Source organism: Streptomyces sp. NPDC031466, assembly GCF_055581265.1.
In genome coordinates, this window is record NZ_JBVIJT010000002.1 from 680,575 (window position 1) to 736,132 (window position 55,558).

The window sequence follows — 55,558 nt, forward strand, 5'->3', positions numbered from 1 at the left end:
GACGAGGTCGACCTCGTCGCTGCGGACGAGTTCCCCGGTCGACCCGAAGGCCAGCGGCACCCCGTACTTCTCGCCCGCGGCCCGCGCGGACGCCTCGCTCGACGCGGACAGGGCGCGCAACTCGTACCCCTTGAGGCGCGAAAGTGCGGGCAGATGGGAGCGGGACGCCCAGCCGCCGCGGGCGGACAGGCCGACGAGGCCGACCCGCACGGGCGAGGAGGGGGAGACGGGGGAGGCACTGGGAGCAGTCATGAGCGGGACCGTAGGGCGGACCGCCCGGTCACCCGCAAGGGACCCAACTATATTTGGGGAACCATGACTGGTCAGACCCCTGATGAGAGCCCCGGCGCAACTGCTCGGCCCCATGACATCTACGGCCTGCTCTGCCCCGGCCGCGAGGTCTTCGAGCTCCTCGTCCACAAGTGGACGGGGCTCGCCATCACCGCCCTGGAGGACGGTCCGCGCCGCTTCGGCGAACTGCGCCGCAAGCTGGAGGGCGTCAGCCCCAAGGCGCTCACCCAGACCCTGCGCCGCCTGGAGGAGAACGGCCTGGTCACGCGCACCGTGTACGCCGAGGTCCCGCCCCGCGTCGAGTACGAGCTGACCGGCCTCGGCCGGGGCGCCCTGGAGCCGCTCGCCCACCTGCGGACCTGGGTGAGGGCGAACGCGGGGAAGTTCACGGCGGGGGAATGAGCCGCTTTGCCCGTGCGTTGACGCTCTGAGCGGAGGCTCCCTCCGCACCGACCGCCCCGTACCGACGCGGTCGCGTACCGCACGACCCGGAAAGAGCCACACATGCGCGTCGAGATCTGGAGCGACATCGCCTGCCCCTGGTGCTACGTGGGCAAGGCCCGCTTCGAGAAGGCCCTCGCCGCCTTCCCGCACCGCGACGGCGTCGAGGTCGTGCACCGCTCCTTCGAACTGGACCCCACCCGCGCCAAGGGTGACAGTGGCCCGGTGATCCCGATGCTCATGCGCAAGTACGGCATGACCGAGGACCAGGCCCGCGAGGGCGAGCGCCGGCTCGGTGAGAACGCCGCCGCGGAAGGCCTGGAGTACCGCAGCGAGGGCCGCGACCACGGCAGCACCTTCGACATGCACCGCGTCCTGCACCTCGCCAAGGAGCACGGCAGGCAGGACGAGCTGATCGGCCTGCTCTACCGCGCGAACTTCGCCGAGGAGCGGTCCGTCTTCGAGGACGACGAGCGCGTCGTGGCGGCCGCCGTCGAGGCCGGCCTGGACGCCGACGAGGTGCGGGCCGTGCTCGCCGATCCCGCGAAGTACGCCGACGACGTCCGCGCCGACGAGCGCGAGGCCGCCGAACTGGGCGCGACCGGCGTGCCGTTCTTCGTCCTCGACCGCGCCTACGGCATCTCCGGGGCCCAGCCCGCCGAGGTCTTCGCGCAGGCCCTGGAGCAGGCGTGGGGCAACCGCTCGCCGCTGACCACGCTCGCGGACAGCGACGGCGGAGAGGCGTGCGGGCCGGACGGATGCGCGGTTCCGCAGGGGTGAACGCTCACGTAGGTTGATCTTCATGACACTCATGGGGATCAGCGACGGCACCGGCCACGCGGGGGAGTTCGCTCCGACGACGACCTACCTCAACACCGCGAGCTACGGCCTGCTGCCGCGCCGCGCCGCCGAGGCCGTCCGGGCCCTGACGGCGGAGATCGCCTCCGGCGGGCGCGTCGGCTCGGGCGACTTCGGCGAGGTCGACGCCGCACGCCGGTCCTTCGCGCGCCTGGTGGGCGTGGACCCCTCGCGGGTGGCGACGGGCGGTTCGGTGGCCGTGCACGTCGGATTGATCGCCGCGTCCGTCCCGGCGGGCGCCGAAGTGCTCTTCCCCGAGGGGGACTTCTCGTCCCTGATCAACCCCTTCGTGCTCCGGGGCGATCTCGAACCGCGGTTCGCGCCGCTGGAGGAACTCGCCGACGCGGTCGGCCCCCGGACCGCGCTGGTGGCGTTCTCCACCGTCCAGTCCGCCGACGGCAGGACGGCGGACTGCGCCGCGATACGCGAGGCGGCCGCCGCCCATGGCGCGCGCACCCTCGCCGACGCCACCCAGTCGGTGGGCTGGCTGCCGTTCGACGCGGGCGCGTACGACTACACCGTCACCGGCGCCTTCAAGTGGCTGCTCTGCCCGCGCGGCACGTCCTTCCTCACGGTGGGCGAGGCGGCGCAGGAGTCCCTGGTGCCGCTGCACGGCGGCTGGCTCGCGGCGGCCGACGGCTGGGAGTCGACGTACGGCCCGATCGGTGAAGTGGCCCCGGACGCCCGCAGGTTCGACGAGCCGCCCGCCTTCCTCGCCTACCACGGGGCGGCGGCGGCGCTCTCGCTCGTCGAGGAGGTGGGCGTCGAGGCGATCCACGCGCACGACGTGGCACTCGCCGAGCACTACCGCGCGGGGCTCGCGGAACTGGGCCACACCCCGGTGCCGGGCACCGCGGCGATCGTCTCGGTCCCCGGACTCGCCGACCGCGAGCCGGAACTGGCCCGCGCGGGCATCATCGCCTCCGCACGGGCCGGCCACCTGCGCGCCACCTTCCACCTCTACAACACCGAGGCGGACGTGGACCGGCTCCTCGACGTGCTGTCGAACTGAGGGCCACCCGGCCGACGGCCCGTGCGGCCGGCTGAAAGGGCCCCGCCGGGCGCCGGCTCAGCGTCGCGACGCCCGCTCCCGCGGCGCCTCCTCCGCCCGGCGCTCGGGGCAGTCCGCCGTCTCCGTGCAGAGGTTCGTCTCCACGCGGGTGAGCAGCCGCAGCAGCTCTCCGCGCTCGGCCTCGTCCAGGCCGTCGAGCGTGTGCCCCTCCAGCTCGCCCCAGGCCCGCTCCACCTGCGCGAGCAGCCCGCAGCTCGCGTCGCTGGCCTCGACGAGCACCGCCCGGCGGTCGGCCGGGTCGGGGCGCCGGCGCACGTGCCCCGACTGCTCCAGGCGCTGGAGCATCTTGGTGACCGTCGACGGGTCGAGGTCGACGGCCTTGATCAGCTCGGACTGCCGCACCGGGCCGGCGTCCCACAGGTGCATCATCACGAACTCCTGGCCCGGGTAGAGGCCGACCCCCTTCAGGACCTTGCCCGCGGCGATGCGGTGCAGCCGCGCCACCCGGCTGAGCGCGTGACTGACGGGGCCCGCCGCGGCCACCTGGGGGAGCCCCGGGGGACAGGCGGGGTCGGCCGTTTCGGTCGGTGCGGGGTCGGCCTTCATCACGTGCTCCTGCGGGTCATCGGACGTCTTCCGAAAAGTTTACCTTGGTCGGCCAAGGAATGAGTTACAGTGTGGTCCGGCACGTTACTTGGTCGACCACATAAACCTTGTCCGGGAGTTCTGATGACCACCGCGTTCGACCCGATCGACCTGTCCGGCACCCCGCTCGCCAACCGCATCGCCATGGCCCCCATGACCCGAAGCCGCGCAGGTCAGGGCGGTGTGGTCACGGATCTGACCGTCGAGTACTACGCCCAGCGCGCCTCCGCCGGTCTGATCATCACCGAGGGCGTGCAGCCTTCTGTGGTCGGCCAGGGATATCCCGATACACCGGGCCTGCACAGCGCCGAGCAGATCGCCGGCTGGCGCAAGGTCACCGACGCCGTCCACGCGGCGGGCGGCACGATCTTCGCCCAGCTCATGCACGTCGGCCGCATCGGCCACCCGGTCCTGCTCCCCGAGGGCGTGGTCAACGTCGCGCCCTCCGCGGTCACCGCCACGGGCCAGGTCTACACCGCCGAGGGCCCCAAGGACTTCGTCACCCCGCGCGAGCTGACCGACGCCGAGATCCGCGCCACCATCGCCGACTTCGCCACCGCCGCGCGGGGCGCGATCGACGCGGGCTTCGACGGGGTGGAACTGCACGGCGCCAACGGCTACCTCATCCACCAGTTCCTCGCGCCCAACACCAACCGGCGCACCGACGCGTGGGGCGGCTCCGTCGAGAACCGCCTGCGCTTCGCCGTCGAGGTCGCCAAGGCGGTCAGCGCGGAGATCGGCGCCGCCCGCACCGGCATCCGCCTCTCGCCCGGCAACCCCTTCAACGACATCTCCGAGCCCGACCCGGAGCCGACGTACACCGCGCTGGTGAAGGAGCTGGCGGCACTGGACCTCGCGTACCTGCACCTCCTGGAGGCGGGCGAGATCCGCGAGCTGACCGACCGGCTGCGCCGGGACTTCGGCGGGACGTTCATCCTGAACCCGCGGACCGAGGGCCCCACCGGCCAGGACGCGCTCGCCCTCGTCGAGGACGGCACCGCGGACATCATCGCGTTCGGCGCGCTCTTCCTCGCCAACCCCGACCTGCCGGCCCGCCTGAAGGCCGGCGGCCCGTACAACACGCCCGACCCGGCCACCTTCTACGGCGGCGCGGAGAAGGGCTACACGGACTACCCGGCGCTGTAGCACCGACGAAAAGGCCGGTGGCCCGGCACCCACGGGGGGTGCCGGGCCACCGGCCCACCTGCGTCAGGTCACCCCACCGGGGTGAAGTCCCGCGCCCCGATGAACTCGGGCCTGCGCACCGGCGCCGCGAACGGCTCGACGGCGGTGTTCTCCACGCTGTTGAAGACGATGAAGACGTTCGACCGCGGGTAGGGCGTGATGTTGTCGCCGGAACCGTGCATGGCGTTGCAGTCGAACCAGGTGGCCGAGCCGGCCTCACCGGTGAAGAGGCGGATGCCGTGCTCGGACGCGAGGTGCGTCAGCGTCTCGTTCGACGGGATGCCCGCGTCCTGCATCTGGAGCGAGCGCTTGTAGTTGTCCTTCGGCGTGGCGCCCGCGCAGCCGAGGAACGTCTTGTGCGACCCCGGCATGATCATGAGACCGCCGTTGGTGTCGTGGTTCTTCGTCAGCGCGATCGACACCGAGACGGTGCGCATGTTCGGCAGACCGTCCTCCGCGTGCCAGGTCTCGAAGTCCGAGTGCCAGTAGAACCCGGAGGCCCCGAAACCCGGCTTCACGTTGATCCGCGACTGGTGGACGTACACGTCGGAGCCGAGGATCTGCCGGGCCCGGCCCACCACGCGCGGGTCGGCCGCCAGCTTGCCGAACAGCTCGCTGATCTTGTGCACCTCGAAGATCGAGCGGATCTCCTGCGAGCGCGGCTCGACGATGGAACGCTCGTCCGCGCGCATCGCGGGATCGTTCATGAGCCGTTCCAACTCGGCGTGGTACGTGGCCACCTCGTCCGGGGTGATCAGCTGGTCGATGGCCAGGAAACCGTCCCGCTCGAACCCCGCGAGATCCCCGGCCGCGATCGGCCCCCGCGCACCCGGCTCGGACCACACCACCGGGTCCTTGCGTTCGATGAGCACCTCTTCGGCGCCTCGGGTCGGGTACAGGTCAATGGTGCGTTCGGGTGCGGTGGTCATGGTGTTGCCTGCCTCTCCTCTCGTACGGCCCTGTGCGGGATGTCGGCCGACCTCGGCCGACCGGCGCGCGGCGCTCAGCCCTTGTCGTCCTCCGTCAGCAGCGGGTACACGCCGTTCTCGTCGTGGTCCTCACGGCCGGTGACGGGCGGGTTGAAGACACACAGGCAGTGGAAGTCCTCCTTGATCCGCATGGTGTGCTTCTCGTGCCCGTCGAGCAGGTACATCGTGCCGGGCGTGATCGTGTACTTCTCGCCGGTCGTGTCGTCGGTCAGCTCGGCCTCGCCCTTGGTGCAGACGACGGCCTCGATGTGGTTGGCGTACCACATCGACGTCTCCGTGCCCGCGTACAGGATGGTCTCGTGCAGGGAGAACCCGACACGCTCCTTGGCGAGGACGATGCGCTTGCTCTCCCAGGTACCCGACTTGGCCTTCACATGCCGGTCGGTGCCTTCAATGTCCTTGAACGAACGGACGATCACGGTGTGGTGTTTCCTTTTCTCTTACGTCGTGCGGGGCTCGGACTCTCGCTCGCTCAGGCGGTCTCGCGTACCGCCCGGGCCAGCGTGCGCAGCCCCTCGTCCAGCTCGTCGGGGGTGATCGTCAGCGCCGGGAGGAGCTTGACGACCTCGCCCTCGGGGCCGGAGGTCTCGATGAGCAGGCCCAGTTCGAAGGCCCGCTTCGCCACGGCGCTCGCACGGTCCTTGTCCAGGAACTCGATGCCCCAGACCAGGCCGCGGCCGCGGAACTCCTTGATCTCGGTCCGGTTCTCCTCGACGATGGCGGCCAGCGCCTGCTCGACCTGCTCACCGCGGGCGCGGGTCTGCTTCTCCATGGCCGAACCGTCGGTCCAGTACGCCTCGAGGGCGGCGGCGGCCGTGACGAACGCCGGGTTGTTGCCGCGGAACGTGCCGTTGTGCTCGCCCGGCTCCCAGACGTCCAGCTCCGGCTTGAACAGGCACAGCGACATCGGCATGCCGTAGCCGCTGATGGACTTCGACACCGTCACGATGTCCGGCGTGATGCCCGCCTCCTCGAAGGAGAAGAAGGCGCCGGTGCGGCCGCAGCCCATCTGGATGTCGTCGACGATCAGGAGCATGTCCCAGCGCTCGCACACGTCGGCGAGCTTGCGCAGCCACTCGGCGCGGGCGACGTTGATGCCGCCCTCGCCCTGCACCGTCTCCACGATGACGGCGGCGGGCTGGTTGAGGCCCGAGCCCTGGTCCTGGAGGAGCCGCTCGAACCAGATGAAGTCGGGGGTCTGACCGTCGAGGTAGTTGTCGAACGGCATCGGCGTGCCGTGCACCAGCGGTATACCGGCGCCCGCCCGCTTGAAGGCGTTGCCGGTCACCGCGAGCGAACCGAGCGACATGCCGTGGAAGGCGTTCGTGAACGACACGATCGACTCGCGGCCCTTGACCTTGCGCGCCAGCTTCAGCGCCGACTCCACGGCGTTGGTGCCCGTCGGGCCCGGGAACATGACCTTGTACGGCAGGTCGCGGGGGCGCAGGATGATGTTCTGGAACGACTCCAGGAAGTTGCGCTTCGCGCTCGTCGACATGTCGAGGCCGTGCACGACGCCGTCGCGCTCCAGGTAGTCGATCAGCGCGCGTTTGAGCACCGGGTTGTTGTGGCCGTAGTTGAGCGAGCCGGCCCCGGCGAAGAAGTCGAGGTACTCATGGCCGTCCTCGTCGTACATGCGGCTGCCCTGCGCGCGGTCGAAAACCGTGGGCCAACCGCGGCAGTAGCTGCGCACCTCCGACTCCAGGGTCTCGAAGACGCTCAGGTCGGGCTGGGTGATGGTCACAGCGGATCTCCTGGGAGATGGAAAGTCGTGGGAGTGGGGGGTATGGACGTGCGGGGGGAGGCGAGCGAGGGCGCCGAGGCTCAGTGGCCGATCGGGCCGATGCGGTAGAGCACCTCTGACTCGTGCCCGTCATCAGGGAAAAGACCCGCGTCGAAGAGGATCTTCCGCTCGACCGACGCGCCGTGTCGTCGCGCGTAGGAGAGGAAGAGCCGCTCGGACGCCGTGTTGTCCGGCGTGATGGTCGTCTCGATCGTGGTCAGCGGGCGTTCGGCGGCGACCTTCGCGGTCAGCCCGTCGAGCAGGGCCCCGGCGAGGCCGCGGCCGCGCTGCTCGTGGTCGACGGCCACCTGCCAGACCAGCAGGGTGTCCGGGCGCTCGGGCCGGATGTAGCCGGTGACGAAACCGGCCGGCTCGCCGTCGGCGCCCCGGGCCACCACCGAGGTCGCCGCGAAGTCGCGGCACCACAGCAGGTAGCTGTACGAAGAGTTGAGGTCCAGCACCTTGGAGTCGCGGGCGATCCGCCAGATGGCGGCGCCGTCGGCGACAGCGGGGGTGTCGAGTCGCAGCCCCTCCGGCATTTCCAGGAATTTCGCTCGCAGGTCGGTCGGTAGATCGGCTTGTGCAGCGGTCATGCGAAGTGAATTTACCGAGCAATTTCTTGAATTGCATCGGGGTGAGGGGTTACGTGAGAGCTTCCCATGTGTTATCGCGCGTAGGTGTGTGCACGCATGAGAAGTTTGCGGTTTGGCCCGATTTGGCACGGACGTATAGGGATAAAAAGGGCGCGATGTGGAGTGTGTCACACGGAGGAAACCTCATCGCGATGCGCCCGAATCACGCCGTTCGGCCCTGACGAAACCTTAGTGTTTAGGGTCGGGGAAATCGGGCAGAAGAAGACTGCAAGCTGTGCTGATAAAGAATTCGTGAGAATGCGCGGGGGAATTGCAGGACGATGCTCGGTGAGAGCTTTGCGGGAACGCCCGATTCAAGTTCCCGTCACGCCGTCGATGCGTTCCCGCAAGAGATCCGCATGGCCGTTGTGCCGCGCGTACTCCTCGATGAGGTGGACCAGGATCCAGCGGAGACTGACCGCCTCCTCGCCGCCCATGACGGCCGCCTCCTCGGGCCCGAGCCGCCCCGTGTCGTCCAGCGAACGCCCCGCGCAGATCTCGCGGTTCACGGCGACCTCGCCCTCCCACACCGCGAGCACCTCGGCGAACGTCCGGGACCGGTCCGGGGTGAAGCCGGTGCGGTCCCGGTGGAGCGACGGCGCGTCGCGCCGGGCGAACACCCGCTGGATCCAGTTCCGTTCGACCTCGGCCAGGTGCTGCACCAGGCCGAACAGCGAGAGCGTGGACGGCTCGACCGGCGTACGCAGCGTCTGCTCGTCGTCGAGGCCCGCGCACTTCAGGGCGAGCGTCGCGCGGTGCATGTCGAGCCAACTGGTCAGCATGGCGGGCTCGTCGGCGGTCGGGGGCGGGATGCGGCGGCCGTCCGGAAGCGTGGTCATGCCCCGCACGCTGCCACGCGAAGGCCCCGCGGGGGAAGAGCCGCCCGCGGGACTCCCGGCGGCGATCCGGACGGCCGGGGGCCGCTCAGCGCCAGGCGTCGGTCACCGCGCGCCGGGCCGCCTCCAGATCGACCGTGAGACCGGCCTCGCCCATCGCGGCGCCCAGGGCCGCCAGACAGGCGTGCACGACACCGCGCGTCGCGTCCGGCCCGTAGTGGTTGACCCGGATCATCTCCTTGGCCAGCGCACCGCCCCCGGCGACCAGCGGCAGCACCGGGTCGGCGGCCAGCGCCTTGGCGACCAGCTCCGAGGCGTCGGTGCCCGCGGGGGCCCGCAAGGTGGTGGCGACCGGCGCCGCGTCCACGGCCTCGCGCACATAGGGCGCGAGGCCCCCGCCGAGCGCGAGCGCGCCCGCGCGGGTGGCGGCGGCAGCGGTGGCGTGCCGCGCCGTCACGGCGGCCAGGCCCTCGGTCTCGACGCGCTCCACGCAGGCCTCAAGGGCCAACATCTCCAGCTGCGCGGGAGCGTGCAGCAGGGCCTTGCGGCCGGCGTCGATCCAGCGCTCCTTCCAGTCCAGGAGGGAGAGGTAGGAGCGGCGGGGCGCCCGCGGGTTGGCGGCGATGCGCTGCCAGGCCCGCTCGCTCACCGACACCGCGGAGACACCCGCGGGGCCGCCCATCGCCTTCTGCGCGCCGATCACGCACAGGTCCACGCCCCACGCGTCGGGCAGCAGCGGCTCGGCGGCCACCGAGGCGACCGCGTCCAGCATGAACAGGGCGCCGTGCGCGCGCACGACCTCACCGATCTCCGCGACCGGGTTGGTGTTGCCGGTGGCGGCCTCGGCGTGCACCAGCGACACGAAGTCGATCTCCGGATGCTCGGCGAGGGCCCGGCGCACCTGGTCGGCGGTGACGGCCGTGTGGAACGGCACGGCGAGATCGACGACCGTGGCACCGCAGTCCCGCAGCCAGTCGCCGAAGGTCTGCCCGTACGGGCCGGTGATCACGTTCAGCGCGGTCGTGCCGGGCCCCGCCACGCCCCGGATGCACCCCTCCAGGGGCAGCAGGGCCTCACCCTGCATGATCACGACGTCCTGCCCGGTGCCGAGCAGCCGGGCCACCCGCGCCTCGATGGCGGCGAAGTGCTGGGCGCTCAGCGGCGCCAGATCCAAAAAGGGGTGCGTCACAGTACTGCTCACGTCACTGCTCACTTCGCTCACGAGTTCGTCCGGGCTGCGGTACGAGCGTACCGACCGGCCCGTGCGGGGGCGTTCCCAGCGCCCCGTACCGCCCGTCCGGAGTGCCTCCTAAGCTGCTGCCATGAGTGATCACGCGGTGCTGCACGTGAAGGGGCGGGTGCTCGTCGGACCCGAGGACGTACGGGACGAACTGTGGGTCGTCGGGGGCAGGGTGACCTATCGCCGGCCTGTCGCCCCGGCCGCCGAGACGGTCACCGTCGAGGGCTGGGCGCTGCCCGGCCTGGTCGACGCGCACTGCCACGTCGGCCTGGACGCGCACGGCCCCGTGGACGCCGGTACGGCCGAGAAGCAGGCGCTGACCGACCGCGGGATCGGCGCCCTGCTCCTGCGGGACGCGGGCTCGCCCTCCGACACCCGCTGGATCGACGACCGCGAGGACTTGCCGAAGATCATCCGGGCGGGCCGGCACATCGCCCGCACGCGCCGCTACATCCGCAACTACGCCCACGAGATCGAGCCCGAGGACCTCGTCGCGTACGTCGCCCAGGAGGCCCGGCGCGGCGACGGCTGGGTCAAGCTCGTCGGCGACTGGATCGACCGCGAGGCCGGCGACCTGACGGCCTGCTGGCCGCGCGACGCGGTCCGGGCGGCGATCGCCGAGGCGCACCGGCTCGGCGCCCGCGTCACCGCCCACTGCTTCGCCGAGGACTCCCTGCGGGACCTGGTCGAGGCAGGCATCGACTGCGTCGAGCACGCCACGGGCCTGACGGAGGACACCATCCCGCTCTTCGCCGAGCGCGGGGTCGCGATCGTGCCGACCCTCGTCAACATCGCCACCTTCCCCGACCTGGCCGCCGGCGGCGAGAAGAAGTTCCCCCGCTGGTCGGCCCATATGCGCAGGCTGCACGCCCGCCGCTACGACACGGTGCGCGCCGCCTACGACGCCGGCATCCCCGTCTTCACCGGCACCGACGCGGGCGGCTCCCTGCCGCACGGCCTGGTCGCCGCCGAGGTCGCCGAACTGACCCGCGCCGGCATCCCGCCCCTGGCCGCACTCTCCGCGACGACCTGGTCCGCCCGCGCCTGGCTCGGCCGCCCCGGCCTCACCGAGGGCGCCCCGGCCGACCTCGTGGTCTACGAGTCGGACCCCCGCCAGGACGTTCGGGTCCTCGCGGCACCGCGGCGGGTGGTCCTGAACGGCAGGGTGGTCGGTTAGCCGGGGACCCCTCGGCCGAGGCGGCGGGTTGACCGGGCGTTACGTGGGAGCTGTGTCCCTCGTTTGTTGTCGGCTGATTCGGGGGTGTGGGGTGGCCGGTGCCCGAAGCGGGTGAGGAGCGGGTGGTTCCAGGGAACGCACGTGCCGGGGGATTCGAAAGCAAGGTCGGAAACCGCCCTTTGGAGTGAACTCACGTCTCGTTGCTGACTGTTCACTCTGAGTGCGTAAAGATTCCCGCGTCGCCCCCCGTCGATGGAGGGCGACGCCCTCGGCGCGCACGTGATGTCCCCATGTGGCGTGCGCCGCCGACGGCCCATGTCTCCCGTGGGGGTTCCACCACCTTGAACAGCAACACCTTCCGCATGCTCGCCCGCCGCCGTCTCGCCGTCGTGGCCACCGCCACCGCCCTCGCCGCCGGTCCCGCGGCGCTCGCGGGCGCCGGGGCCGCGCAGGCGACCGACGGCGACCGCGGCGGCCGCGCCGACGCCGTCGTCCTGCGGACCGGGCTCGACGTCTCCTTGCTCGACAAGACCGTGCACGTCCCGCTCCGGGTCTCCCTCAACGAAGTGCAGGCTCCCGCCTCCGCCGACAAGACGGCGCTCACCGCCCGCCTGGACGGCATCGACGGCGGACGGCCGTTCAACGTGCTGCGCGCGGACGTCGCCACGGCCAAGGCCACCGTCGAGGGCGACCGGGCCGAGGGCCGCAGCAGCATCGTGCGGGCCAAGATGCACGTGCCGGGACTGCCGCTGCTCTCCCTCATCGAGGTCGAACAGGTCACCGCCAAGGCCGTCTGCGAGACGGGCAAGCGGCCCGTCGCCGAGGCGAACCTGCTGGGCGGGGTGAGCGTGCTCGGCAAAAAGGTCACGTTGACCGCCGGACAGGCCACCGAGGTCAAGGTCCCCGGGGTCGGGGAGGTGCGGCTCGACCTGTCGAAGACGCACACGACGTCGCGTACGGCGGCGGCGTCCGCACTGGAGCTCAAGGTGTCGGTGAACCCGCTGAAGCTGAACGTCGCCGAGGTCGAGGGAACGGTGAAACTGGCCGGGGCCGGCTGCGAGGCGCCGGAACCGGCGCGCCGGCCGGGCGGCACGAAGCCGCAGGGCGAACCGGCGAAGCCGGCCGCGCCGAAGGCCCCCGAGGCGAACCTCGCCGAGACCGGCGGCAGCTCGGCCACGCCGTACGTGGCGGGCGGCGCGGTGCTCCTCGTCCTCACGGGCGCCGGCGGCCTGGCGCTGACCCGCCGCGGCCGGAACTGACGCCACTCACACCAGGCCCCTACGCCAACGACCCCATGCGGGGTAATCGGGTGGGTGGGGCGGGAAACATCCGCCACGCAGCGGCGGCACAGCCCAGGCCCTACGCCAACGGCCCCACGCGGGGTAATCGGGTGGGTGGGCGGGAAACCCCGCCGCGCAGCGGCGGCGCAGTCCACCCCCCCCTAGGCCAACGGCCCGACCCGGCGACCCGGCCTAGGGAAAAAGCACCTCCCGCAGCACGGCGAGGAAGCGGTCCGAGGTCCCCCGATCCCGGACCGCGACCCGCAACCACTCAGGCCCCAGGCCAGGAAACGTGTCGCCCCGCCGCACCGCGAACCCCCGCCCCCGCAACCGCTCCCGCACCCACGCGGCCCCGGGCACCCGCACCAGGACGAAGGGCCCCTCCGCGGGCCCCACCACCCGCACCCCGAAGGAGGTCAACTCGGCCAGCCCGGCGAGGAGATGGGCCCGGTCCGCGGCGACGCGGTACGCCGCGTGACCGGCCTCCGCCAGCGCCCGCGGCCCCACGCAGGCCCCCGCGGCCACCAGCGCCGGCGTGGACACGGGCCACAGCGGTTGCGCCTGCTCCAGCGCGGAGATCACGTCGGGGGCGGCGAGGACGTAACCGATGCGCAGCCCGGCGAGGCCCCACGTCTTGGTGAGGCTGCGCAGCACCACGAGGCCGGGCACGTCCGTGCGGCCGGCCAGCGCCTCCCGCTCGCCCGGCACGGCGTCCATGAACGCCTCGTCCACGACCAGGATCCGCCCGGGGCGCGCCAGCGCGGCGACCGACGCCGCCGGGTGCAGCACGGACGTCGGATTCGTGGGGTTGCCGATGACGACGAGGTCGGCCTCTTCGGGGATCGCCGTCGACCCGGTGAGCCGGAAGCCGTCCGCCTCCCGCAGCAGCACCCGCCCGACCTCGTGCCCGGCGTCCCGCAACGCCGCCTCGGGCTCGGTGAACTGCGGATGCACGACGACGGGCCGCCGCACCTTCAGGGCGCGGGCGAGCAGGACGAAGGCCTCCGCGGCCCCCGAGGTGAGCAGCACCCGGTCGGGCGGCACACCGTGCCGTGCCGCCACCGCCTCCCGCGCCCGCCGGCCGTCCGGGTAGGCCGCGAGGCCGTCCAGGGAAGCGGCGATGACGTCCTTGAGCCACACCGGGGGAGTGTCGGCCCGTACGTTCACCGCGAGGTCCGTCAGGTCCGCGCCGTCGTCCCGCACCTCCGCGTCCCCGTGGTGGCGCAGGTCGTGGCCGAGGCCGGACCTCTCGGAGCCGTCGACGCGGCGCGCGACCGCGCACGTGGCCATCGCCGGCCGGCCGGCCGGCGCCGACTTCCGCTTGGGGACGAGCAGTTCACCGCCGCCGCGCAGCGCCGCCGCCTCCGCGACGGACGGCGTCCCCACGGCCGCGCGGGACCGGTCGGTGGGGTTCGGCACCCGCACGTCCGCCAGTTCCCGCGCCGGGTACGCCACGAGCGGCACCCCGAGACGGGCCGCCGCCCCGACGATGCCCGGCTCCCGCGCCTTCACGTCGACGGTCGCCAGCTCGGCGACCGCCCCCTCGTCGAAGCCGGCCTCGGCGACCGCGTCCCGGACGAGCCCGAGCACCTCGTCGAGGGAGGCGCCCTCGCAGGCGCCGACGCCCACGACCAGTACCTGGACGTCAGCCATGGAGGGGTCCTTTCATACGAGGAGGGGGGACACGGGGTGCGGGATGCGCGCGGGAGGGCGACGATCCGCTAGCAAGGGGCCATGGCGGTGTTCGTGGCGCTCGGCGCCTTCCTCATGACCCTGGTGGGCGGCTGGACGGCCCAGCGGGTCACCGACCGGCGCCATCTCGTCCTCGGGCTCGCCGGCGGCCTGATGCTCGGCGTCGTCGGCCTGGACCTGCTGCCGGAGGCGCTGGACGCCGCCGGGCGGCCGGTGTTCGGCGTACCGGCGGCGCTGCTGCTGTTCGTGGCCGGCTTCCTCGTCGCCCACCTCGTGGAACGCCTCCTCGCGGGCCGCCAGGCCGCGCACGGCGCGGGCGAGGCCGCGAACGGCCGGGTCCCGCAGGTGGGGCTCACGGCGGCCGCCGCGATGGTCGGCCACAGCGTCATGGACGGCGTCGCGATCGGCGCCGCCTTCCAGGTGGGCGGCGGCATGGGGGCGGCCGTGGCGCTCGCCGTCATCGCCCATGACTTCGCGGACGGCTTCAACACGTACACGATCACCAGTCTGTACGGGAACGCCCGCCGCAAGGCCCTCGCGATGCTGTTCGCGGACGCGCTGGCCCCGGTGGCCGGTGCCGCCTCGACGCTGCTGATCACCATCCCGGAAGAACCGCTCGGCGGATATCTCGGCTTCTTCGGCGGCGCGCTGCTCTACCTCGCGGCGGCCGAGATCCTGCCCGAGGCGCACCACGACCACCCGGCCCGCTCGACCCTGCTGTGCACGGTGGCGGGCGCCGCGTTCATCTGGCTGGTGGTGGGCGTCGCCGAGTGAGCGGCGGCGCGCGTTCACGGCGTACATCTGTCGACGAAGCGGCGTGCGACGTCCGGCCGCGCGGCCCAGTGCGTGTGCAGGTAGCTGGCGTGCACGTTCGCCTGCACGAAGCCCTCGACGCGCCGCTCGGGCGCGTGCAGGCCCCAGGCGGGCGCCGCCCCCGCGCCGGGCTCCACGACGGTGCGGTGGAATTCGTGACCCCGCGTCCGCGTCCCCGCCGCCGCGAGCACGCTGTCCGACACGGCCACGGCGTCCCGGTACCCGAGCGTCAACCGCCCCGACATCCGCGCCCCGGCGTCGAGCACCCCGCACATCGGCTTCCCGTCCAGCTCGCGGGCCAGGTACAGCAGCCCCGCGCACTCGGCGGCCACCGGCGCCCCGGAACGCGCCAGCTCCGCCACCGCCTCGCGCAGCGGCTCGTTGGCGGACAGCTCGGGCGCGTACACCTCGGGGAAGCCGCCCCCGATGACCAGCCCGGCGGTCCCGTCCGGCAGCCGCTCGTCCCGGAGCGGGTCGAAGGTGACGACCTCGGCCCCGGCGGCGGCGAGCAGCTCCGCGTGCTCGGCGTAGGAGAAGGTGAAGGCGGCCCCACCGGCGACGGCCACCACGGGCCGTCGTGCGGGCGCCCCCCGGCCCGTCGTGGGCCCGGGGCCGGGAGGGTGCGCGGACGCACCCGGCGAAGCCGGTGCCGGCCCGAGCCCCGCCGCGGGGTCCCACGCATCCCCGGACAGGGGAGCCGCATCGCGCGCCAGGGCGAGGAGGGCGTCCAGGTCGCACCCCGCCCGCACCTGCGCGGCGAGCGCCGCCACCGAGGCCACCGCGTCGGCGTGTCGCTCGGCCACCGGCACGAGCCCCAGGTGCCGCGACGGCGTGTCGACCTGCGGCGCACGGCGCAACGCGCCGAGCACCGGCACCCCGGACTCCTCCAGCGCCTCCCGCAACAGCAGCTCGTGCCGGTCCGAGCCGACCTTGTTCAGGATGACGCCCGCCACCCGCACCCCCGGGTCCCACGAGGCGAAGCCGTGCACCAGCGCCGCCACCGACCGGGACTGCGAGGACGCGTCCACGACCAGCACCACCGGCGCCCGCAGCAGCTTGGCGACATGCGCCGTCGACGCCAGCTCCCCCTGGCCCGCGGCCCCGTCGTACATCCCCATCACGCCTTCGATCACGGCGAGATCGCACCCGGCGGACCCGTGCGCGAACAGCGGTGCGATCAGGTCGGGCCCGCACAGGTACGCGTCGAGGTTGCGGCCGGGGCGGCCGGTCGCCAGCGCGTGATAGCCGGGGTCGATGTAGTCGGGCCCGACCTTGTGCGGGGACACGGCGAGCCCGGCCGCCGCGAAGGCGGCCATCAGGCCCGTCGCGACGGTCGTCTTGCCGCTGCCCGACGACGGCGCCGCGATGACGAGGCGAGCTACCACTCGATGCCCCTCTGGCCCTTCTGGCCGGTGTCCATCGGGTGCTTGACCTTGGACATGTCGGTGACGAGATCCGCGAAGTCGACCAGCTTCTGCGGCGCGTTGCGGCCGGTGATGACCACGTGCTGGGTGCCGGGGCGCTCGCGCAGGACCTCGACCACCTCGTCCGTGTCGATCCAGCCCCAGTGCATCGGATAGGCGAACTCGTCCAGGACGTACAGCTTGTACGTCTCCTCGGCGAGGTCGCGCTTGACCTGCTCCCAGCCCTCGCGGGCCTTGTCCTCGTTGGTCAACTCGCCCTCGGCGGGAGCGCGCTGGATCCACGACCAGCCCTCGCCCATCTTGTGCCAGGCGACCGTGCCGCCCTCGCCGGAGGCGCCGAGCACCTTCAGCGCGTTCTCCTCGCCGACCTTCCACTTCGCCGACTTCACGAACTGGAACACCCCGATCGGCCAGCCCTGGTTCCAGGCCCGCAGCGCGAGCCCGAACGCGGCGGTCGACTTGCCCTTGCCGACGCCCGTGTGGACGAAGACGAGCGGGCGGTTGCGGCGCTGGCGTGTCGTGAGCCCGTCGTCCGGTACGACACTCGGCTGTCCCTGCGGCATCAGGCGGCCCTCCTCGTGGTCGAGTTCATTCCCTGTACGTTCTTGACGAGACCGGCGATCGAATCCGCCCGCAGCTCGTCCAGCGTCACGGCCGTCCCGCCGAGCTCGCCCGCCAACTGCCCGGCCAGACCCAGCCGTACGTAACCCGACTCGCAGTCCACGACCACCGAGGCGACGCCCTCGGCCGCGAACAGCCGCGCCGCGCGCCCCGCCCGGGCCACCGGCTCCACCCCGCCCGTGGCGCGCCCGTCCGTCACCACGACCACCAGCGGCCGCCGCGCCGCGTCCCGCAGCCGCTCGACGCGCAGGACGTCGTGCGCCTTCAGCAGGCCCGCGGCCAGCGGGGTGCGCCCGCCGGTCGGCAGCGATTCGAGCCGGGCCGCGGCCGCGTCCACCGACGACGTCGGGGGCAGCGCCACCTCGGCGTCCTTGCCCCGGAACGTCACCAGCCCCACCTTGTCGCGCCGCTGGTAGGCGTCGAGCAGCAGGGACATCACGGCGCCCTTCACGGCGCTCATCCGCTGCCGGGCCGCCATCGACCCGGAGGCGTCCACGACGAACAGCACGAGGTTGCCCTCACGGCCCTCCCGTGTCGCCTGCCGCAGATCGTCACGGCGGACGACCAGCCCGGGGCCGGAGCGCCCGCGCGCCTTCTGGTGCGGCGCCGCGGCCTGCACGGTCGCCGCCAGGTGCAGCTTGGTCAGCGCGCCCCGGGGGCGCCGCGAACCCGTCGTGCGCCCGTGCTCGGTCCGGGCCCGCGAGCGCCGCCCGGCGGCGCCCTCGCCGATGCCGGGCACGCTCAGCGTCTTCGTGCGAAACGGCTCGGCGGCGCCCACCGCCCGCTGCTCACCGGCACCCGCGCCGGGCGCCGGGGCGGGCTCCTGCGGGGCCGGCGCCTCGTCGGAACCCGGCCCCTGCTGCTGGGAGGGCAGGTCGGGGGCGGTGGGACCGTCCGCGGGGGGCTGCCCGCCGCCCGGGCCGCCGTCGGGGCCACCGTCGGGGCCGCCCCCGTCGGGATCGTCGTCGCCCTCCGGCGGCTCGGGCTCCTCGGAAGCGCCGTCCTCGCGGGCCTCCTCCAGCGTCTCGTCGAGCTTGTCCTCGTCCAGCCCCGGCGCGTCGAAGGGGTTGCGGCGCCTGCGGTGCGGCAGCGCGAGCAGCGCGGCCTGCCGCACGTCCTCGCTCGTGACCTCCGTACGCCCGGCCCAGGCGGCCAGCGCCGTCGCCGTGCGCGCCATCACGATGTCCGCCCGCATCCCGTCCACCTCGAACGCCGCGCAGGTCGCCGCGATCTGCCGCAGCGCCCCGTCGCCCAGGACGACCTGGGGCAGCAGCGCCCGCGCCGCGACGACCCGCTCGCGCAGCGCGGCCTCGTCCGCGGCGAAACGCCCCGCGAAGGCCTCGGGATCGTCGTCGTACGCGAGCCGCCGCCGCACGACCTCCACGCGCTGGTCGGTCTCCCGGGACGCGGCCACCTCCACGGTGAGCCCGAACCGGTCGAGCAACTGCGGCCGCAGCTCGCCCTCCTCGGGGTTCATCGTGCCGACGAGCAGGAAGCGGGCGGCGTGCCGCACGGACACGCCCTCGCGCTCGACGTACGAGGCACCCATCGCGGCCGCGTCCAGAAGGAGGTCGACCAAGTGGTCGTGGAGGAGGTTGACCTCGTCGACGTAGAGGATGCCGCGGTGCGCGTCGGCGAGCAGTCCGGGCTCGAAGGCCTTGACGCCCTCCGCAAGCGCCCGCTCGATGTCGAGGGCGCCGACGAGCCGGTCCTCGGAAGCGCCGACCGGCAGCTCCACCATCCGCGCGGGCCGCGCCGTGGCACCGCCCGCCTCGTGCGGGCCGTCGGGGCAGTTCGGGTCGGGCGCCGCCGGGTCGCACGAGAAACGGCATCCGGCGACGACCGGCACCCGCGGCAGGAGCGCCGACAGGGCGCGTACGGCGGTGGACTTGGCGGTGCCCTTCTCACCCCGCACGAGCACGCCGCCGACGGCGGGCGAGACGGCGTTCAGCAACAGCGCGAGCCGCAGGTCGTCCTGCCCGACAAGAGCGGTGAACGGATACGGGGTACTCACAGAGCCTCCTTGGTGCGGTGGTGCGGGGCGGTGCTCATGACGGCGCGCCCGGCGCGATGAACGGCAGACCGGCCGGCGCGCCCTTCTCGATCAGGCGCAACAGCCCGTCCGTGTCCGCGTGTTCTTCGATCAGGTCACCGAGCAGGTCCAGCTGCTCCTCGCGCAGGGCGGCGAAGCTGATGTCCGGCGCGGGCACGAAGCGGCGCCCGGCCGCGCGCGCCACCTCGGTGAGGAAGCGGCGCCGGAACGCGTCGCTCTCCAGCGACCCGTGCCAGTGCGTGCCCCACACCTCACCGACCCGGCAGCCGTCCAGGAACGGCTCCCCGCCGGCGACCTCGGCGACCCCGTGATGGATCTCGTACCCCTCGACCGGTTCGCCGAGGGCCTCGCCGACCGGCCGGGCCAGCGTCTTCTCCCGGGCGAACCGCACCCGCACCGGCAACAGCCCGAGCCCGGCCACGGAGCCCGCCCGCGACTCGACGTCGTCCTCGATGTGCTCGCCGAGGACCTGGAAGCCGCCGCAGATCCCGAGCACCGGCCGCCCCTCGGCGGCCCGGCGCGCCAGCGCGTCCGCGAGCCCGCGCTCCCGCAGCCACTGGAGCGCCCGTACGGTCCCCCGGGTGCCCGGCACGACCACGAGGTCGGCGTCGACCAACTCCTCGGCCCGGTCCACGAACCGCACGACGACACCCGGCTCGGCGGCCAGCGCGTCCACGTCCGTGAAGTTGGACATCAGCGGCACCGCGCACACCGCGACCCGCAGCACGTCCGCGCCGACCGGCGGCGCCACGGCGGACTCCCGCACGGCGCCCCGCAGGGACACCCGCAGGCCGTCCTCCTCGTCGATGCCGAGCCCGTGCCGGTAGGGCAGCACACCGAAGGTGCGCCGGCCGGTGAGGCCCAGGAGCATGTCGAGGCCGGGTTCCAGGAGCGAGACGTCCCCCCGGAACTTGTTGACGAGATACCCGGCCACCAGCTCCTGGTCGGCCGCACTCAGCAGCGCCGTCGTCCCGAAGAACGAGGCGAACACCCCACCCCGGTCGATGTCCCCGACCACCAGGACGGGGAAGCGGGCGGCGCGTGCGATGCCCATGTTCACGATGTCGGTGCGCCGCAGATTGATCTCGGCGGGACTGCCCGCGCCCTCGCAGATCACGGCGTCGTAGGTGCCCCGCAGTTCCTCCAGACACCCCACGACGGTCTCCAGGAGCGCCTGGCGCCCTCCCTCCCGCGGTGTCCCGCAGGACGCGCCGCCGGGCCCCCCGAAGAACCCGCGCGCGCTCATCTCGCCCACCGGCTTGCCCATGAGCACGACCTGGCTGGAGCGGTCGCTGCCCGGCTTGAGCAGGACGGGGTTCATCAGCGCGCTCGGCTCGACGCGGGCGGCCTGCGCCTGCATGGCCTGCGCCCGGCCGATCTCGGCGCCCTCACGGGTGACGAAGGAGTTCAACGACATGTTCTGCGCCTTGAACGGCGCGACGGACACACCCTTGCGGGCGAGCCACCGGCAGATCCCCGCGGTGACGACGCTCTTCCCGGCGTCCGATGTGGTCCCGGCGACCAGCAGTCCACCGCTCATGCTCTTCTCCCTGACTTCGCCGCTCGCGGCGACCTCGTCGACCCCAGCACCCGCCGGGCCGCCACCGCGACCCCCAGCGCCAGCCAGCTGACCCGCCGGGAGAGCCGCACGGCCCGCTCGATGTCCGCCACGCGCACGTCCCGCCCGTCCGCGTTCAACACGGGCCGGTGCTCGACCCGCCCCCCGTACGAGAGGGTGCCGCCGAGCCGCACGCCCAACGCCCCCGCGAAGGAGGCCTCGACGGGCCCGGCGTTCGGGCTCGGATGTTCGGCGGCGTCCGCGCGCCACGCCCGCACCGCCCCCGAGGGCGAGCCCCCGGCCAGCGCCGCGAGCCCCGCGGTGAGCCGCGCCCCCGGCCAGCCGAGGACGTCGTCCAGCCGGGCCGACGCCCAGCCGTAGCGCCGGTACCGGGGCGACTTGTGCCCGACCATCGCGTCGAGGGTGTTCACGGCACGGAAGGCGACGAGCCCCGGCACCCCGCCGACGGCGCCCCACACGAGCGCGCCGACCACGGCGTCCGAGGTGTTCTCGGCGACGGACTCGACCACGGCGCGCGCGATGCCGTCGCGGTCCAGCGCCTGCGGGTCCCGCCCGCATAGATGGGGCAGCCGCTCCCGGGCCACCTCGATGTCCCCCGCTTCGAGGGCGCCGCCGACGGCCCGCGCCTCCCGGCCCAGCGAGGTCCCGCCGACCACGGCCCAGGTCGCGGCGGCGGTCAGCGCGACGGACGCGGCGGGGGAGCGGCGTACGAGACGGGCGGCGAGGGCGGCGGCACCCGCCGCGCCCCCGGCGCACACCACGGCATGCAGCGCGCCCCATCCGCGGTGGTCGCGCCACAGCAGCCGTTCGACGGCGCCCGCCGCCCGTCCGAACCCGGCGACCGGATGGCCGCGGCGGGGATCGCCGAGCAGCAGGTCGCCCAGGAGGCCGGCGGCGGCGCCGTACGCGAAGTCGCGGTCGGCACTCATCGGCTCAGCCGGCCGCTGTGCCGAGAAGGGAGCTGACGCTCGGGAAGTGGTCCGGCAACGGGCGGCCGCGCATGGCGATATGTCCTCACTCAGGGTGTCCGCGCCCTGGTTCGACGTGATCGGCGGCGAGAGTTCCTGGCTTTCCGGGAGGGCGTCCGTGACGGCCTCCCGGTGACAGTGGCGGGACCGCGCCGGATTCGCACCGGCTTCCTCTTCTGCCGCCGTAGTTGGCCCCGGAAGTCCACCACGCCCCGCGAACGCCCGTCAACTCGCCGTTGACCTGCGGCGGGAGAGTGTGCGGAGCCCCACATACGACGGTGGGGCGCCGGACGTGAAGACACGTCCCGCGCCCCACCGGGGGACCGCTGCCGTCAGGCGACGATCAGATAGATCCCGTACGCCACGGCCGCCGCGCACAGGGCGAAGCAGGCGTACGCGCCGGTACGGGCCAGGGCCGCGGAGCCGCCGGCCGGGGCGGCGGCGGCCGTCTCCTGCTTGGAGAGGCCGACGACGCCGAGGGTGAACAGGCCCACGAGAGCCACCGTCACGGCGAGGCTGACTCCGAAGACCGAACCGAGAGCTGCCCAGTCGATGTGCATGCTGATGTGTCCTTACACCGTCGCGGGCCGGGCGGGGTCCGCCATGGCGCCGGTCGAGGTCGTGGTCGGGGCCGCGATGGTGGCCTTGACCGGTTCGCCGGCGGGGGCGCCGACGGCGGTCAGCGTGCCCGCGGGGGGCGGGGAGACGGCGGCGATGGCGGTGGTCACGACGCCCGCGGGCTCGGCGCCCGGGGTGGCGGCGCGGCGGATCTCGTCGTCGGTGACGTTGGTGTGGTCCACGGAGTTGCGCCGCGAGAGCACCCAGATCACCGTGGCGCCCGCGATGAGCAGCGCGGCGGTGGCCGCGACGCCCCAGGGGCCCTGCTGGGTGAGGAACTCGGCGCCCGCGCCCACCAGGCCGGCGGCCGGCAGGGTCAGGCCCCAGGCGATGAACATGCGGCTCGCGGTCGACCAGCGGACCACGCCGCCCTTGCGGCCGAGGCCCGAGCCCATCACGGCACCGGAGCAGGACTGGGTGGTGGAGAGCGAGAAGCCGAGGTGCGAGGAGGCGAGGATGACCGTCGCGGCGCTGGTCTGGGCGGCGAAGCCCTGCTGCGGCTGGAGGTCGGTGAGGCCCTTGCCCATGGTGCGGATGATGCGCCAGCCGCCCAGGTAGGTGCCGAGGGCGATGGCCACACCGGCCGAGACGATGACCCACAGCGGGGGGTTCGAGCCGGGGCTCAGGACCCCGCCGGTGACCAGGGCGAGGGTGATGATGCCCATGGTCTTCTGCGCGTCGTTCGTGCCGTGGGCCAGCGAGACGAGGCCCGCGGAGGCGATCTGGCCCGCGCGGTAGCCCTTGGCGGTGGCCCGCGTGTCGGTGTTGCGGCCGATCCGGTAGGTCAGGCGGGTGGCCAGCATCGCGGCGAGGCCCGCCACGAGCGGCGCGGCGAGGGCCGGGATGAGGATCTTGGTGACGACGGTGCCGCCGTTGATCGACGACCAGCCCATCGACATGACCGCGGCGCCGATGAGGCCGCCGAAGAGCGCGTGGGAGGAGCTGGAGGGCAGGCCCACCAGCCAGGTCAGCAGGTTCCACAGGATCGCGCCGACGAGCGCGGCGAAGATGACCTCGGTCTTGAGGCCGTCCTCGTTGACGATGCCGCCTGAGATCGTCTTGGCGACTTCGACGGAGAGGAAGGCTCCGACGAGGTTCAGCACGGCGGACATGGCCACCGCCGTCTTGGGCTTGAGAGCGCCGGTCGAGATGGTCGTCGCCATCGCGTTGGCAGTGTCGTGGAAACCGTTCGTGAAATCGAACACGAGAGCGGTGACGATCACGATCCCGAGGAGAAGCGTGATGTGTTCCATTTACCCAGGCTTCTGTTGGACGTCAGTGGCATGAGAAACGTAGGCAACCTGGGTGAACGGAAAGTGAACTGGGCCGGGCGACGCGGTGACCCTAAGCGGAGCGCCGCCTCTCCATATCCTCCAGGCGTCTGCGAGCGATCGTACGGAGTGGCGGCTCGGGGCCCCTGAACCAGCCGGAGTGTCGCCCTCCGCCACCCTCCCGGGCGCCCTCGCGCACCCCCCTTCCGCGCCCCAAGCGGAATGGCACGCCACCCCCTCCGCGAGACCCATCTCACCCGCCCCGGGCTCTCGGCGAGGCCTTCAGGGCCGCGCCCCCGGCTGGCAGGATCACCCCATGACTGAGCAGCGGCAGGGCGCGGAGCGGGACGCCGTCGGGCGGGCGTGGGGCGAGCTGGTCGAGACGGCGCGCAGGACGGTGGCGGACGGTCTCGTCGTCGGCACCTCGGGCAACGTCTCCGTGCGGGTCGGCGACACCGTCCTGGTCACCCCGAGCGGCGTGCCCTACGACCGGCTGGGGCCCGCGGACGCGCTCGGCGTCGACCTCGCGGGGCGGCGCGTCCTCGGGGAACTCACGCCCACCAGCGAGCTGCCCATGCACCTGGCGATCTACCGCACCACCGACGCGAGGGCCGTGGTCCACACCCACGCCGTGCACGCCACCGCCGTCTCGATGCTGGTCTCCGAGCTGCCGGCGGTCCACTACATGACGGGCGCCCTCGGCGGCCCGGTCCGCGTGGCCCCCTACGCGCTCTACGGCACCGACGAACTGGCCGAGAACATGCTCCGGGCCCTGCGCGAACGCACCGGCTGCCTCCTGCGCAACCACGGCACCATCACCTACGGGGACTCCCTGGCCCAGGCGTACGACCGCACCGCGCAGCTGGAGTGGATGTCCCGCCTGTGGCTCACGGCCAGCGCGGTGCCCGGCCGTGCCCCCACCCTCCTGTCCGACGCCCAGCTGCGCGAGGCACGCGACAAACTGCGCGGCTACGGACAGCCCGCTCCCGCACACTCCGCTCCCGGCGAGCGCCCGCATCCGGCCGAGCCGCTTCCCGACCGTTGACACCGCCATCCCGGGGCACCAGACACGTATGGCAGAACCGACGCGTACACACGGCTCCCGGCCCGTGGGCCGACGGGGCGGGGCGCTGCCCTGGAAACGCTCCGCGCCCGCATCACCCCGCGGGCCCCGCCCACTGGCCCCACGGCCCCTGCCCCCGGACACTGGGACAGTGCGCCCAGCCAAAGCGACGGCAGCGGCCGTCACCGCAGTCACAGCAGCCCTCGGCACAGCCGCGGCCGCGGTCGCGGCGGGCAGATTCGCCAGCGACGCCGCCCTCAAGGCCCCGGCGGGCCGTCCGCTGCCGACCGAGCCACGCCTGACCGTGCACGCCACGGCCGCCGGCCAGATCTCCCTGACCCGCGCCCTGGCCAGCCTGCGCCCCGGCACCTACGGCCTGAGCGGCAGCGGCACCCACGCGATCGTGGGCCCGGTCCTGGACGGGGCCCCGCACAAGGCGGACACCGTCGTGCGCCGCCTCGAATCCGTCACCCACGGCACCCTGGAGCCCGGCGCGAAGGTCTGGCTCACCCCGCAGGTCCACCTCGGCGACCCGGGCACGGCGCTCGGCCTCGACCACGAGGAGGTCGTCGTCCCCGGCGAGCTCGGCGGCCTGCCCGCCTGGTTCGTGCCCGGGCTGCGCGACACCTGGGTCATCACCGTGCACGGCCTCGGCACCACCCGTGAACACCCCATGGTCGTCATGGACTTCCTGCACCGCCTGCAACTGCCGGTGCTCGACATCGCCTACCGCGGCGACCCGGGCGCCCCCCGCTCCGCGGACGGCCTCGGCCACCTCGGCGAGACGGAGTGGCGCGATCTGGACGCCGCCATCCGCTACGCGGTGCGCCGCGGGGCGCGCAACGTCATCCTGCACGGCTGGTCCACCGGCGCCACCATGTGCCTGCACGCCGCCGCGCACTCGGCGCTGCGCGAGCGCGTCAGCGGCCTCGTCCTGGACTCCCCGGTGCTCCACTGGGAGACCACTCTGCGCGCCCTCGCCGCGGCCCGGCGCACCCCGGGGCCGCTCCTGCCGCTCGCGGTCCGCGCGGCACAGGGCCGCACGGGGCTGCGCGGCGACCGCGTCCTCGCGGCCGCGCGTCCGGACCTGCTGCGGGTCCCGACCCTGATCCTGCACGGCCCCGACGACGCCATCGCCCCGTGGGCCCGCTCCCGGCAACTGGCCCGGCAGCGCCCCGAACTGGTCACCCTGCGGGTCGTCCCCGGCGCCCCGCACGGCGCCATGTGGAACGCCGACCCGGCGGGCTACGAAGAGGCCCTGCGCCGTTTCCTCACCCCCCTGATGTGACCGTCCGCTCCCCTCTGATGTGACCGTCCGCACCTCCTCCGACACGGCCGCGAAATCCCTGTCGCACGGCGTCCCGAGGGCCACCGACGCCATCCCGTTTGGGTTTTCGGACCGTCAACAGGAAGACTGCTCCCGTGACGTCCCGTACCCCGCGCGACTCCAGGCTCCGACTCGTCCGTGCTCCCCGCCAGAGGGCCGAGAAGCGAGGGGAGGCCCAGCGCGACCCAGCGCGCCCCCTCTCCGCCGCCCCCGGCGCGGTGAGCAACCGCCGCACGCGCCGCCCCGCGCCCCGCCCGCCCGAGGGCACGCCGGCGCCCTCCGAGCTGGCCCGGGGAGCACGCGAGGGCCTCGCCGACGCGGTGCGGGTCGCCCGCTGGGCCGACGCCGCCCTGCGCCCGGGACCCGGCCGCACCGGCGCGCGGCCGGACAGCAGGGGCGCCCTGACCGACGCCACCGCCGAACGGGCCGCCGCCGAGCTGGGACTGACCCCCGCTCAGGTCCGCGCCGACTGGGACACCGCGCGCCTCGCGGGCCTCGTCGAGATGCACGGCGACAGCGCCCGCCCCGGCTGGCGCCTGCGCGCCTGGGACCGCGACGACACCGCCGTGCTGCGCGGCTGGGTCGCGCTCTTCGACGCCTGGTCGCTGGCCCATCCGGCGCCGGACGACCTGCCCGCCGCGGCGGTCGCCGAGGTCGTCGAGGCCATGCCGCAGGTCCTGTCCTTCCTACAACTGTCGGCGGGCCCGGTCCCCGTGCCGCAACTGCTCGACCTCCTGGACCAGCGCGTCACCGAACTGCGCACCGAACGCTGCGAGATCCCGTACGGCGCGCACTCCGGGACCGCCCCCGAAACCACCCCCGAGACCGCCTCGGCCGACCGCGCCGAAGAGGACGCCCCGCTGCCGGCCCTCCTGGACTGGGCGCTGCACGGCCTCGCCGCCGTCGGCGCGCTCACCTTCGCCGACGGCCAGGCCACCCTCACCCCGCTCGGCAGTTGGGCGGTCTGGGTCAAGCTGGAGCAGATCTGCGTCGCGGCGCAGAGCCCCGCCGGGCACTTCGAGCAGTCCGCCGAGGACATGCTGCGCGGCTGTGCCCGCCTGCGGCCCAACGCGGCCCGCGCCGAGTACCGCGCCTGGCTCGCCGCCCGCCCCGTCGGCAGCGCCGTCACCGACCTGCTCACCGCCGCCCGCGGCGAGGACGCCCTGCTGCGCGGCCTCGCCTTCGAGGCGCTGCGCGTCGTCGGAGCCCCGGCCGAGGCGGAGGTCAGGGCCGTCCTGGACGAGACCCCGCTGCGGCCCTACGCCCTGCTGTGGCTCGCCGAACAGGAGGGCGCCGACCCCGAGGACGTGCACCTCGTGCTGACCCGCGAGGAGTCCACCTGGCTGTGGATCGACACCGCGGCGGCCGTCGCCGACCACGGGGAGGCCCAACTGCTCGTCCGGCACCTGGAGTCGGCCGTGCAGCCCACCGTGCCCGCCCTCCTGGACGAGGTGCGCCGCGCGGGGCACCCCCGCACCGTGCAGGTCCTGGTCGCCCTCGCGGCGGCCCACCCCGACCCGGCGCTCGCCAAGGCAGTGCGCCGCGCCGCCTTCCAGGTGCACACCGGCGGCGAATGACACCCGGCCGGGGGCGGGACCACGGCCTTGTGCGGGGTCAGGGCCGTATCTCGGGGGCGTATGTGCCGAAGCTCCACACGTTGCCCTCGGTATCCCTGGCCATGTAGTCCCGCGAGCCGTAGTCCTGGTCGGTCGGGGGCATCAGGATCTCCGCCCCGTGCTCCTTGGCCCGCTGGTGATGGGCGTCCACGTCGTCCACGACGATGTACGCCCCGCTGGGCCCCGCGTCCTTCATCACCTGGTCGAAGAGACCGCCCCGGCCCTTGGAGCCGAGCATCACCGCGCCGTTGCCCTGCGCCAGCTCGGCGTGCATGACGCTGCCGTCCTCGCCCTCGTACACGCTCACCTCGGTGAAGCCGAAGGCCTCCGTCAGCTGCTTGATCGCGGCCTTCGCGTCCGCGTACAGCAGTGTCGGGAAGACGCTCGGCCGTCCGCCGTCGTCGCCTGCCATGCCGACCACTCCCATCGGATCCCTGACGCGGGATGTGACCCACCCCACACCTGCCCCCAGTCTCGCACCAGGGTCCGACAACGCCCGCCGGAGCCCGAGCGGGCCGGGCCCCGCCCCGGTCGGCCCGCTCAGCGGAAGGTGTCGCACTGCCCCATCTCGCCGGTGCGGTAGCCCCGGTAGAACCACTCCTGGCGCTGCTCGGCCGAGCCGTGCGTCCACGACTCGGGGGTGACCCGGCCCTGGAACTTCTCCTGGATGCGGTCGTCGCCCACCGCGGCCGCCGCGTCCAGGCCGTCCCGGATGTCCGCGTCGTCGAGGCTGCTGATCAGCGGCTTGCCCGTGCGCTCATCGGGGCTGCGGGTCGCGTGCCGCGCCCACACCCCGGCGTAGCAGTCGGCCTGGAGCTCGACCTTCACCGCGTTGCTGTCGCGGCCCGTGCGCCCGTCCTGGGCCCGCCCCAGGACTCCCGTCAGGTTCTGCACGTGGTGCCCGTACTCGTGGGCCACCACATACGCCTGTGCGAAAGGACCGCCCGAGGAGCCGAACTTCGTGCGCAGCTCGTCGAAGAAGCCCAGGTCCAGATAGACCTTCCGGTCGCCGGGGCAGTAGAAGGGGCCGACCGCCGAGGTCGCCGCCCCGCAGGCGGTGCCCACGCGGTTGGTGAACAGGACGGTCCGCGCGGGGGAGTACGAGGCCCGCCTGCGCTGGAACTCCGGGCGCCAGAAGTCCTGGACGCTGTTGACCACCGCCACGATGCGGCAGTCCTCCTTGGTGTTCGCGTCCCGCCCCGTGCGGCAGCTCTGCTGCACCTGCGCGAGGGACGACGAGGACGCCTCGGGCTCCTCGTCACCGGACGACAGACCCAGTTGATCGGGGCCCACCCCGAACAGCAGGCCGAGCACCAGCGCGATGAGACCGGCGATGCCGCCGCCGACGGTCGCCCGGCCGCCGGGGATCCGACTGCCGCGCACATCCTGCACCTCGGAGGTGTCCAGGCCGGCGTCGTCGTCGAACTGCATGGGTGTACCCCTCTGTGTCGCACTCGGGGCGGCACGCGCCGCCCCGCACCGAGTCCCCGGCCACTTCATCCTCATGCGCCCGCCCTTGCGCGGCCCCGGACGGAGGTCCGAACGGGGGACGCGCCGGGCGCCGCGCGCCGTGTCGCGCCCGCCGGCGAGGGCGGTCCGCGGCCCCGCCGCTACGCTCTGCGCCTGATCCGTGGGCAGTGGTACCGAAGGGGGCGTCATGTCCGCTCCGCCGCGCGAGCCGGCCGCCGACCCCGGGGCGGCGCCCTCGCGCCGGGCCCGCACGGGCGTCCGCCTCCTGCTCCCCGTCGCCCTCGCCCTGCTCGCCGTGCCGCTCATCACCGCCGCCCACCACTCCCGGCCCGCCCCCTACGGAGACCACCTCGTCGCCCACGCGCGCGTGCCGGGCGCCACCCTCGGCCCGGCCCCCGCCCTGCGGACCAAGGGGCGGGCCGTCGAGGCGTACGACCCACGCAGTGGCACGGTCCGCTGGACGTACACGCGCGAGGGGCGTCGCCCCCTCGCGCTCCTGCCCGCGCCCGGACACGCCTTCGCGCTCTGGAGCGACGGTCTGGTCACGGACACCGAACGCGACGCGGGCCGTTTCGTGCGCTGGCACCGGGCCATCCCGCAGAGCGCCGCGTGGCTGCGCACCCCGGCCGCGCGCGGCGGCGCCGGAGTGCTCCGGCCGCTCACCGGGGGTGCCCGCATGCTGGCGGTCGTCACTCCGCACCGCATCGCCGCCTACCGCGCCGTGGACGGCGATCTGCGCTGGGTGCTGCCCGCGCGCCCGGGCTGCGCCTTCGCACCGGCCCGCTCCCTGCGCCGCGGCGGCGCCCTGCTCGTCGCGCAGCCCTGCCCGGGGGCCGCCCTGTCCTGGACGGCGCAGGTCATCGCGGTGGACGACCGCGGACGCGTCGTCCCCGGCCGCACGCCGCTCGGCAACGGAGACCTGGAGCGGGGCGCGGAGCGCGCCGGGAGCCCAGAAAACTAGTTGCGTTCGCCCGTTAGAATGGCTGCCATGGCAGCTCCTCTCCTCAGTTGGACGGCGTAGACACCGGCCCCGAGCAACCAGTCGTCCCTCTCGCCGTCCACCCTGTTCAGGAGTAACCCCCCGTGATCACCGCTTCCGGCATCGAGCTGCGCGCCGGCGCCCGCATCCTCATCGAGAACGCCTCTTTCCGCATCGCCAAGGGCGACCGCATCGGCCTGGTCGGCCGCAACGGCGCGGGCAAGACCACCCTCACCAAGTGCCTCGCGGGTGAGGGCATCCCCGCGGGCGGCACCATCTCGCGCTCCGGAGAGGTCGGCTACCTCCCCCAGGACCCGCGCACCGGCGACCTCGACGTGCTGGCCCGCGACCGCATCCTCTCCGCGCGCGGCCTCGACACCCTGATCCGCAAGATGCGCGAGAACGAACAGCGCATCGCGAACGGCCAGGGCTCCACGCGCGACAAGGCGATGAAGCAGTACGAGCGCCAGGAGACGGAGTTCCTCACCAAGGGCGGGTACGCCGCCGAGGCCGAGGCCGCCACCATCGCCGCCGCGCTGAACCTCCCGGACCGAGTGCTCGGCCAGCCCCTGCACACGCTCTCCGGCGGTCAGCGCCGCCGTATCGAGCTGGCCCGCATCCTCTTCTCGGACGCCGACACCCTCCTGCTCGACGAGCCGACCAACCACCTCGACGCCGACTCCATCGTCTGGCTGCGCGACTACCTGAAGACCTACCGCGGCGGCTTCATCGTGATCTCCCACGACGTCGACCTCGTGGAGACGGTCGTCAACAAGGTCTTCTACCTGGACGCCAACCGCTCGGCGATCGACGTATACAACATGGGCTGGAAGCTCTACCAGCAGCAGCGCGAGTCCGACGAGAAGCGCCGCAAGCGCGAGCGCCAGAACGCCGAGAAGAAGGCCGCCGTCCTGCACTCGCAGGCCGACAAGATGCGCGCCAAGGCCACCAAGACGGTCGCCGCGCAGAACATGGCGCGCCGCGCCGACAAGCTCCTCGCGGGCCTGGACGAGGTGCGCCGCAGCGACAAGGTCGCCAAGCTCCGCTTCCCCGAGCCCTCGCCGTGCGGCAAGACGCCGCTGATGGCGGAGGGCCTGTCGAAGTCGTACGGCTCGCTGGAGATCTTCACCGACGTCGACCTCGCGATCGACAAGGGCTCGCGCGTGGTCATCCTCGGCCTCAACGGCGCGGGCAAGACGACCCTCCTGAAGCTGCTCGGCGGCGCCGAGAAGCCCGACACCGGCAAGGTGATCGAGGGCCACGGCCTCAAGCTCGGGTACTACGCCCAGGAGCACGAGACCCTGGACCCCGAGCGCACGGTCCTGGAGAACATGCGCTCGGCCGCCCCCGACCTCGACCTGGTCGAGGTGCGCAAGACGCTCGGCTCCTTCCTCTTCTCCGGGGACGACGTCGACAAGCCGGCGGGTGTGCTCTCCGGTGGTGAGAAGACCCGGCTCGCGCTCGCGACCCTCGTGGTCTCCTCGGCCAACGTCCTGCTCCTGGACGAGCCCACCAACAACCTCGACCCGGCGAGCCGCGAGGAGATCCTCGGCGCCCTGCGCACCTACAAGGGCGCGGTCGTCCTCGTCACCCACGACGAGGGCGCCGTCGAGGCGCTCCAGCCGGAGCGGATCATCCTGCTGCCGGACGGCGTGGAGGACCTGTGGGGCCCGGACTACGCGGACCTCGTGGCCCTCGCCTGAGCCGTCCACTTCGCGTGATCGAACCACTGATCCACTGCGTATGGATCATTCGGCCGATCCGTGATCCCTCATCTGTGTGAGCCGTCCTCGTACCGAGGTGTGTCATACACGCATTTCGGGGCGTCGTGGGCATGATGACGGCCGTCTCCGCCACCACCCCGCTGACCTGGTGATTCTTGGCGCGGGCCGCTCGCGCGTACGACCTCCGACGCGCGGAATCATGGATTCCGTTCGTGGCGTCCCAGGTCCGGGCGGCAAACCTTGTCGTACGGACCTTGCCGAATGGGTGGCCAGGAGGCCCGCGAGGGGTGATCATGAGAAGTCCAGAGCGCACTTCCCACGAGGAGGCACGGGTGGCCGAGACTCTGAAGAAGGGCAGCCGGGTAACCGGCGCCGCGCGCGACAAGCTCGCGGCAGACCTGAAGAAGAAGTACGACGGCGGTGCGAGCATCCGGGCGTTGGCCGAGGAGACCGGCCGTTCGTACGGGTTCGTGCACCGCATGCTCAGCGAGTCCGGCGTCACGCTGCGGGGACGCGGCGGGGCGACGCGCGGCAAGAAGGCCGCCCCCACCGGCTGACGGTGGGCGCGCGCTGTTCCATGGTCCGATGGTGACCACCCGGTCGATCGCCTGATCGGCCGGGTGGTTACTGTGCAGTCACTTACGGGCGCTCCCGGGCGTCCGGACCGACCGCACCCCATCGGAGGCACCCATGGCTTCGTCCGGCAGCGAGCTCGCACCGGTTCTCGACAAGGACGGCGTACGCCTCACCATCGACGAGGCCGTCGCCACGGTGACGCTGACCAACCCGGCCAAAAGGAACGCCCAATCTCCCGCGCTGTGGAGGGCGTTGGCCGAGGCCGGTCAGCTGTTGCCGGGCAACGTCCGGGTCGTGGTGCTGCGCGGCGAGGGCAAGTCCTTCTCCGCGGGCCTGGACCGGCAGGCGTTCACGCCCGAGGGCTTCGACGGCGAGCCGTCCTTCATCGATCTGGCGCGCGGTGAGGACGGCGTCCTCGACGCCACCATCGCCGAGTACCAAGAGGCGTTCACCTGGTGGCGGCGCAGCGACATCGTGACCGTCGCCGCCGTTCAGGGGCATGCCATCGGCGCCGGGTTCCAGCTCGCGCTCGCCTGCGATCTGCGGATCGCGGCGGACGACGTGCAGTTCGCCATGCGCGAGACCAGTCTCGGCCTCGTCCCCGACCTCACCGGCACGCATCCGCTCGTGGGGCTGGTCGGCTACGCCCGCGCGCTGGAGATCTGCGCCACCGGCCGCTTCGTCCACGCGGACGAGGCCGAGCGGATCGGCCTCGCCAACCTCGTCGTCCCAGCCGACCAGCTGGAAGCCGCCGCACAGGACCTGGCGGCCGCGCTGATCGCCGCGCCGCGCGACGCGGTCATCGAGACCAAGGCGCTGCTGCAGGGCGCGGTGAACCGTTCGTACGAGGAGCAGCGCGTCGCCGAGCGTGCCGCGCAGGGCCGCCGCCTGCGGGACCTCGCGGGCATCGGCGACTGACGCCACCCCGGCGGCCCTGGGCTAGGGCGTTTCCACCGCGGTGACCAGCACCGCCACCGAAGGGCGGTCCGCCAGCGCGTCGCCGACCGCCGCGCGGACCGCGAGCGCCACGTCCAGGGCGCGGTGTTCGTGGTCCGTCGCCAGCTCCACGCGCACATGGCGGCGCGGCAGCGCGCCCGGCGCAGGCCGTTCGTCGATGACCACGGCCGGGCCGAGCGCGCCGGTCAGCCGGGTCACGCCGGGCACCGCGAGCGCCGCCTGCCCCGCGGCGGCGTCGTCGCCCTCGCCCGCGGGGACCTGGGCCGCGGGCGCGCGGGGCGCGGGCGGGAGTACGTCCTCGTCGGGGCCGATGCCCTCGTCCACCAGGGCCGTCACCCGCAGGTCCACCTCCTCGGCGGCGAGCCCGATGCGCAGCGCCGCCTCGTGGAGCGCCGCGCGCAGCCGGTCCGCCGCGGCCGGCAGCGGCAGACCCGTGGCGGCCGTGAAGTCCGCCGTGACCCGCAGCGGCCCCGGCGGCAGCGCGCTCGGCGGGGGCGGCACCGCCGGGGCGTGCGTGGCGCCCGGATCGGCCGGGGCGACGCGCAGCCCGCCCAGGCGCACCCCGGTGACCCGTTGCGCCGCATGGCGCAGTACGGCACCGGCCGCCGCCTCCGTCACCCATGTGCCGTCCCGCGCGCCGCCCAGCGGAAGCACCCGGCCAAGGCCCAGTTGTCGGCGTACCGCCTCGGTCCACCCGTCACCCGTCATGCCTCCACCCTGCCGCATCCCTGGGGCGCCGTCGCGCAACCCGTCTTAATGTGGGCAAAGAAAGCAGATCCCCCTTTCGAACGGACGGTACGGCGATGACCGACACCGGAGAGCGGAAGACGTCTCAGACGCTGGAGAAGGACTCCCTGGGCCACGGCCTGGGCGGCGCGGGCGCCCGGGGCGGCGGTGACCCCGGGAGCCGGGGCCGCACGACCATCGCCGACGGGGTCGTGGAGAAGATCGCCGGACTCGCCGCACGCGACGTCGAAGGCGTGCACGCGATGGGCGGCGGCCTCGCGCGGACCTTCGGGGCCGTGCGCGACCGCGTCCCCGGCGGGGGCACGAAATCCGTCTCGCGCGGGGTGAAGGCCGAGGTCGGCGAGGTGCAGACCGCGCTCGACCTGGAGATCGTCGTCGAATACGGCGTGCCGATCGCCGATGTCGCCCAGGACGTGCGCGAGAACGTGATCGGCGCCGTCGAGCGCATGACCGGCCTCGAAGTGGTCGAGGTCAACATCGCGGTGAGCGACGTGAAGCTGCCCGACGAGGACGACGAGGAGCCCGCGGGCCGTCTCCAGTAGCAACCAACCTTCAGCCGCGTCTCGCTAAGGAGCGCACATGAGCATGGCCGTGATCGGCATGGTGGCGGGAATGGCGCTCGGCTTCGCCGGATACTTCGGCGGATTCGGGGCGTTCCTGCTGGTGGCCGCCCTGGGAGCGATCGGCTTCGTGGCCGGCCGGTTCCTGGAGGGAGACCTGGAACCCGGCGAACTCTTCCGCGCCCGCGGCGACCGGCGGCGGTGAGCGGTGGCGGCACAGGTCGCGCCCGGGGAGCGCGGCGCCACCCGGATCGCCGACCGGGTCGTCGCGAAGATCGCCGCGCGGGCGGCGCGAGAGGCGCTGCGGACGGTGCCGGCCGACGGCTCCCCGCCGCACGCCACGGTCTCGGTCGCCCACCACGCCGCCCGGGTCCGCGTCAGCCTCGAACTGGACTACCCCTGCGACATCGGCCGCCAGTGCGGCGCCGTCCGCAGCCGGGTCGCCGAACGCGTGGCGGCGTTGGCGGGCATGACCGTCCCCGAAGTGGTGGTCCAGGTGGAGCGGCTGCACTCGGCGCGGGTCCGCGCCGCGGGACAGGGGAGGACCCGATGAGCGAAACCCCGGAGAGCGGCGCCACACGGTCGCTGCCGGTCGTCGAACAGGCCGGTGAGGACGCGCCGGGCCGCTCCGGTTCCTCGGCGGGCGGTTCCTCGGCGGCGGATCAGCCCCTACCCACCCTCTCCGCCGACGACAAGGCGCCCCGGTTCTGGTCGTCGCGCCGGGTGCCCGCCGCTCTCCTCGCCCTGGTGGGCCTGGGCCTCGCCGGGCTGTTCCTGTACGACGTGGTCGCCGTGCGGGCCGGTCATCGCGCGCTGAGCTGGCGTCGCGGACTCGCCCGCCGGCTCGGCGAGTGGACCCTGGACGACACGGCGGTGCTCGTCGGGGCCGCCGTCGCCGCCCTCGTCGGCCTGTGGCTGCTCGTGCTCGCCGTGACACCGGGCCGGCGCGCGCTCCTGCCGATGCGGCGCGCCGACGGCGACGTGCGCGCCGGACTCCACCGCGCGGCCGCCGCCACGGTGCTGCGCGACCGCGCCATGGACGTGTCCGGCGTGCAGTCCGCGCGGGTCCGCCTGACGCGTTCCAAGGCGGACGTCCGGGCGGTCGCGCACTTCCGCGAACTCGACGACGTACGGGGCGACCTGGACGCGGCGCTGAGCGACGGCATCCGCGACCTCGGCCTGGCGCGCGCCCCCGGGCTCTCCGTCCGGGTCGCCCGGCCGGGAAGGAAAGGGTGAGCGCCATGCTCCGCTCGGTCAACCGCGTCGTCCTGGCCCTGGCCGGACTGGTGCTGCTCGTCCTCGGCGGCTCGGTCCTCGCCATCGGGCTCGGCGCCTCGCCGCCCTCCTGGTGGCTCCACGACGGGCGGCACGACGTGCTGCTCGACGAAGCCGACCGCACCCGCTGGCGCGACGAGGGATGGTTCTGGCCGACGGTCATCGCCGTCCTCGCCGTCCTGGTCCTGCTCGCCCTGTGGTGGCTCTCGGCGCAGCTGCGCAGGCGCCGTCTCGCGGAGGTCCTGGTGGCGACCGGGGACGGCGAGGGCGCCCTGCTGCGTGGGCGCGCCCTGGAGGACGTCCTGGCCGGAGAGGCCGAGTCGCTCGATGGCGTCGAACGCGCCCGGGCCACCCTCACCGGGCGGCGCGGCGCACCGCGGGCGCGTGTGGAACTCGTACTCGAACCACGGGCCACGCCGTCCGACGCGCTGCGCCAGTTCTCCTCGGAGGTCCTCGCGCCCGCCCGCGACTCGGCCGGCCTCGCGAGCCTGCCCGCGACGGTGCGGCTGCGCGGGGTCAAGCACCGCGCGGACCGCGTGAGTTGACCTCACGCGCCCTGCCCGCCCGCGCCGCACGCCCCGCCGTGGTCAGAAGCCGCTGCGCGCCCCGCCGTCCACCGGCACCATGACCCCGGTCAGGTACGACGCGGCGGGCGACAGCAGGAACGCCGCCGCGCGGCCGAACTCCCGCGGTGTGCCGTAGCGGCGCAGCGGGATCCTCGCCTCGTTGGCCGCCCGGGTGGCCTCCGGGTCGGGGGAGAGGCCGTCCAGCTGGCGCATGCGGTCGGTGCCGATGCGGCCCGGCAGGACGCCGAGGACCCGGATGCCGCGCGGGCCGACCTCGTCCGCCAGCGACTTGGCGAATCCGGCGAGCCCGGGCCGCAGCCCGTTCGAGATCGTCAGGCCCGCGATCGGCTCGTACACCGAACCGGACAGCACGAAGGCGATGACGCCGCCCTCGCGCAGCTCCGTCGCGGCGGAGCGGGCGAGCCGCACCGCGCCGAGGAAGACGGACTCGAAGGCCGCCTGCCACTGCTCGTCGGTGCTGTCCGCGACGAAGCCGGGCGGCGGCCCGCCGACGCTGATCAGCACACCGTCGAAGCCGCCGAAGTGCTCGCGGGCCGCCGCGATCAGCCGGTCCGCGACGGCCGGGTCGGCGTTGTCGGCGACGACACCGGCCGCGTTCGGGCCCAGCTCGGCGGCCGCCTCGGCGACGGCTCTCTCGTCGCGACCGGTGATGACGACCTTCGCGCCGTCGGCGACCAGTTCCCGCGCGGTGGCGTTGCCGAGGCCGCGGGTCGCGCCGGTGACGACGTAGACACGGTCTTTCAGTCCAAGATCCATGCCCCTATCCTCCCGCTTCCCCGTCGAAGAGCGCGAGGGCGGTGTTCACCAGGCCGATGTGGCTGAACGCCTGCGGGAAGTTGCCGAGCTGACGGCCGCAGACCGGGTCGTACTCCTCCGCGAGCAGCCCCACGTCGTTGCTCAGCGACACCAGGCGCTCGAACAGCTCCCGCGCCTCCTTGGTGCGCCCCGTCATGTGCAGCGCGTCCGCCAGCCAGAACGAGCAGACGAGGAAGGTGCCCTCCTGGCCGGGCAGGCCGTCCATCTCCTTCTTGTCGGAGGTGTAGCGGCGCATCAGCCCGTGGTGGTCGAGCTCCGCGCGGACCGCGTCGATCGTGCCGATGACACGCGGGTCGTCGGGCGGCAGGAACCCGGTGTGCGGGATGAGCAGCAAGGAGGCGTCCAGTTCGGTGGAGCCGTAGGACTGCGTGAAGGTGTTGCGCTCGGGGTCGTAGCCCCGTTCGCACACCTCGCGGTGCACCTCGTCCCGCAGCTTGCGCCAGCGGTCCGGGTCGCCGCGCAGCTCCGGGTTCTCCTCCAGGGCGCGCACCGCCCGGTCGGCGGCGACCCACACCATCACCTTGGAGTACACGAAGTGGCGGCCCGGCCCGCGGACCTCCCACAGGCCCTGATCGGGCTCGCGCCACTTCTCGTGCAGGAACTCCAGGAGGCAGAGCTGGAGGTTCCAGCCCTGGGCACGGTGCGCTATGCCGGAGCGGTGGGCGAGGGCGAGGGAGTCGACGACCTCGCCGTAGACGTCGAGCTGCAACTGCTCCACGGCCCCGTTGCCGACGCGTACGGGGGCCGAGCCCTCGTAGCCGGGCAGCCAGGGGATCTCGTACTCGGGAAGGCGCCGCTCCCCGGCGAGGCCGTAGACGATCTGCAGGTCGGCGGCGTTGCCGGCGACCGCGCGCAGCAGCCAGTCGCGCCAGGCCTCGGCCTCCTCCAGATAGCCGGCCATCAGCAGCGCGCCCAGGGTGAGGGTGGAGTCGCGCAGCCAGCAGAAGCGGTAGTCCCAGTTGCGTACGCCGCCGATCTCCTCGGGCAGCGAGGTGGTGGCGGCGGCGACGATGCCACCGGTCGGGGCGTAGGTGAGGGCCTTGAGCGTGATGAGGGAGCGCATCACCGCGTCGCGGTACGGGCCGTCGTACTGGCAGCGCGCGGTCCAGGTACGCCAGTCCTCCAGGCACTCGCGCAGCGCTTCGTGGGGGTCGACCAGGGGCGGGCGCGGTTCGTGCGAGGGGTGCCAGGTGAGGACGAACGCCACCTTCTCCCCCTCCTCGACGGTGAACTCGGAGTGGGTGCCGAAGTCGTGCCCCCAGGTGCGTACGGCCGGTTCGCTGCGCAGCCAGACGGAGTCCGGCCCGGCGACGGCGACGCGGTGGCCGTCCACCTTGCGCACCCAGGGCACCACGGAGCCGTAGTCGAAGCGGAGCCGCAGGGTGCTGCGCACGGTGACGCTGCCCTTGAGGCCTTCGACGATGCGTACGACATCGGGGGCGCGGTCGCGCTGCGGCATGAAGTCGGTGACGCGGACGGAGCCGTCCTCGGTGTCCCACTCGGTGTCGAGGACGAGGGAGTCATGGCGGTAGGCGCGACGGGTGCAGGAACCGGCATCCGTGGGAGCGATGCGCCAGTGGCCGTTCCCCTCGTCGCCGAGCAGCGCGGCGAAACAGGCGGCGGAGTCGAACCGGGGCAGGCAGAGCCAGTCCAGCGAGCCGTCCTTGCCGATGAGGGCGGCGGTCTGGTGGTCGCCGATGAGCGCGAAGTCTTCGATAGGGCGGGACACGCAGAACGGGTTCCCGGGTCGGGGCCCCGCCAATCGAGAGGAGCCCGGGCAGTCGTGAGCGGCGCTCAGGCGGCCGCCGGCGTCTTCTCCTCGGCGGGGGAGGCGGCCGCGGCGGCGCGGTCACGGCGCTCCCTGCGGACCAGGACCACCCAGCCGACCGGGACGCCCGCGGCGAACAGCCACCACTGGACCGCGTACGCCATGTGCGGGCCGATCCCGCTGTGGTCGGGCTCGCCGATCAGCTCGGGGGAGCCGTCGCGGGGCTCGGGCGAGGTCTGCTCGATGTAGCCGCCGAGGACCTGCTTGCCGAGGCTCGCGGCCTGCTGGCCGCTGCTGATCAGCATGATCTGACGGTCCGGCAGGCCCCGGACGTCCTTGATGCCGCTGGCCGCGGACGTCTCGTCGGCCATCAGGCGGCCGGTGACGGTGAGCCGGCCCCGGGGGGCGGCGGGGATCTCGGGGAAGGCGGTCTGCGGGCCGTCGGCCGGGACCCAGCCGCGGTTGACGAGCAGGACCTTGCCGTCGGTCAGGACGAACGGGGTCAGGACGTGGAAGCCGACCTCGTCGTCGGCGTTGGTGCGGCGCCGCACGACGACCTCGTGCTTGGTGTCGTACGTCCCCCTGGCGCTCACCCGGCGGTACAGATCGGACCTCGGCACCTCGTGGCCGGGGGAGGTGAGCCGCTCGGCCGGGACCGGGTCGGCGGCCAGGGCCCTGGAGATCCGCCCGTTCTGCGCGACGCGGTGCTCGTGCCGGTGCAGCTGCCAGAAACCCAGCTCGACCATCACGGGGATGAGGACGAGGGCGATGAGGGTGAGGATCACCCACTGCCGGGTCAGGAGGAAGCGGTACACCCCACGACGGTACAACTCGGTCGCGGGGTGTCTCGACGTGGGGTGTCTCGACGCGGGGTGTCCCGACGTGCGGTGTCCGGACGTGGGGTGCCCGACGTGGGGTGGGAGCGCGGGGGCGGGCCTCAGACCCTGTCGACGATGCCCACCTGCCCCTCCGCGCGCGAGCAGTGGGCGCCGCAGTACCAGTGGCCGTCCGCCTCGACGCCCTGGCCGATGATGCGGCACCGGCAGTGCTCGCAGATGGGCGCCATGCGGTGGATGGCGCAGGAGAAGCAGTCGAAGACGTGCACCGCGCCCTGCGCGTGCACCTCGAAGGACATGCCGTAGTCGTTTCCGCAGACCTCGCAACGTGCCATGCGCCACAGGGTGGGGCGCGGCGGCGGCGCGGGGCGAGCGGTGTGCGGGCGAGTCGCCCGCAATCACCCGTCTGACGGTCGGCCGCCCGGAATCACCCGTCTTGACGGTCGGCCGCCCGCCGTCACCCGTCCGTGGCGGGCGCCACGTCCTGGAGGAGCTGGCCGAAGGCCGCCTCGTCGATCACCGGCGTGCCGAACGAGCGCGCCTTGACGGTCTTGGAGGTGCCCGAGTCCGGGTCGTTCGTGACGAGCAGGCTGGTGAGGCGCGACACGCTCGTGGCGATGTGCAGGCCCGCCTCGACCGCCCGGTCCTCCAGGAGGTCGCGCTCCACGGAGGTGTCCCCGGAGAACGCCACCCGCATGCCCTGCTTGAGCGGTTTGCCCGGTTCGTAACGTCCGGGGTTCGGGTGGGGGCACGGCGGACGCTTGCGCGAGGGGCGCCAACTGCCCGGCCGGTACGACGAGGAGGGCGCCGGTCCCGTCGACTGCCGGCCGATGTGGGGCGTGCCGTCGGACCACTCGGTGAGCGGCCGGCACTCCAGGAGCGGCAGGCGGACATTGCCGCCGGCCGCCGCGTGCAGGCTCGGACGGAACGCCTCGGCGAGCACCCGCGCGTCGTCCAGCGCGTTGTGCGCGTGGCGCTGCTCGACGCCGAAGTGGGCGGCCAGCGACTCCAGCTTGTGGTTGGGCAGCGGCAGCGCCAGCTCCTTGGAGAGGGCGATCGTGCACAGCCGCTGGCGCACCGGGGCGACGCGCTCCGCGCGCGCGTACTCCCTGGCGATCATCGACCAGTCGAAGACGGCGTTGTGCGCGACGAGGACGCGGCCGTCGAGCCGGCTCGCGAACTCCTCGGCGATGTCCCGGAACAGCGGCGCGTCTTCGAGCGTCTCGCTGGTGAGGCCGTGGATCCAGACGGGGCCGGGGTCGCGCTGGGGGTTGACCAGCGTGTACCAGTGGTCCTCGATCTCCCCCCGGGCGCCCACCCGGTAGACCGCGGCCGACACTATGCGGTCGTCGCGGGCCAGGCCGGTGGTCTCCACGTCGACGACCGCGTACCCCGTTGGATACGCGGCCGGCCAGGGGGCGGCGGGCGCTGCGGTCGTCTGGTCTTCGAGCATGGTCCCTGAGGATACGGGCCGCCACCGACAGTCAGGCGCCCGGTCCGAGAAGCCCCGTCACCAGAGCCTTGACGGAGGTGGTGAACAGCGCCTCCGGATCCAGGGGGCCGGCGAGCGCGCGGGCGAGCGCGCCGTCCCGCTCCGCCGCCCGCGCCGTCCACAACTCCTCCTCGCCGGGGTGCTGCGCGGGGGCGCGTTCGCGGTTGCGTTCGACCAGGACGTGGCCGACGACGAGGACCTGGACGGCGCGGACGGCGTCGGCGGCGCGGACACCGCGCAGGCCGGCCTCGTGCACCTCGTGGACCAGCGCACGCTGCGCGGGCAGGAACATCCGTTCGGTGAGCCCGCGTTCGTGGACCATCGCGACGAGGTGCGGATGGTCGAGCAGTTGGCGGCGCAGGGCGCGGGCCACGGAGACGACGCGCTGTGCGGGGGTGCGGCCTGCCGGGCGGATCTCGCCGAGGTCGGCCAGCGTGCGCTCCACGAGGGCGTCCAGGAGCGCCTCGCGGTTGCCGACGTGCCAGTAGATCGAGGTGACGGCGGCGCCCAGCTCGCCGGCGAGGCCGCGCATCGTCAGGGACCGCGGGCCGTGCCGCATGACCAGGCGCTCGGCGGCGGCAAGGACGTCCTCCCGGCCCAGGCGCGTACGCGTCCCTTTACCCTTCACGGCTCCTGTTGTAACTGTGTTACAGAGCTGCCGCAAGTCCGACGCCGCGCCGACGAAGGGTGGTACGACATGGCACGCGTACGCTACGGGCCGCGCACCGAGGCGGAGATCGCCGCATCGCGCACCGCGAGTTCCCGGCTCCCCGACATCTGGTCCACGGGCGTGGTGGCCCTCTGGGAGAGCGACCCCGACGCGGTCGCGGCGGTCCTGCCGCCCCCGCTCGAGCCCACCGGGCGGCCCCTGGTGCGGGCGAACATCAGCAGGGTCGACCTGCCCGGCTACCCGCTCGGCGCGGGCTCGGTGGCCGTGGCCGCCGAACACGGGGGAGTGGCCGGCTGGTACCCCCTGGTGATGCCGATGACCCATGAGCGGGCCCTGATCGGGGGCCGCGAGGTCTTCGGGGAGCCGAAGAAGCTCGGCGAGGTCGAGGTGGAGCGCGACGGCCTGGTCGTCCGCGCCAGGCTGGCCCGGCACGGCATCGCCTTCGTGGAGGTGCGGGGCGCCGTCGGCGGCGCGCTCCCGCTCCCCGAGCCGGCCGACAGGACGGACTTCTACTTCAAGTTCCTGCCCGCCGTCGACGGTTCGGGCTTCGACGCCGACCCCGTGCTGGTGCACTGCGTACGTCACGAGAAGGTCCGCAGGCTGGAGAGCGTCACCGGTGACGTCGTCCTGCGGGAGTCGGTGTACGACCCCGTGGCCGATCTGCCGGTGCGCTCGCTCGTCGGGATCACCATCGGCGAGAAGACCACCGACCAGCGGGGCCGCGTCGTCGAGCGCGTCAGCGCGCGGGCCCTGCTGCCCTACGTCCACCAGCGCTACGACGACCCCGCGCAGATCCTCGACGGGCCGCCCGAGGGGAGCGTGTGAGATGGAGCTGCGCGAGGGACAGGTCGCCGTCGTCACCGGCGCGGCGAGCGGCATCGGGCTCGCCATGGCGCGGCGGTTCGCGGCGGACGGCCTGAAGGTGGTCCTCGCGGACGTCGAGGGCGCCGCCCTGGAGAAGGCGGCCGCCGGACTGCGCGCGGACGGGGCGAGCGTGCACGCGCGCGTGGTCGACGTCGGCGACCGCGCGCAGGTCCTCGCCCTCGCCGACGAGGCGTACGACACCTTCGGCGCCGTCCATGTGCTGTGCAACAACGCGGGCGTCGGCTCGGGCGCCGAGGGCCGCGTGTGGGAGCACGACCCGAACGACTGGAAGTGGGCCTTCGAGGTCAACGTGTGGGGCGTCTTCCACGGCGTCCAGGCCTTCGTGCCCCGGATGCTCGCGGGCGGCGAACCGGGGCACGTCGTCAACACCTCCTCCGGCGACGGCGGCATCGCGCCGCTGCCCACCGCCTCCGTGTACGCGGTCACCAAGGCGGCCGTGGTGACGATGACCGAGTCGCTGTACGCCCACCTGAAGGCCGAGCACGCGCGCGTGGGCGCCTCCGTGCTCTTCCCCGGCCCCCACATGCTGCGCACCGGCCTGTGGGAGTCCCACCGCAACCGCCCCGACCGGTACGCCAAGGCACGCCCCCGCAGGACCCCTTACCGCAGCCTCGACCAGTGGGAGGCCGCGATGAGGGAGGCCGGGCAGGAGGTGCGGTTCACGCCCGTCGAGCAGGTGGCGGACTTCGTGGCCGAGGGCATCGCGGCGGACCGCTTCTGGTTGCTCCCGCCGAGCGAGCACAGCGACCGGCAGATCAGGGCCCGCTCGCAGTCGATGCTCGACCGCTCTGACCCGTCGTATCTGGAGAACTTCATCCTGGACTGAAGGGAGCGCCGCCGATGAGCGCTCAGGACCCGTATCTGATCATCTCCTCCGACTGCCACGCGGGGCTCCCCACCGAGGAGTACCGCCCCTACCTCGACAGCCGCTTCCACCGCGCCTTCGACGGCTTCCTCGGCGAGCGGGACGCCCGCCGCCAGGAGGCGACCCGGCTGGGGATCCGCAACGACGCGTTCGCCGACCAGTGGTTCCGCGACAACGAGGAGGGCCTGCGTGGCGGCTGGGACACCGCCCAGCGCCTCAAGGAGCTGGACGGCGACGGGGTGGCCGCCGAGGTCGTCTTCCCCGACGCGGACGCCGTGGACAGCCGCACGGCCGCGCCCTTCGGCGTCGGGCTCGGCCTCAGCGGCGACCAGGACCCCGAGCTGGGCATGGCGGGCGCGCGGGCCCACAACCGCTGGCTCGCCGACTTCGTGTCCGAGCACCCCGAGCGGCACTGCGGCGTCGCGCTGCTGCCCGTCACCGGCGAGGTGGACCGCGTCGTCGCGGAGATCCACCGCGCCAAGGAGTCGGGGCTCGGCGCGCTGATGATCCCCTCCATGTGGGTCGACAAAGCGCCCTACCACGACCGGCGTTACGACCCCGTGTGGGCGGCGGCCGCCGCGTGCGCGATGCCGGTGGTCACCCACTCCGGGGCGGCGCCCCGCCACGAGTACGGCGACCACCTGGGCATCTACGTCTCCGAAGTGACCTGGTGGCCGGCGCGGCCCCTGTGGTTCATGCTCTGGTCCGGCGTCTTCGAGCGCCACCCGGGGCTGCGGTTCGGCGTCGCCGAGTCGGGCTGCTGGTGGCTGCCGAACCTCCTGTGGTTCATGGACCGCCTCTACCTGGGCGCGCACGGCGGCAAGAAGCTCTCCCCGTTCGCGGAACTGAAGCGTCCGCCGCACGAGTACCTGGACCGCCAGCTCTTCGTCTGCGCCACCAACACCAAGCGCCGCGAACTGGCCCAGCGCTACGAGATCGGCGTCGACAACATCCTGTGGGGCAGCGACTTCCCGCACCCCGAGGGCACCTGGCCCGACACGCGCGCGTGGCTGCGGAGAACCTTCCACGACATCCCCGTCGGGGAGAGCCGGCGCATGCTGGGGCTCGCCGCCGCCGAGGTCTTCGGCTTCGACACCGCCAGGCTCGCCCCGCTGGCCCGCCGCATCGGCCCGACCCCCGCCGACCTCGGACAGGACAGCGACCAGGCGGCCGTGGCGGCCTCCTGGGCCCGCTCGCGCGAGGTGGGCCGGCACTGGCTGACCGGCCACGACTTCCCCGCACTGGGGACGGCCTCATGAGCGACGACCGCTACACCGTCATCTCCGCCGACTGCCACGCGGGCGCCGACCTGCTGGACTACCGGCCCTACTTGGACTCCCGCCACCACGACGCGTTCGACGCCTGGGCGGCGTCCTACGTCAACCCGTACGAGGACCTCCTCGCGGACACCGCCGACCGCAACTGGAACTCCGCCCGCCGCATCGCCGAACTGGAGGAGGACGGCATCGTCGCCGAGGTCGTCTTCCCGAACACCATCCCGCCGTTCTTCCCCTCGGCCTCGCTGATGGCCCCCGCGCCCACCCGTGCGGAGTTCGAGCTGCGCTGGGCGGGCCTGCGCGCCCACAACCGCTGGCTCGCCGACTTCTGCGCCGCCGCGCCGGGGCGCAGGGCGGGCGTCTTCCAGATCCTCCTGAACGACGTCGACGAAGCCGTCGCGGAGGTCCGGCGGTCGGTGGCGGCGGGCCTCACCGGCGGGCTGCTGCTGCCCGGCACCCCGCCCGGCTCGGGCCTGCCGGAGCTGCACTCGGCCACCTACGACCCCCTCTGGGCCGTCTGCGCCGAGCTGGGCGTGCCGGTCAACCACCACGCGGGCTCGGCGTCACCGCCCCTCGGCGAGGAGCCCGCGGCACGCGCGGTGTTCATGGTGGAGACCACGTGGTTCTCGCACCGGGCGCTGTGGCACCTCGTCTTCGGCGGCGCCTTCCGCCGCCACCCCGGGCTGCGGCTCGTCCTCACCGAGCAGGGTTCCGGCTGGATCCCCGGCGTCCTGGACATGCTGGACTACTACCACGCGCGCCTCGTCGCCACCGCCACGAAGGCGCCGGCCGCCGACACCGCCGAGTCGAAGTTCGGCGCGGGCCTCGCCGAGTCGATGGGCAAGGGCCCCTCCGAAGTGTGGCGCGGGAACTGCTTCGTCGGCGCCAGCTTCATGCGCCCGCACGAGGCGGCCCTGCGTCACCGCATCGGCCTCGACAAGATCATGTGGGGCAGCGACTACCCCCACGACGAGGGCACGTACCCCTACTCCCGCGAAGGCCTGCGCGCCGCCTACGCGGGATTGCCCCGGGAGGAGATCGCGGCCATGGTCGGCGGCAACGCCGCCCGCGTCTACGGCTTCGACCTGGAGCGGCTCGGGCGCATCGCCGCGCGCGTGGGACCGACGGTCCAGGAACTGGACGAACCCCTCAAGGAGGCCCCCGCCGACGCGACGAGCCCCGTGTTCGCGCCGGGCGGGTCGGTGCGGGTCTGGTGAGCACGCGATGACCCGGGGCGGTACGGCCCAACACCGTACCGCCCCGAAGATCCGGGGCGGTACGGGCCAACCCCCCCCGCTCCGGGCCCCTTGTGGAATCCTGGCCCGCGTCGAGCTCGGTTCAACGGGAGGCGCGGGCCATGGGGCAGAGCAAGCAGGCACTGGTCATCGCCGTCCCGCGCTACGAACTGGAAGAGGCCTTCCCCGACCTGACCTCGGCCGTCCACCGGGACGCGGAACTCCTCGGCGAGGCCCTGCACTCCTCCGGATACAGCGTCGAGGTCCTCGGCCTCGCCCCCGACCGGCCCGCCCAGCGCTCCCGCATCCGCAGCGCCGTCAGCCGGATCTGCTGCACGGCCCCGGAGGACGGAACCGTCCTCATCCACTTCACCGGGCACGGCCTCTCCGTCGGCGGCGCCGACCACCTCGTGCCCGCCGACGCCCAGTTGAGCTGGGCCGTCCAGCCGCCCGAGGTGGCCGTCGACAGCCTCATCGACCTGGACCTGACCTCCCTGCTCGCGGGCTGCCAGGCCGGCACGGTACTGCTCACCGTCGACGCCTGCCGCGACCGGGCGGGCCCGGACAGCGCCTCGCACGGCGGCCCCGCCACCAACTTCCCCGCGTGGCGCGACCGCGTCGCCGTCCTCTTCGGCTGCGGGCCCGGCCAGACCTGCGGCTCCGACGACGAGCACGGCAGCCACTTCACGCGCGCCCTCGCCGAGGCACTCGACGCCGACACCGCGCCGCGCACCGTGGCCGAGGTCATCGCGTACACGACCACACGGACCACCGAACTGGCCCGCGCCGCCCGGCACGAGCAGACACCCACCCCGCACTACGCGCCGAGCGGGCCGGACGCCATCGCCCCCGTGCTCCTGTGCTCGGGACGCACGCTCCAGGAGTCGTGGTCGACGGCCGTCCGCGACCCCGAACTGTGGACGGCCGTGCGCTGCGACGACGACCGCCGGGCCGCTCTCCAGAAGGCCCTGGTCGAACTCACCCGGCAGTGCGCGCGCTGGTACACCTCCTCGATGGCCGGGGTGCCCGACCCGTGGGCCGACGACGACTACCCCGTGCGGGTCCTCACCAGAGGCCTCCGCCCGCTGCTCGCCCCCTCCCGGACCCAGGGCGGGCCCCTGCTGGACGCGGGCGAGTTCGCCGTGCTCGCGGCCGCTCCCTTCGTCCGGGAGGCGCTGTACGCCCTTGGCGTCAAGGCGGCGGTCGACGCGGACGCCTTCCGGCTCGAGACCGTGCCGGCGGGCCCCGGGCTCCGGACGGAGCGGGTGGACCTGGAGCACACCTTCGCCGCGCACGCGCTGATCTGGCGCAAGGGCCGCGAACTGGCCGCCCGGGGACGGGCCGAGGAGGCACAGGCCGTCGCCGCCTGGCTCGTGCACCGGCACGTCCGCGGCAAGGAGGAGCTGTGGGACGAGGCGTACGCCGGGCAGCTCCTGGCCCCGCTGGCCAGGGTGCTCATCGGCGGGGACGCCTCCGCCCGGCGGGTGGCGGAACTCACCGACGAACTCGTGCGCGTCTGCCGTCAGACGGGTGTCGTACCCGCTCGGTCGTACGACGAGGAGCGCGAACCGCCCTTCCGCGTCGCCGAACTCGTGCTCGCCGGCCCGCCGGGCGTCAGCGAGGTGACGGAGACCTGGCGGCCCCGCGAGCTGTCCTGGCTGCTCGCCGTCGCCGGTCTGCTCGGCGGGGACCTGCGGGAGCTGCCCGGCGTCCTCGTCGACAACATCGGCGTCGCCGACGGCCTCGTCCCCCGCCGGGCCGTCGAGTGCGTGCGGGAGCTGAGGTGGGTCAGGGACCGCTACACCCGCGCCATCGACCTCGATGTGGCCTGCCCCCACCCCGCCGTCCACGCCGGCCTGGAGGCGCTGACCGGCTGGACCGACGACGCGGTGCTGCGCATCAGGCAGCATCTGGGCCGGCCGGTCCCCGACGGCCTCCTCGCCCATCTGCCCGAGCGGGTGACCTGCGGCAGACTGCGCCCCCAGTACGACGTCCGCACCAAGGGCGACGCCTATGGAGTGCCCCTCATGCGCTTCGGCCTGGCCGAGGACGAGATGCGCGAACTCCTCATGGGCACGCAGCTCTACGGAGACCGCAACCTCGCCCTGCGCGAGCTGTACCAGAACGCCCTGGACGCCTGCCGCTACCGCCAGGCCCGGCTGCGCTACGGCAAGGCCGGCAAGGGCATCCCGTACACCTGGCGGGGCGAGATCGTCTTCCGGCAGGGGACCGACGACGAGGGCCGCCCCTACGTGGAGTGCGAGGACAACGGCGTCGGCATGGGGCGCGACACGCTCCGCGGCACGTTCTCCCGCGCGGGTCGGCGCTTCGAGCAGTCCCGCGAGTACCGCAGGGAACAGGCCCTCTGGCGCCGGGCCGACGAGAACCTGCGGATCTACCCCAACAGCCGCTTCGGCGTCGGTGTGTTCAGTTACTTCATGCTGGCCGACGAGATCAGGATCTCCACGCGCGCCACGGACGCGTACGGGCGCGCGGAGTCGGGCCGCGGGCTGGGGGTGGACATCGCCTCCAGCGGCAGTCTCTTTCGGATCAGGCCCCGCGACGAGTCGCAGCCCGGCGGCGGCACCACGGTGCGGCTCTACCTCCAGGACGACTCCGTCGACGTCGCCAAGGAGCTGGCGGCGCTGGTGTGGCGCACCGACTACACCATGCGGGTCGAGCGCGACGGGGAGACGGTGCGGACCTGGGAGCCGGACACCCTCTACTACGAAGGCGACGCCGGCCGGGCGGTGCGGGCGGCGCGGGACCTGTGGTGGGTGCCGGGGGACGGCCGGTTGCTGGCCGACGGGGTGCTGTTGGGAACGCCGGGGGAGCAGGCCGGGGAGCACCACCTGCCCCCCTGGCCCAGGGGGGACCACGCCAGAGAGCCCTACGACTCCCGACGCGGAAGATTCCCGGCCGGGTGCGTGGTGGATCTCCGGGAGAGCCATGCCCCGGAGATCAGCACCAGCAGGACCCGTGTCTTCTCCTACGACCAGGAGTGGGTGGCCCGCGAGATCATCGACGCCTGCGCGACGTTCGAGGCTCCCCAGTGGTTCCACCTGGAGTGGCTCTGGGAATTCGCCTGGTGGGTGCCGGAGGGGGCCGCGCGGATCACGGAACGGCTGCTGGCCGCGGACGCCCGGGTCACCTCCGTGCTGGCCTGGGACCAGCGGGCCCTCATCTCTTTCCGCCGGGTGGGTTACTTCCCGAGCGACCCGGCGCTCGCCGCCGAGCACGGAAGGTTCAGAGGCGGGTACTCGCTCGCCGACGACCGCTACCTGGCCTGGCGGTCGGGCATCCTGCGGGACGCGGGCATCCGGCGGGGTGAACAGCACCGGGCCCTCCCCGTCCCGGACTCCATCGAGGGATACCCGCGGCCCCGCGCCTGGGAGGCCCGCGCCGACCACGACAACCTGCACGCGGGCGACTTCCTGCTCCGGGCCGCCATGTCGTCCGCCACCGAGAAGCACACGTTCGGCAGCTTGCTGGCGCGGATCCGGCGCCACGCCGTCACAGGGATCGACGTGCCCGCCGTGGCCGACCTCGAAGCGGCCCATGCCATGGAGCTGGACGACGTCGACCGCGGGCTGCTCAACGGCCGCGGCGGCTACGGCGGCCTGCAGCCCTACTGGTCGCTCGACACCGAGGAGGACGCCGTCGAGGACACGGTCTGGCTCCTCGAACGGTTCTCCACATGGACCGGGCTTCCGCCGCGGGAGGCGCTCGGCCGGATGCGGCGCTTCGCCGCCGCCGGATTCGCCTTCCGCGTACCGGACACCGTCTCGGAGCCGCCCGCCGACCGGCCGGCCACCGCCGAAGAGCTGAACGCCCTGTCGTGGCACCCCTGGTGCGCGGGGCTCGACGGGCGCGGCAGGCGCGGCCCTCGCCCGGACCACCGGTTCTACGGGGAGGTGCTGCGCCGCTACGCCTGGCTGGGGCTGCCGGAGCTTCCCGCGCTGGGGGAGGAGCGGCAGGCCGTGGCCGAGGGGGACGGCAAGCGCCGCGGGTTGACCGGCGAGGAAAGGGAGGCGTACGCCGAATTCTTCAGCCCGTATGTGACCGATACGCAGGTCTCGCTCGTCCGGGTGGGCATCGCCTCGGAGGCGCTGTCCCTGACGTTCGCCGAGGTCGTCGAGCGGTTCGCCCCCCAGTTCGAGGCCCTCGGGATGAAGGTGCCCGGACTCGGCGACCTCGCCGGTTACATGTGCAGCAGGCTCGACTACGAGCTGCTGAAGCCTTCTCGGTCCCGCTTCGACTCCACGGTCCTCCACATGGCCCCCGTCCCGCTCGTCCACACGGCCCGCGCGGTCCATGAGGTGCGGGCGGACCCCGAGCAGGTGCGCCGGGCTCTCACCCGGCTGGCGGAGGGCGGTCTGATCCACGCGTCGGCGCCCGGACTGCTGGACCGCTGGCGGGAGGTGTCGCGTCAGGACCTGGAACTCCTGCCGGGCAACCCGAACGTGTACGGGATCCTGCAACGGACCGAGGGGGCCGGCTTCGACGACGCGCAGGAGGAGTTCGACGCGGCCTACGGCCTGGTGGCCGCGGCGCTCGCCGAGCAGTCCCTCGGCCCGACCTTCGACCGGCTCGCCGTGCTCGGCCCCCTGACGGGCCACGAGGCGCCCCTGCGCCTGCCGTCCCCGGGGCTCGCCGGGCTGCGCCCTTCCAAGGCGGACGCCGCCGCCTGCTGCCTGCGTGGTGAACGGGGCGTCGTCTGGCGCGAGACCCCGGACGTACGCCTTCTGATCGAGCACGCGCGCGACCAGGACTGCACCCTGGGCCAGAGCCTGGACGCCCTCCTTCCGTACGCCGAACTCGGCGCCCCCTGGCAGGCGCCCGCCGACAACGACGACCAGACGTGGCGCGACCACCGGCCCACCGTCCACGACACCGCCCTCTTCCAGGGCGACTTGGTCGGCAGCGGCCGACCCGTCACCCCTCTGGACCTCGTCCGCGCGGCCGCCCGCTTCGGCTGGCCCCTTGACCGGGCCTGGGACCGGCTCGCGCGCTACCGCCCCTTCGGCCTCGAACTCGTCATGGAGCGGCCCGGCATGGCGCTGGTCCCCCGCTGGCAGGACCTGATCCTGCTCACCTCCCGCTTCACGGGGCGGGCCCCCGCCGTCGCCGGGGAGGTCACCGCCCGCCACATCGCCGTCGCCGCCCGCGAGGTCGAGGAGTCCACCCACTGGGTGCGGGACCGGCTCGTCCTGTACGCCCCGCTCTTCGGTACGACCCTGCCCGCGCACTGCCCCGCCGAGCCCGCCCCGACCCCGCGGGCCGAGCGCTACGTGCCCGTGACCGAGTGACCGAGTGACCGCCTGACCGAGTGACCGCCTGACCGACTGACCGCCCGGCCGACTTGCTCACGGAGGACGACACCCCATGCCCGCCCACGATCCCACTCCGTTCCAGGAGTCGGAGGCCCAGGCCGTCGGCTCCTTCACCGTGGAGCGCTCCCCCGACGGCCGCTGGTACACCGTCACCGGCGCCTGCCCGGTCTGCCGCGGCCGCACCGTGTTCCGGGTCGCCTTCGGAGTGCTCGGCCCCGCCAAAGGGCGCGGGCGGCGCACCCGGCCCGAGCCGCTCACCGGCTCGATCCCGGTCTACTGCCAATGCGGCTACCCGCACCCCGACCGGCCGCCCGAGTCGCCCGACTCCGGGTGCGGCGCCTTCTGGGACGTACCGGTTCCGCCCCCGGCACAAGGGGGTGCCACCCCGTGACCGACCTCGCCAAGAAGCGGTTCGCACAGCTCGGACAGCAGCTCCAGGTCGACCAGCTCGGCGCCGTCCGCCGACAGGCCGAGGGATGGCGCAACGGCCTCGCCGGGCTCACCGGACTCGTCGGCGCCGTCTTCGTGCTCAAAGGCCGCGAGAGCGTCGCGGGGATGCCCGACCTGTGGCGGTGGACCACGGCGGGCCTGCTCGTCGCCGCCTTCGCCCTGCTGCTGTCCGGCGCGCTGAAGGCGGTGCGGGCCGCACACGGCCAACTCGGCCAGCAGGTCTGGCTGAGCGGCGACCGGCTCTTCGCGGCCGTCCTCGACGAGGTCGAGCAGACCCAGGCAGCCCTGGCCTCCGCCCGGCGGCGCTCGGTCGTGGGCCTGTGCGCGATCGTGGCCGCACTGGCGGTCAGCTGGGTCGTGCCGGTCGGCGCCGATGAGGACAAGAAGGCCGAGGGAGGCGCAGGTGGGCCGTTCCGGGTGCTGGTGACGACGGCGGAGGGCACCGCCTGCGGAGAGCTGGTGGTGAGCGACGCCCGGGGCGTGGTGCTCCGGGTGGCGGGGGAGGGGGCCCGCGGGGGGAAGCCGGCGCGGCGGACGATCCCCGCCGACGAGGTCAGGTCGCTGGCCCCCGCGAGGCGCTGCTGAGCCCCCCCGGACGGCCGCCGGTCCGGCCTTCCACGGCCCCGCCTTTGGCGGGGATCACCAACAACCGACCTCGTACCGCCGGTAATACTTGTCGGTAACAACCTCTAGTCGCGGGCGGGGAGCCGTTCTACCGTGCACGCATGTCCCCGAACCTGCCCGATGTCGTGCTGTGGTCCATCCCCGCCTTCGTGCTGCTCACCGCCGTCGAGATCGTGAGCCACCGGATCCATCCCGACGAGGACGCGGCGGGGTACGAGACCAGGGACGCGGCGACCAGCGTCACCATGGGCCTCGGCAGCCTCGCCTTCGACCTGCTGTGGAAGATCCCGATCGTCGCGATCTACACGGCCGTCTACACGCTGACGCCCCTGCGCGTCCCCGTGCTGTGGTGGACGATCCCGCTGATGCTCCTCGCCCAGGACTTCTTCTACTACTGGTCGCACCGGGGCCATCACGTCATCCGCATCCTGTGGGCCTGCCACGTCGTGCACCACTCCAGCCGCAAGTTCAACCTCACGACCGCGCTGCGCCAGCCCTGGACGAGCCTGACGGTGTGGCCGTTCTATCTGCCGCTCATCGCCTGCGGCGTCCATCCGGCGGCGCTCGCCTTCTGCTCGTCGGCCAACCTGGTCTACCAGTTCTGGATCCACACCGAACGCATCGGAAAGCTGCCCCGGCCCTTCGAGTTCGTCTTCAACACGCCCTCGCACCACCGCGTCCACCACGCCTCCCAGGGCGGCTATCTGGACCGCAACTTCGGCGGCATCCTGATCATCTGGGACCGCCTGTTCGGCTCCTGGGTCGCCGAGACCGACCGTCCCGTGTACGGCCTGACGAAGAACATCAGCACGTACAACCCGCTGCGCGTCGCCACCCATGAGTACGTGGCCATCGCCAGGGACCTGAGGGCGGCCACCAGTTGGCGCGAGCGGGCCGGGCGGGTCTTCCGCGGCCCCGGCTGGCGGCCGAAGGCCCCCGCGGCCCTTGCGGCTCCCGCAGCCCCCACGGCCGCCGTACGGCCCGGCGAGGCGGCGGTCGCGGAGCGGGCGGCGTGATGTCGCGGCGCCCCTCGCCCCGGCTCCTCCTCGGCGCCTTCGCCCTCGCCGCGTTCGGGGACCTCGTCTCGCTCCTCGCGGTCCTCGGCCCCGGCCACGCCGTGTGCAAGCCGCTGCTCATGCCGCTCCTTGCGGCCTACGCCGCCACCCGGCGGGCCCCCCGCCCGCTGATCGCCGCCCTCCTCTTCGGCTGGGGCGGCGACACCCTCCTCCTCTTCGACGCCGAGCCCGCCTTCCTCGCCGGGATGGGCTCCTTCGCCGCCGGGCACGTCTGCTACCTCGTACTGTTCAAGAGGTACGGCGACACCCGGTGGTACGCCCCGGCGGGCGGCTCGCCCCGCGCGCGGGGGACGGCCCTTGTCGCCGGGTACGCCCTCGCACTCGCCGTCACCGTGACGCTGCTGTGGCCGGACCTGCCGGCCGACATGCGGGGCCCCGTGGCGGGCTACAGCCTGCTGCTCACGGCCATGGCGTGGGGCGCCACCGCGCTCGGTCCCGCGGCGGCCGCCGGAGGGGCGCTGTTCCTTCTCTCCGACACGCTCATCGCGACCGGCGTCGCGGCGTGGCCGCAGCTGCCGAGGCCCGACTTCGCGATCATGCTCACCTACATCGCGGCGCAGTACCTGCTGACCACAGGCGTCCTGCGCTCGGCTCACCAGCGGATCGGCAACGGCACCGCGGTCAGCAGTGCCGACAGGACGACGACCACGCCCAGCGCGACCACCTCCCGGCGCGCGGGGGCGTAGGCGCGCAGGCGGCCGCCCGTGCCTACCCTGAACGGGTCGAGCGGCGGGCCGGGAAGATTGCGTATGGTCACAGCCACTCGGGCCGGTCACCGCCCCAAGGCCCCGGCGGGCGGGCCCAGTTGTCCGGACCGCCCTCGAAGGCGACCGGCGGCAGGGCGTACCGGAGCCGCCCCAGCGGACTGTCCGTCCCGCCGAGCCAGGGCCCCGGATCGGCATAGGCCTCGCCCACCACCACGCCCACTCCCTCGGACGCCTCGTCCGTCCGACGCCCGTGGTCTTCCTCCCGCGAACCACCGCTCCGCTCGTCCGCGCCCGCCCCGATCAGCCATGCCGCCGTCCCCGCCAGCGCGAGCCGCGTCAGATGGGTCCCGCCGGTGCGCGACCGCTCGGTGAGCGAGCGCAGGACCGCCGCCGCGAGGAGATAGCCGCTGCCGTGGTCCAGGGCCTGCGCGGGCAGCACGCCGGGCCGCTCCGGTGACCCCTCGATCACCGCGATGCCCGTCGCCGCCTGCACCAGGCTGTCGAACCCGCGCCGTCCGGCCCACGGCCCGTCCCGCCCCCACGCCGAGAGCTGCGCGAGGACCACCCCGGGCCTGCGCTCGGCCAGCGCCTGGGGGGAGAGGCCGAAGCGGTCGAGGGCGCCCGGACGGTAGCCGGTGACGACCACGTCGGCATGTGCCAGCAGCTCCTCGAAGGCCCGCCGGTCGGCGCCGCTCGCCAGGTCCAGGGTCGTGGAGCGCTTCCCGAAGCCCGTGTCCGCGTGCTGGTCGGAGAGTTCCGGCAGCCCGGGCGGGTCGACCCGCAGGACGTCCGCGCCCAGCAGCGCGAGGGTGCGGGTGGCGACCGGCCCCGCGACGACCCGGGTCAGATCGAGGACGCGGAGCCCGCGGGCGGGCAGCGCGGGGGCGCCGGCCGGCGGCGGCAGGGGGCACGCGGGCGCGTCGCCGATCCGTTCCCGGCGCGGCAGCGGACGGGCGCCCGCCGCGACGCCCTGGGGATGCGCCGCCCACTCCCGCGGGGAGCGCAGTGCCACGGCGAGGCCCCCGGCGGCGTACACGGCCTCCTCCACCGCCACGGCGGACCGGTCGGCCAGCGTCGCGGCCACCGCGTCCACGGAAGGCTCCGCGGTGAACCCGAGCGCGGCCCACAACGCCGCCCGGTGATGCGGGTAGTTGGCGTGGGTGCGCACCCAGCCGTCGGCCGTGCGCCAGAACCGGGACAGCGGGGCGAAGTTGACGGGCGCGCGCCCGTCGACC

General features: G+C 73.6%; 54 protein-coding genes and 1 riboswitch (2 of these 55 running past the window's edge). Of the genes, 28 read left to right on the plus strand and 26 right to left on the minus strand.

Annotation, left to right across the window (positions count from 1 at the left end; translation table 11 throughout):
- A protein-coding gene (locus tag ACZ5GP_RS05920) for a Gfo/Idh/MocA family protein (RefSeq protein WP_468749585.1) crosses the window boundary here: on the minus strand, positions 1–252 show its beginning. The gene continues 897 nt to the left of window position 1, outside the view; only the first 252 of its 1,149 coding nucleotides appear in the window; the start codon lies at positions 250–252; the stop codon falls past the left edge of the window.
- A gap of 63 nt (positions 253–315) precedes the next feature.
- Between ACZ5GP_RS05920 and ACZ5GP_RS05925 the strand changes: the two genes are divergently transcribed.
- The 3 genes from ACZ5GP_RS05925 to ACZ5GP_RS05935 all read left to right on the plus strand — a co-directional run bounded on the left by ACZ5GP_RS05925 (position 316) and on the right by ACZ5GP_RS05935 (position 2,602).
- Entirely contained in the window at positions 316–693 is a 378-nt protein-coding gene (locus ACZ5GP_RS05925) for a winged helix-turn-helix transcriptional regulator (protein WP_468749586.1), read from the plus strand.
- 102 nt (positions 694–795) lie between these two features.
- Positions 796–1,512, plus strand: a complete 717-nt coding sequence (locus ACZ5GP_RS05930; RefSeq protein ID WP_468749587.1) for a DsbA family oxidoreductase — start codon at positions 796–798, stop codon at positions 1,510–1,512.
- 22 nt (positions 1,513–1,534) lie between these two features.
- A complete protein-coding gene (locus tag ACZ5GP_RS05935; RefSeq protein ID WP_468749588.1) occupies positions 1,535–2,602 on the plus strand; it encodes an aminotransferase class V-fold PLP-dependent enzyme in 1,068 nt (355 codons plus the stop codon).
- A gap of 57 nt (positions 2,603–2,659) precedes the next feature.
- Here ACZ5GP_RS05935 and ACZ5GP_RS05940 read toward each other — a convergent pair whose 3' ends face one another.
- Positions 2,660–3,208, minus strand: coding sequence for a MarR family winged helix-turn-helix transcriptional regulator (locus ACZ5GP_RS05940; protein ID WP_468749589.1), 549 nt, complete (start codon positions 3,206–3,208; stop codon positions 2,660–2,662).
- A gap of 123 nt (positions 3,209–3,331) precedes the next feature.
- Here ACZ5GP_RS05940 and ACZ5GP_RS05945 point away from each other — a divergent pair, with 123 nt between their 5' ends.
- Positions 3,332–4,393, plus strand: a complete 1,062-nt coding sequence (locus ACZ5GP_RS05945) for an alkene reductase (RefSeq protein ID WP_468749590.1) — start codon at positions 3,332–3,334, stop codon at positions 4,391–4,393.
- A 68-nt stretch (positions 4,394–4,461) separates the two neighbouring features.
- Here the strand turns inward: ACZ5GP_RS05945 and thpD are convergent, their stop codons facing one another.
- The 6 genes from thpD to ACZ5GP_RS05975 form a co-directional block, all read right to left on the minus strand.
- Positions 4,462–5,361, minus strand: a complete 900-nt coding sequence (thpD, locus tag ACZ5GP_RS05950; RefSeq protein ID WP_468749591.1) for an ectoine hydroxylase — start codon at positions 5,359–5,361, stop codon at positions 4,462–4,464.
- 74 nt (positions 5,362–5,435) lie between these two features.
- Positions 5,436–5,840 carry an ectoine synthase gene (locus ACZ5GP_RS05955; RefSeq protein ID WP_468749592.1) on the minus strand — a complete coding sequence of 135 codons (405 nt, stop codon included), beginning with the start codon at positions 5,838–5,840 and terminating at the stop codon, positions 5,436–5,438.
- Between the two features lie 53 nt (positions 5,841–5,893).
- Positions 5,894–7,165, minus strand: a complete 1,272-nt coding sequence (gene ectB / locus ACZ5GP_RS05960; protein ID WP_468749593.1) for a diaminobutyrate--2-oxoglutarate transaminase — start codon at positions 7,163–7,165, stop codon at positions 5,894–5,896.
- Between the two features lie 80 nt (positions 7,166–7,245).
- Positions 7,246–7,797: a diaminobutyrate acetyltransferase gene (ectA, locus tag ACZ5GP_RS05965; protein WP_468749594.1), complete on the minus strand. Its 552-nt coding sequence runs from the start codon at positions 7,795–7,797 to the stop codon at positions 7,246–7,248.
- A 353-nt stretch (positions 7,798–8,150) separates the two neighbouring features.
- On the minus strand, positions 8,151–8,675 hold the full coding sequence (locus ACZ5GP_RS05970) for a DinB family protein (protein WP_468749595.1): 525 nt from the start codon (positions 8,673–8,675) through the stop codon (positions 8,151–8,153).
- Between the two features lie 85 nt (positions 8,676–8,760).
- On the minus strand, positions 8,761–9,861 hold the full coding sequence (locus tag ACZ5GP_RS05975) for a pyridoxal-phosphate-dependent aminotransferase family protein (protein WP_468749693.1): 1,101 nt from the start codon (positions 9,859–9,861) through the stop codon (positions 8,761–8,763).
- A gap of 133 nt (positions 9,862–9,994) precedes the next feature.
- Between ACZ5GP_RS05975 and ACZ5GP_RS05980 the strand changes: the two genes are divergently transcribed.
- Complete coding sequence (locus tag ACZ5GP_RS05980) at positions 9,995–11,089, plus strand: amidohydrolase family protein (protein WP_468749596.1); 1,095 nt, start codon at positions 9,995–9,997, stop codon at positions 11,087–11,089.
- Between the two features lie 341 nt (positions 11,090–11,430).
- A complete protein-coding gene (locus ACZ5GP_RS05985) occupies positions 11,431–12,348 on the plus strand; it encodes an SCO1860 family LAETG-anchored protein (RefSeq protein ID WP_468749597.1) in 918 nt (305 codons plus the stop codon).
- Positions 12,349–12,561: 213 nt separating this feature from the next.
- Here the strand turns inward: ACZ5GP_RS05985 and cobC are convergent, their stop codons facing one another.
- Entirely contained in the window at positions 12,562–14,022 is a 1,461-nt protein-coding gene (cobC, locus tag ACZ5GP_RS05990) for an Rv2231c family pyridoxal phosphate-dependent protein CobC (protein WP_468749598.1), read from the minus strand.
- 81 nt (positions 14,023–14,103) lie between these two features.
- Between cobC and ACZ5GP_RS05995 the strand changes: the two genes are divergently transcribed.
- Positions 14,104–14,835 (plus strand): ZIP family metal transporter, encoded by a 732-nt coding sequence (locus tag ACZ5GP_RS05995; RefSeq protein ID WP_468749599.1) that lies wholly within the window; start codon positions 14,104–14,106, stop codon positions 14,833–14,835.
- A 14-nt stretch (positions 14,836–14,849) separates the two neighbouring features.
- Here ACZ5GP_RS05995 and ACZ5GP_RS06000 read toward each other — a convergent pair whose 3' ends face one another.
- The 7 genes from ACZ5GP_RS06000 to ACZ5GP_RS06030 form a co-directional block, all read right to left on the minus strand.
- On the minus strand, positions 14,850–16,259 hold the full coding sequence (locus ACZ5GP_RS06000) for a cobyrinate a,c-diamide synthase (RefSeq protein ID WP_468749600.1): 1,410 nt from the start codon (positions 16,257–16,259) through the stop codon (positions 14,850–14,852).
- Positions 16,253–16,861 carry a cob(I)yrinic acid a,c-diamide adenosyltransferase gene (gene cobO, locus ACZ5GP_RS06005; RefSeq protein WP_468749601.1) on the minus strand — a complete coding sequence of 203 codons (609 nt, stop codon included), beginning with the start codon at positions 16,859–16,861 and terminating at the stop codon, positions 16,253–16,255. Before cobO ends, ACZ5GP_RS06000 begins: the two co-directional genes overlap by 7 nt.
- On the minus strand, positions 16,861–18,933 hold the full coding sequence (locus tag ACZ5GP_RS06010) for a putative cobaltochelatase (protein WP_468749602.1): 2,073 nt from the start codon (positions 18,931–18,933) through the stop codon (positions 16,861–16,863). The genes cobO and ACZ5GP_RS06010 overlap by 1 nt, the downstream gene beginning before the upstream one ends.
- 34 nt (positions 18,934–18,967) lie before the next feature.
- A complete protein-coding gene (locus ACZ5GP_RS06015) occupies positions 18,968–20,512 on the minus strand; it encodes a cobyric acid synthase (protein WP_468749603.1) in 1,545 nt (514 codons plus the stop codon).
- On the minus strand, positions 20,509–21,480 hold the full coding sequence (locus ACZ5GP_RS06020; RefSeq protein WP_468749604.1) for a cobalamin biosynthesis protein: 972 nt from the start codon (positions 21,478–21,480) through the stop codon (positions 20,509–20,511). The genes ACZ5GP_RS06015 and ACZ5GP_RS06020 overlap by 4 nt, the downstream gene beginning before the upstream one ends.
- A gap of 107 nt (positions 21,481–21,587) precedes the next feature.
- A riboswitch (cobalamin riboswitch) is annotated at positions 21,588–21,741 on the minus strand.
- A gap of 110 nt (positions 21,742–21,851) precedes the next feature.
- Entirely contained in the window at positions 21,852–22,079 is a 228-nt protein-coding gene (locus ACZ5GP_RS06025) for a hypothetical protein (RefSeq protein ID WP_358589346.1), read from the minus strand.
- A 12-nt stretch (positions 22,080–22,091) separates the two neighbouring features.
- Positions 22,092–23,390: an inorganic phosphate transporter gene (locus ACZ5GP_RS06030; protein ID WP_468749605.1), complete on the minus strand. Its 1,299-nt coding sequence runs from the start codon at positions 23,388–23,390 to the stop codon at positions 22,092–22,094.
- A 334-nt stretch (positions 23,391–23,724) separates the two neighbouring features.
- Here ACZ5GP_RS06030 and ACZ5GP_RS06035 point away from each other — a divergent pair, with 334 nt between their 5' ends.
- From ACZ5GP_RS06035 to ACZ5GP_RS06045, 3 genes are all read left to right on the plus strand, one after another.
- On the plus strand, positions 23,725–24,453 hold the full coding sequence (locus tag ACZ5GP_RS06035; protein ID WP_468749606.1) for a class II aldolase/adducin family protein: 729 nt from the start codon (positions 23,725–23,727) through the stop codon (positions 24,451–24,453).
- Positions 24,454–24,622: 169 nt separating this feature from the next.
- Entirely contained in the window at positions 24,623–25,759 is a 1,137-nt protein-coding gene (locus ACZ5GP_RS06040; RefSeq protein ID WP_468749607.1) for an alpha/beta hydrolase, read from the plus strand.
- 134 nt (positions 25,760–25,893) lie between these two features.
- Positions 25,894–27,375 (plus strand): hypothetical protein, encoded by a 1,482-nt coding sequence (locus ACZ5GP_RS06045; RefSeq protein ID WP_468749608.1) that lies wholly within the window; start codon positions 25,894–25,896, stop codon positions 27,373–27,375.
- 37 nt (positions 27,376–27,412) lie between these two features.
- Here ACZ5GP_RS06045 and ACZ5GP_RS06050 read toward each other — a convergent pair whose 3' ends face one another.
- Together ACZ5GP_RS06050 and ypfJ are read right to left on the minus strand one after the other, a co-directional pair.
- Positions 27,413–27,826 carry a VOC family protein gene (locus ACZ5GP_RS06050; protein WP_468749609.1) on the minus strand — a complete coding sequence of 138 codons (414 nt, stop codon included), beginning with the start codon at positions 27,824–27,826 and terminating at the stop codon, positions 27,413–27,415.
- Positions 27,827–27,954: 128 nt separating this feature from the next.
- Positions 27,955–28,845: a KPN_02809 family neutral zinc metallopeptidase gene (gene ypfJ, locus ACZ5GP_RS06055; protein WP_468749610.1), complete on the minus strand. Its 891-nt coding sequence runs from the start codon at positions 28,843–28,845 to the stop codon at positions 27,955–27,957.
- A gap of 226 nt (positions 28,846–29,071) precedes the next feature.
- Here ypfJ and ACZ5GP_RS06060 point away from each other — a divergent pair, with 226 nt between their 5' ends.
- The 4 genes from ACZ5GP_RS06060 to ACZ5GP_RS06075 all read left to right on the plus strand — a co-directional run bounded on the left by ACZ5GP_RS06060 (position 29,072) and on the right by ACZ5GP_RS06075 (position 33,081).
- Positions 29,072–29,845 carry a PQQ-binding-like beta-propeller repeat protein gene (locus ACZ5GP_RS06060; protein ID WP_468749611.1) on the plus strand — a complete coding sequence of 258 codons (774 nt, stop codon included), beginning with the start codon at positions 29,072–29,074 and terminating at the stop codon, positions 29,843–29,845.
- Between the two features lie 122 nt (positions 29,846–29,967).
- On the plus strand, positions 29,968–31,566 hold the full coding sequence (locus ACZ5GP_RS06065; RefSeq protein ID WP_468749612.1) for an ABC-F family ATP-binding cassette domain-containing protein: 1,599 nt from the start codon (positions 29,968–29,970) through the stop codon (positions 31,564–31,566).
- Between the two features lie 353 nt (positions 31,567–31,919).
- Entirely contained in the window at positions 31,920–32,144 is a 225-nt protein-coding gene (locus tag ACZ5GP_RS06070) for a helix-turn-helix domain-containing protein (protein ID WP_468749613.1), read from the plus strand.
- A gap of 133 nt (positions 32,145–32,277) precedes the next feature.
- A complete protein-coding gene (locus ACZ5GP_RS06075; protein WP_468749614.1) occupies positions 32,278–33,081 on the plus strand; it encodes an enoyl-CoA hydratase/isomerase family protein in 804 nt (267 codons plus the stop codon).
- 21 nt (positions 33,082–33,102) lie between these two features.
- Here ACZ5GP_RS06075 and ACZ5GP_RS06080 read toward each other — a convergent pair whose 3' ends face one another.
- Entirely contained in the window at positions 33,103–33,828 is a 726-nt protein-coding gene (locus tag ACZ5GP_RS06080; protein WP_468749615.1) for a nucleopolyhedrovirus P10 family protein, read from the minus strand.
- 95 nt (positions 33,829–33,923) lie between these two features.
- Between ACZ5GP_RS06080 and ACZ5GP_RS06085 the strand changes: the two genes are divergently transcribed.
- Genes ACZ5GP_RS06085 through amaP form a run of 5 tightly spaced genes read left to right on the plus strand, consistent with a single transcriptional unit; the run spans position 33,924 to position 36,247 of the window.
- On the plus strand, positions 33,924–34,409 hold the full coding sequence (locus ACZ5GP_RS06085; protein ID WP_468749616.1) for an Asp23/Gls24 family envelope stress response protein: 486 nt from the start codon (positions 33,924–33,926) through the stop codon (positions 34,407–34,409).
- A gap of 37 nt (positions 34,410–34,446) precedes the next feature.
- The gene (locus ACZ5GP_RS06090; protein ID WP_468749617.1) at positions 34,447–34,632 is read left to right on the plus strand and encodes a hypothetical protein; all 186 of its coding nucleotides are present in this window, start codon (positions 34,447–34,449) and stop codon (positions 34,630–34,632) included.
- Positions 34,633–34,635: 3 nt separating this feature from the next.
- Complete coding sequence (locus ACZ5GP_RS06095) at positions 34,636–34,980, plus strand: hypothetical protein (RefSeq protein ID WP_468749618.1); 345 nt, start codon at positions 34,636–34,638, stop codon at positions 34,978–34,980.
- A complete protein-coding gene (locus ACZ5GP_RS06100; protein WP_468749619.1) occupies positions 34,977–35,663 on the plus strand; it encodes a DUF6286 domain-containing protein in 687 nt (228 codons plus the stop codon). The genes ACZ5GP_RS06095 and ACZ5GP_RS06100 overlap by 4 nt, the downstream gene beginning before the upstream one ends.
- 5 nt (positions 35,664–35,668) lie before the next feature.
- Complete coding sequence (gene amaP, locus ACZ5GP_RS06105; protein WP_468749694.1) at positions 35,669–36,247, plus strand: alkaline shock response membrane anchor protein AmaP; 579 nt, start codon at positions 35,669–35,671, stop codon at positions 36,245–36,247.
- A 42-nt stretch (positions 36,248–36,289) separates the two neighbouring features.
- On the opposite strand, the gene ACZ5GP_RS06110 is transcribed toward amaP, so the two are convergent.
- The 6 genes from ACZ5GP_RS06110 to ACZ5GP_RS06135 form a co-directional block, all read right to left on the minus strand.
- Entirely contained in the window at positions 36,290–37,045 is a 756-nt protein-coding gene (locus ACZ5GP_RS06110; RefSeq protein ID WP_468749620.1) for an SDR family oxidoreductase, read from the minus strand.
- A gap of 4 nt (positions 37,046–37,049) precedes the next feature.
- A complete protein-coding gene (locus ACZ5GP_RS06115) occupies positions 37,050–38,834 on the minus strand; it encodes a glycoside hydrolase family 15 protein (protein ID WP_468749621.1) in 1,785 nt (594 codons plus the stop codon).
- A 65-nt stretch (positions 38,835–38,899) separates the two neighbouring features.
- Positions 38,900–39,688: an SURF1 family cytochrome oxidase biogenesis protein gene (locus tag ACZ5GP_RS06120; protein WP_468749622.1), complete on the minus strand. Its 789-nt coding sequence runs from the start codon at positions 39,686–39,688 to the stop codon at positions 38,900–38,902.
- 122 nt (positions 39,689–39,810) lie between these two features.
- A complete protein-coding gene (locus ACZ5GP_RS06125) occupies positions 39,811–40,044 on the minus strand; it encodes a hypothetical protein (RefSeq protein WP_358586064.1) in 234 nt (77 codons plus the stop codon).
- A 122-nt stretch (positions 40,045–40,166) separates the two neighbouring features.
- The gene (locus ACZ5GP_RS06130) at positions 40,167–41,162 is read right to left on the minus strand and encodes a DEDDh family exonuclease (RefSeq protein ID WP_468749623.1); all 996 of its coding nucleotides are present in this window, start codon (positions 41,160–41,162) and stop codon (positions 40,167–40,169) included.
- A gap of 31 nt (positions 41,163–41,193) precedes the next feature.
- Positions 41,194–41,760: a TetR/AcrR family transcriptional regulator gene (locus ACZ5GP_RS06135; protein WP_468749695.1), complete on the minus strand. Its 567-nt coding sequence runs from the start codon at positions 41,758–41,760 to the stop codon at positions 41,194–41,196.
- Between the two features lie 138 nt (positions 41,761–41,898).
- Between ACZ5GP_RS06135 and ACZ5GP_RS06140 the strand changes: the two genes are divergently transcribed.
- The 9 genes from ACZ5GP_RS06140 (at position 41,899) to ACZ5GP_RS06180 (ending at position 54,302) form a co-directional block, all read left to right on the plus strand.
- Complete coding sequence (locus ACZ5GP_RS06140) at positions 41,899–42,696, plus strand: acetoacetate decarboxylase family protein (RefSeq protein WP_468749624.1); 798 nt, start codon at positions 41,899–41,901, stop codon at positions 42,694–42,696.
- A 1-nt stretch (position 42,697) separates the two neighbouring features.
- Positions 42,698–43,582 carry an SDR family NAD(P)-dependent oxidoreductase gene (locus ACZ5GP_RS06145; protein ID WP_468749625.1) on the plus strand — a complete coding sequence of 295 codons (885 nt, stop codon included), beginning with the start codon at positions 42,698–42,700 and terminating at the stop codon, positions 43,580–43,582.
- Positions 43,583–43,596: 14 nt separating this feature from the next.
- Entirely contained in the window at positions 43,597–44,880 is a 1,284-nt protein-coding gene (locus ACZ5GP_RS06150) for an amidohydrolase family protein (RefSeq protein ID WP_468749626.1), read from the plus strand.
- Complete coding sequence (locus ACZ5GP_RS06155) at positions 44,877–46,115, plus strand: amidohydrolase family protein (RefSeq protein ID WP_468749627.1); 1,239 nt, start codon at positions 44,877–44,879, stop codon at positions 46,113–46,115. Before ACZ5GP_RS06150 ends, ACZ5GP_RS06155 begins: the two co-directional genes overlap by 4 nt.
- A gap of 140 nt (positions 46,116–46,255) precedes the next feature.
- Complete coding sequence (locus ACZ5GP_RS06160) at positions 46,256–51,442, plus strand: HD domain-containing protein (protein WP_468749628.1); 5,187 nt, start codon at positions 46,256–46,258, stop codon at positions 51,440–51,442.
- A 76-nt stretch (positions 51,443–51,518) separates the two neighbouring features.
- On the plus strand, positions 51,519–51,857 hold the full coding sequence (locus ACZ5GP_RS06165) for a hypothetical protein (protein WP_468749629.1): 339 nt from the start codon (positions 51,519–51,521) through the stop codon (positions 51,855–51,857).
- Complete coding sequence (locus ACZ5GP_RS06170) at positions 51,854–52,501, plus strand: hypothetical protein (RefSeq protein WP_468749630.1); 648 nt, start codon at positions 51,854–51,856, stop codon at positions 52,499–52,501. The genes ACZ5GP_RS06165 and ACZ5GP_RS06170 overlap by 4 nt, the downstream gene beginning before the upstream one ends.
- A gap of 140 nt (positions 52,502–52,641) precedes the next feature.
- A complete protein-coding gene (locus tag ACZ5GP_RS06175) occupies positions 52,642–53,556 on the plus strand; it encodes a sterol desaturase family protein (RefSeq protein ID WP_468749631.1) in 915 nt (304 codons plus the stop codon).
- Positions 53,556–54,302: a lysoplasmalogenase gene (locus tag ACZ5GP_RS06180; RefSeq protein WP_468749632.1), complete on the plus strand. Its 747-nt coding sequence runs from the start codon at positions 53,556–53,558 to the stop codon at positions 54,300–54,302. Before ACZ5GP_RS06175 ends, ACZ5GP_RS06180 begins: the two co-directional genes overlap by 1 nt.
- 67 nt (positions 54,303–54,369) lie before the next feature.
- Here the strand turns inward: ACZ5GP_RS06180 and ACZ5GP_RS06185 are convergent, their stop codons facing one another.
- Positions 54,370–55,558: the 3' portion of a CoA transferase gene (locus ACZ5GP_RS06185; RefSeq protein ID WP_468749633.1), read on the minus strand. It continues 251 nt past the right edge of the window; only the last 1,189 of its 1,440 coding nucleotides appear in the window; the start codon falls outside the window, past its right edge — the gene reads right to left on this strand; the stop codon is at positions 54,370–54,372.

What these genes read in the sequence shown, in the direction of transcription:
- ACZ5GP_RS05925 (WP_468749586.1), top strand. Translation starts at nt 316, where the DNA reads ATGACTGGTCAGACCCCTGATGAGAGCCCCGGCGCAACTGCTCGGCCC.
- ACZ5GP_RS05930 (WP_468749587.1), top strand. Translation starts at nt 796, where the DNA reads ATGCGCGTCGAGATCTGGAGCGACATCGCCTGCCCCTGGTGCTACGTG.
- ACZ5GP_RS05935 (WP_468749588.1), top strand. Translation starts at nt 1,535, where the DNA reads ATGACACTCATGGGGATCAGCGACGGCACCGGCCACGCGGGGGAGTTC.
- ACZ5GP_RS05940 (WP_468749589.1), bottom strand. Translation starts at nt 3,208, where the DNA reads ATGAAGGCCGACCCCGCACCGACCGAAACGGCCGACCCCGCCTGTCCC.
- ACZ5GP_RS05945 (WP_468749590.1), top strand. Translation starts at nt 3,332, where the DNA reads ATGACCACCGCGTTCGACCCGATCGACCTGTCCGGCACCCCGCTCGCC.
- thpD (WP_468749591.1), bottom strand. Translation starts at nt 5,361, where the DNA reads ATGACCACCGCACCCGAACGCACCATTGACCTGTACCCGACCCGAGGC.
- ectA (WP_468749594.1), bottom strand. Translation starts at nt 7,797, where the DNA reads ATGACCGCTGCACAAGCCGATCTACCGACCGACCTGCGAGCGAAATTC.
- ACZ5GP_RS05970 (WP_468749595.1), bottom strand. Translation starts at nt 8,675, where the DNA reads ATGACCACGCTTCCGGACGGCCGCCGCATCCCGCCCCCGACCGCCGAC.
- ACZ5GP_RS05980 (WP_468749596.1), top strand. Translation starts at nt 9,995, where the DNA reads ATGAGTGATCACGCGGTGCTGCACGTGAAGGGGCGGGTGCTCGTCGGA.
- cobC (WP_468749598.1), bottom strand. Translation starts at nt 14,022, where the DNA reads ATGGCTGACGTCCAGGTACTGGTCGTGGGCGTCGGCGCCTGCGAGGGC.
- ACZ5GP_RS05995 (WP_468749599.1), top strand. Translation starts at nt 14,104, where the DNA reads ATGGCGGTGTTCGTGGCGCTCGGCGCCTTCCTCATGACCCTGGTGGGC.
- cobO (WP_468749601.1), bottom strand. Translation starts at nt 16,861, where the DNA reads ATGCCGCAGGGACAGCCGAGTGTCGTACCGGACGACGGGCTCACGACA.
- ACZ5GP_RS06015 (WP_468749603.1), bottom strand. Translation starts at nt 20,512, where the DNA reads ATGAGCGGTGGACTGCTGGTCGCCGGGACCACATCGGACGCCGGGAAG.
- ACZ5GP_RS06020 (WP_468749604.1), bottom strand. Translation starts at nt 21,480, where the DNA reads ATGAGTGCCGACCGCGACTTCGCGTACGGCGCCGCCGCCGGCCTCCTG.
- ACZ5GP_RS06025 (WP_358589346.1), bottom strand. Translation starts at nt 22,079, where the DNA reads ATGCACATCGACTGGGCAGCTCTCGGTTCGGTCTTCGGAGTCAGCCTC.
- ACZ5GP_RS06030 (WP_468749605.1), bottom strand. Translation starts at nt 23,390, where the DNA reads ATGGAACACATCACGCTTCTCCTCGGGATCGTGATCGTCACCGCTCTC.
- ACZ5GP_RS06035 (WP_468749606.1), top strand. Translation starts at nt 23,725, where the DNA reads ATGACTGAGCAGCGGCAGGGCGCGGAGCGGGACGCCGTCGGGCGGGCG.
- ACZ5GP_RS06050 (WP_468749609.1), bottom strand. Translation starts at nt 27,826, where the DNA reads ATGGCAGGCGACGACGGCGGACGGCCGAGCGTCTTCCCGACACTGCTG.
- ypfJ (WP_468749610.1), bottom strand. Translation starts at nt 28,845, where the DNA reads ATGCAGTTCGACGACGACGCCGGCCTGGACACCTCCGAGGTGCAGGAT.
- ACZ5GP_RS06060 (WP_468749611.1), top strand. Translation starts at nt 29,072, where the DNA reads ATGTCCGCTCCGCCGCGCGAGCCGGCCGCCGACCCCGGGGCGGCGCCC.
- ACZ5GP_RS06075 (WP_468749614.1), top strand. Translation starts at nt 32,278, where the DNA reads ATGGCTTCGTCCGGCAGCGAGCTCGCACCGGTTCTCGACAAGGACGGC.
- ACZ5GP_RS06080 (WP_468749615.1), bottom strand. Translation starts at nt 33,828, where the DNA reads ATGACGGGTGACGGGTGGACCGAGGCGGTACGCCGACAACTGGGCCTT.
- ACZ5GP_RS06085 (WP_468749616.1), top strand. Translation starts at nt 33,924, where the DNA reads ATGACCGACACCGGAGAGCGGAAGACGTCTCAGACGCTGGAGAAGGAC.
- ACZ5GP_RS06090 (WP_468749617.1), top strand. Translation starts at nt 34,447, where the DNA reads ATGAGCATGGCCGTGATCGGCATGGTGGCGGGAATGGCGCTCGGCTTC.
- ACZ5GP_RS06100 (WP_468749619.1), top strand. Translation starts at nt 34,977, where the DNA reads ATGAGCGAAACCCCGGAGAGCGGCGCCACACGGTCGCTGCCGGTCGTC.
- amaP (WP_468749694.1), top strand. Translation starts at nt 35,669, where the DNA reads ATGCTCCGCTCGGTCAACCGCGTCGTCCTGGCCCTGGCCGGACTGGTG.
- ACZ5GP_RS06110 (WP_468749620.1), bottom strand. Translation starts at nt 37,045, where the DNA reads ATGGATCTTGGACTGAAAGACCGTGTCTACGTCGTCACCGGCGCGACC.
- ACZ5GP_RS06125 (WP_358586064.1), bottom strand. Translation starts at nt 40,044, where the DNA reads ATGGCACGTTGCGAGGTCTGCGGAAACGACTACGGCATGTCCTTCGAG.
- ACZ5GP_RS06130 (WP_468749623.1), bottom strand. Translation starts at nt 41,162, where the DNA reads ATGCTCGAAGACCAGACGACCGCAGCGCCCGCCGCCCCCTGGCCGGCC.
- ACZ5GP_RS06135 (WP_468749695.1), bottom strand. Translation starts at nt 41,760, where the DNA reads ATGCGGCACGGCCCGCGGTCCCTGACGATGCGCGGCCTCGCCGGCGAG.
- ACZ5GP_RS06140 (WP_468749624.1), top strand. Translation starts at nt 41,899, where the DNA reads ATGGCACGCGTACGCTACGGGCCGCGCACCGAGGCGGAGATCGCCGCA.
- ACZ5GP_RS06145 (WP_468749625.1), top strand. Translation starts at nt 42,698, where the DNA reads ATGGAGCTGCGCGAGGGACAGGTCGCCGTCGTCACCGGCGCGGCGAGC.
- ACZ5GP_RS06150 (WP_468749626.1), top strand. Translation starts at nt 43,597, where the DNA reads ATGAGCGCTCAGGACCCGTATCTGATCATCTCCTCCGACTGCCACGCG.
- ACZ5GP_RS06155 (WP_468749627.1), top strand. Translation starts at nt 44,877, where the DNA reads ATGAGCGACGACCGCTACACCGTCATCTCCGCCGACTGCCACGCGGGC.
- ACZ5GP_RS06160 (WP_468749628.1), top strand. Translation starts at nt 46,256, where the DNA reads ATGGGGCAGAGCAAGCAGGCACTGGTCATCGCCGTCCCGCGCTACGAA.
- ACZ5GP_RS06165 (WP_468749629.1), top strand. Translation starts at nt 51,519, where the DNA reads ATGCCCGCCCACGATCCCACTCCGTTCCAGGAGTCGGAGGCCCAGGCC.
- ACZ5GP_RS06175 (WP_468749631.1), top strand. Translation starts at nt 52,642, where the DNA reads ATGTCCCCGAACCTGCCCGATGTCGTGCTGTGGTCCATCCCCGCCTTC.
- ACZ5GP_RS06180 (WP_468749632.1), top strand. Translation starts at nt 53,556, where the DNA reads ATGTCGCGGCGCCCCTCGCCCCGGCTCCTCCTCGGCGCCTTCGCCCTC.